Here is a 52,004-nt window from a genome sequence, read left to right as displayed (position 1 = left end):
TTTATTATCTTATCACTTTTCAGCGTTTCGTGTCAACAACTTTTTTAAAAAGTTTTTTGTGACCGTTTCGCTTTCGTTAGCGACAAGGAATATCTTACCATCAGGCTTAGCTCTTCGTCAATAACTTTTTTTGAAAAGTTTTTTGTGAGCTCGTTTTGTTGTTGCTTGCCTGACTGGCGGATATTTAATTTATCATTATCCCCCATATTATGCAAGGGTTTTTGAAGTTTTTTTTAGAATTTCTTAGATTTATATCTTCTTACCTCTTCTTTTGTCGCCATACGTTGATACAACTCTTCAATAATCTTCCTCTTTTCCTCAATACTCTTTCCTATACCCCTTCTGCTTTTGCTTGCTCCTCTTTCTTCCTTATCCGATGTAATTCTTCTTTTAACAAATCTCTTAACTCCATTTCTTCTATATCAGTAATTAATAAACCAATCATCTGGCGCCTCCTTTTTAGTTATATCTTGTCCGCTTTCTCATATAGATAACCTAAGGAATGCTTTGTACAAGGAGGGGTTGTTAATGGCTCAGTTTTACGTCGTTAATCGTCGGGGAGGGAAAAAGTATTTATTTATCGCAATGGTAGCGTTTTGTACCGCTTGTATTCTTCTAATGGATCGACCGTTCTTAGCCGTATTCTCAGGTCAAGATGGTTCAGTTGCATTCTCTAGTGCTGACATTGAGGATGAGAAAACGAGTTTGACGTTTAATGTAAGTTGGGGGGAAGCAAATGTTGAGCCGATCTTAGATATACTTGAAGATAAAAATGTAGATGCTACGTTCTTCGTGTCTGGTGTCTGGTCGGAACGTCATTTAGAAACACTTCAGCGAATGATTGATGACGGACATGAAGTTGGAAACTACGGCTACCGCTTCAAACCTTACCCTGACCAAGAGATTGAAGAGATGCGCAGAGATATGTTGCAAGGACACGAAAGCATAAAAGATGCGATTGGCGAAGCACCTGTGTTCTTCCGACCACCTGCAGGTATTTTTAATCAAGATGTTCTCGATGCAGCTGAAAACCTCGGTTACTCTGTCATTCACTGGGCAACTGACGGGAAAGACTGGCAAAATCCTGGCGTCGATGAAATCTTAGCAAACATCCAAGATGAACTCTCGCCCGGTGACGTCATTATGCTTGATGCATCTGACTCAGCGAAACAAACCGTAGAAGCCTTGCCACTCATTATTGAAGAATTGCAAGATGCAAACTACGAGTTCGTTTCACTTGAAATGTTAATTAGCGGGGCAGAGGCTAGTTACGAAGAAATGTAATTTGTAAGCAATAGAGCAGTTCGCATAAGAACTGCTCTTAAAATTGTTGAAAAGGGGTGCTGCGATCGGTCTTATACGAATGTTGCTCGGTGATTGACTGAATAATTTCCAAGTTTCGAGTAACCGATAGCGCTAAATTCGTTGCACTCGTGCCATGCGAATGCTCTAAGTTCGTCAACATGTATAGGTTCGAGTTAACATCTCGCTCTGATTTAAAAACTAAACGATAATCTCTCGTTACTTTATGCAACCCTTCCGCTTCATAGACAAGCTCATCACTCATGCTTTCAAGGAACGTTGGGATATTTGGTTTGTAGCCTGTCGCAAAAACTACAGCCTTTGCATGCACATTCCATTCTTCCTCGGTTTGTCCATGTTTACAATACAAGTTGTAGCCACCTTCGTCCTCTTTTGCTTCTACAATTTCAGTAGAGGACTGAATGGTAACTGGAATATCATTGATTGATGTTCGATGGTATAGTAGCTCATAAATATTGTGCAACGTTTTCCCTTCTACACCATTCCGTAAATTACTTAATGACTCTAGTGTCTTTTGTCGTTGCTCAAATGGTAACTGATGAAAATAATCAACATAGTCTGGTGTGAATTGCTCTTGACCGAGCTTACTTTCTTCTAATTGAAAGAATCCTGGAGAACGTGTATACCAGCTTAACTCGTAGTTGTATTCTTTTTGTGATTCGAGTAAGTCATAAAAAACTTCTGCCGCACTTTGCCCCGAACCTACTACAACAATCGAATCATTCTCTTTAACACGATCTGCATGAAACGTGTATAAACTTGAATGAATCAATGATTGATCTTTATTATCTTCAATACCAGGAGGTAACAGCGGCTCACTGCCTGTCCCGACTATAACGTGTTTACTTGTGACGTAATTTACCGAACCTGTATCCACCGTAACGATTCCACACGTGAAATAATCTTCGTGAGGAATGACCTCAATAACCCTTTTGTTAAAATGTAAATTTCCCAATTGATCTACTACCCAACGACAATACGCTTCGTACTCTTTACGAGGAATGTTCCACTCTTTAAAAAAATAAAATGGAAACATGCGATTTGTTTCATGAACATAATTCAAAAATGTATACACGCTCTTCGGATTTGCCAAAGTAATAAGATCGGCAAGAAAAGAAATTTGTAAGTCCGTTCGATCGATCAACATTCCTGGATGCCATCTAAATTCCGGACTCTCATCAAAAAAAGCGACGTTTAAATCGGTCCCTTCTTCGCATATTGCCGCTAAACTTAGGTTGAACGGTCCAATACCCACACCTAAAACATCATAGTCGATTGTTTTCATTTCAATAACTCCCCTTTTAACGTTCCCTTATCCATACCCGTTTCCCTTAAAAATACGCATAAAAAAACACGAGCGTCTGCTCGTGTCGTACTTATTTCTTTGAACGTTGAATACGGTGTAGCGCAATTAATTGATACGTATTAGCAAATAACAATGGCGCAAGATAAATCCAAAGCCATTCGCTATCGTTGACTTGTTGAACCGTTAACGCAGGTACCCACTCAATTGTCGTAATGACAAACATAAAGAACGTTGCTGGAATAAATGCTGTATAATTCGTTTCTTTCATCTTCCAATAGGCAATCAGTAACGCGTATATAAGCAACAATGTCGGCGTTAATAAATAGGCAGTCCAAGGTTCACCATCTGCATAAGCAATATAACGCAAATAGACAAGATCAAAAAATACAAATGCAATTAAAAGAACTTGAACCAAATTCCAAAGCTTTGCGGTTTTAAATAGCGATAACGCAAAGCGATGCAAGATTAAGTAAGCAAAGTAACCCATTTGTGCAACAATGCTAATGGCAGCTCCAATTCCAAGCATCCATATCGTTCCCCAGAAGAAATTCCAGAACCCTTCACCCTGGAAAGCATCCCATCTTAAAGGTATACCGACAATGGCACCGCCAACTGCACCGACTATCATTGTCGTGAAGAATAAAAACACAACTTTTCTAGTATTCACACGATCATCCCTTAGTACAGATTCACACCCTTTTAATTCTAACAAGCCCATTGACAAAAAGCCAGTTCACCTTAAAAGCGTTGCATATTTTGTCACCATTTGCACAAATTAAGCGAAAAGCGAAAGGGGGATCTGTTGTTGCAGAAGCACTTATCTATACTCATTGTATTTACGATGACACTTCTTCTCACAGGATGTGCAGCTTATCAAGGCGAAGCACAAGCTGATTATGATGAAACGAAACGAATGGTCGCTGATGTCATTAAAACCGAAGAAGGAAAACAAGCATTGCGAGAGGTTCTTACAGAAGAAGAATTCCAAACGTCACTCGTCATGGAACAGTCGTTCGTCCAAGATACGATCACGATACCTTGACATCTGAAGAAGGAAAAGCCTTTTGGGGGCAACTCATTGATGATCCTAAGTTTGGCGTTAAAGTGGCCGACAGCATGCAAACGAAAAATGAGGAAGTGTTAAAACGCCTCATGAAAGATCCTGATTACCAAACGATGATGATGGAAGTCATGCACGACCCAGAAATGGAACAAGCAACGCTTGAACTCATGAAAAGCAAAGAATTTCGAGAACAAATCATGACCGTTATTGAAGAATCCATGCAAAACCCTCGCTTCCAAGCTTCTTTACAAAAAATCGCAAGTGAAAGTGAAAGCGGAGGTAACTCTGATTCAGAAGAAGGCAACAATCGTGAGTCAAGCTCAGAAGATGAAAATTCTAATGAAAGTGAAGAAGAGTAAAGCCCTTAGACTTTACTCTTCTTTGTTTATTGAGATTCCTTCTTATCAATTACTCGACGAGCAATCTCTCCATATATTTCTCCAATTGGGTGATCTGCCGCATAAACTGATGGTGCAAAATCATTCTCGTCAATATCTGGTTGACCGAGTGGCACTTGTCCAATAACGTTTGTCTTTAATTCTTCAGCTAGACGTTCACCACCGCCTTGACCAAATACATATTCTTTCTCTCCTGTAGCTTGGCTCTGGAAATAAGCCATGTTCTCTACAACGCCGAGAATTCGATGGTTACTCTTAATCGCCATTGCGCCAGCACGTGCAGCTACAAAAGCAGCTGTTGCATGTGGTGTCGTTACGATAATTTCATCTGATTCAGGAAGCATCGTGTGAACATCCAAGGCAACGTCACCTGTTCCTGGTGGCAAGTCTAGAATTAAATAATCTAAGTCTCCCCACGTAACTTCTTTAAAGAAGTTCGTAAGCATCTTTCCAAGCATCGGCCCTCTCCAAATAACAGGAGCATTATCCTCTACAAAGAAGCCCATTGAAATTACTTTTACGCCGTAGCGCTCAACAGGATGGATTTTGTCACCTTCAACGGTAGGACGATGTTCAATCCCCATCATATCCGGAACACTGAAACCATAAATATCTGCGTCAACGATTCCGACTTTTTTACCTTCTCGCGCAAGCGATACAGCAAGGTTAACGGATACTGTTGATTTACCAACGCCACCTTTTCCACTTGCAACGGCAATAAATTTAACTTTGTTATCCGGATCTAGAAGACCGGCACTTTTTGCTTCTTGTTCTGGGTCACGATGTTGTTCAATCTCTTCATCAGTCAATTGCTCAAAACGTAAGCCAACACTGTCCGCTCCTAGTTTCTTAACAATGGCAACGATGTCTTGCTGGATCTTCATCTGACCGCCTGTACCTGTTTGGGCTAAGGCAATTTTCAAACTTACGTTCTCGCCCTTAATCTTTACTTCTCGTATTCCGCCCGTTTCGAGAATACTTTTATTCAAATCCGGATCTTGGATTGGTTTAAGTACTTCAATAATTTCCTTTTCGTTTAACAACCCTGACACCTTCCCTTCAAGTGTATACCGACACTATTGTATCATACCTGAAAGGTTGGTTTTAGTTTCCTGCCTCATTCTCTTCTGCTAATTCTGGAACTTTATACCGTAGCATTCCTTGATAAATACTCGCCGCTACTTTGTCCTGATATTCTTCAGTGCCAAGATCAGCCGCTTCTTGGATATTCGATAAAAAACCTACTTCAACAAGAACTCCTGGAATTTCAGCACGGTCCACTAGAAATATATTATGAATCGGCAAAGCGGAACGATTCGTATTCTCTAATTGCCGAACCATTTCACCTTGAACACTTTCTGCCATAAGCTTACTTTCTTCAAACGTACGGTTATAGAATGTTTGTGCTCCTCGCCATTTTGAAGATGGCGTTGCATTTAGATGGAGTGAGACGTAGTAATCCGCATTCGACGAATTTATAATTTCTAATCGACTTTTCAAATCTTCAGTTTTTCGATTTGAAAAACCCCTCGTACTTTCATTGGCAAGATCAGAGTCATCTTCTCTCGTCATATACACGAGCGCCCCAGAAGCTTGTAAGTAATCCCTTAATTTCAAAGAAATATCGAGTGCTACATCTTTTTCTAACGTACCGCTCTTTGCCACTGAACCCCCATCAACACCACCGTGACCTGCGTCTAAGATAATGACATTTCCACTTAAAGGCATTTCAAGCGTTGATGTATCTTCGTTAGAAAAAGGGCATACATACTGTAAGCCATCACACCTGCAAAAAGTATGACTAACATCCAAGCGAACTTCATTCGTTTTTTCATGTCCAAACATCCTTTACGAAGGGATAGTTCAATGTATGCAAAAGGAGACAGGCATATGCCTATCCCCTAAGCCTTAACTCTCCCCCGCTGAAGACCTGTTTGAAAGCCTAGATTCCACCAATACGAAACGTAAAGCGAAGCGCCTTCGAGTACCTTTCTAGAATCGACGGAATCATCTTGAATCCAGTCAGAGATAAACAAGTTTAGCTCTGTAATTCTTGACTCTAGATGATTAGGGTCTGCTTGTTTTTTCTTTGTTTTTGCCTCACTGATTCCAGCTTTTGCAGCATATAAAAATGTTTCAATCGCTACATCCATACACACTTCTTCTAAAAAGGATTGGCGAAAACGGAACTTCTCGTTAATCGGGACGAGAAACTGTTCCGAAGCACGGACGAGATCGTCCATGCTAAGTGTATGAAGCAACGATTTCTCGATCTCCCATTCCCTAGCTCGTTTTTCTTTTTGAAACGATACAACAGCTCCCATCTGCTCCCCCTCACTAATTAGTATGAGAAGATCGCTTTAATTCATAACTGGGAATGCCATTAGGAAATGTTTCACGGGAAACATTTGAGCGGTATAATCCATTCTTTACACCATCGTAATATCATACCGAAACAATATAAATGAGACGGCAAAGCCGTAAATAACAACCATACATGTTCCAACAATCATCGCGATCATGAACTGAGCACCCCTCTTTTTTAAAAAAAACTATTTCACTAAACAAAGACACTAAAAATTAGTGGGACGGCTAGGCTCACTTTACTAAACGCAGTAATGGTTCCATTCGTTGTTGCTCCCGAGCCGCGGAATATGTCGCAAAAGGGCAGCCGATGTCGAGCACACGTGTCACGACATTGCTCAATGTATAGTTTGTCGGGTCTAAATCCTCGGTTAGTTCATGCCAATACAACGGAGTAGAAATCGTTCCTTCTATTTGTAACCTTGGGCTGTACGGAGCTATAAGCGTTTTATCTTTCCCATGCTGCACATAGTCAACGTACAGTCGCTCGTTCCGATTCTTTTTCAATCGCTCCGTCGTATAGTTGTCTGGATAAGCCTCAACCATTATGTTTGCAATCCCTTCGGTAATCAGTGCCGTCTCTTCATACGTTACACTTCCTTCTTTGATTGGAATGAATACTTGCAAGCCTTTATTTCCAGATGTTTTCACAAAAGAGATTAAGTCAAGATCATCTAAAATTCGCTTTAGAAGTTGAGCAGCATGAATCGCTAAATAAAAATGGTTTCGATCCGGTGGGTCTAAGTCAAAGACGATCTCATTGGGCCGTTCGCAACAGACCCGCTGGAACGGAACGTGATACTCAATTGAACCATGATTGGCTAGCCAAAGAAGACCTTCTAGCCGGTTACAAACAATTTCACTAGCCTCAGTCGTTTCTAATAAATCAAGCGGAGCATAATCCGGCATTTGCTTTTGGAAAAACGTTTCCTTTGTGACCCCGTCAGGCGCTCGAATAATCGTCAATGCTTTGTCTTTAAGAAATGGCAACATGTACGGAGCAATGTGACGCATATAAATTAACAAATCTTTTTTCGTAAGGCGAGGCCAAAGTTCCTTTTGCAAATTCTTGATAGGAACGCTCCCAGGAAACTGCGCCAAATCAAGTTCTACTTGTGAAACTGTACAGTCTTTTACTTGAATGCTCGGATCGATTTGCTCAAATTCCGGCTCACGCATCTCACCAGATTCCACACCTAGCGTGCGAATCTTCCCGACTACTGCAGGTGGTAAATGATATTCCCCGTTTTGCTCTTCACCTTTTTGTTGAAAAAGTTCGTGGAGCATTGCAGATGACTCTTTCGATAAACCGTGCTTACATTTGCCTATCGTAATTAATGAAGAACGTTGGTCCTCATAAGCCTGCACTGTAAAGTAACCATTGCTCGGATTATACTGTGTTATTATCCCTTGAATGACACGCCAGTTTTTTATCTTTAACCAATAGTAATGTCGCTTTCCTTTTTGATAAACGCTCGTTTTCTTCTTCGCTACAATTCCTTCGCATTGATAATCAAATACACACTTTTCTATGACAGGAAGTTCCGTAAATGTATCGACAACACGAAACCGATCGTCATTAGGAAGGCGATTTGTAATTGTACTAAGCTGTTCCTTACGCTTTTCAAGTGGGAGATCACGTATCTTTACGCCAGCATACCGAATTAGATCAAACGCCATCAAAGTCGCAGGTCTTAGTTTCGCCTTTTCTTGAATCCGTTCAGTGCTCTTCATCCGTCCACGTACTTGAATGAGGCTAAAGTTTGCTTGATAACGATGATTTAACACGACTAGTTCCCCGTCAATTTCTACAGGTAAGTAGTCTTTCACATGTTGACCATTCGACTTGCACCACTCCACCACTTCCGGAAACCGCTCGTTCAAATCGTGATTGTTTTTACTAAGCAGTGTAACCGTCTCTTGTGTCCAAATCAGACGGCATCGAAATCCGTCGTACTTGATTTCATACAACCATTCATCTCCCGTTGGAACTGTTTCACTTATAATGGGTTTCATGACATCCATCATCGTTCACCACCTTTTGAGTAGGTTGTGTTAATTCCTGCAAATTACTATTCCACTCGTATAAAAAATCTTCCCAAATCCAAACTACTTCTTATAAGGAGCGATGCATCATGCACACGATGTGGAAAGGCACAATTAGCTTTGGACTCGTTAACATCCCTGTAAAAATGCATGCAGCAACTGACAACAAAGATATTCAACTACGTCAGCTACACAAAAAATGCAAGACCCCGATTAAATATAAGAAAGTCTGTCCCAACTGCGAAGAAGAAGTTTCAAATGATGACATCGTAAAAGCCTATGAGTATTCAAAAAACAAATACGTGATTCTCGATGACGAAGAACTTGAGAAATTAAAGAACGATCAAGAAGACAAAGCCGTTGAGATTATTGACTTCGTACAACTAGATGATATCGATCCCATCTACTTTAGTAAAAGCTACTACTTATCCCCTAATGAAGGAGGATCAAAAGCTTATGCGTTACTAAGAGAGGCGCTTAAAGACACTCAAAAAATCGGCATCGCCAAAATGATGATCCGATCAAAAGAGCAACTTGCTGTAATTCGCGTTTATCAAGGCGCTCTCGTTGTCGAAACCATTCACTTCCCTGATGAGGTGCGGTCTACAAAAGACGTCCCTAACATTCCCGAACAAAACGAAGAGATCGGAAAGAAAGAACTCGATACAGCCAAATTACTCATTGAACAACTCACCACAGAGTTTGAACCAGAAAAGTATCAAGACGATTACAGAATCAAATTAGAAGCACTAATTGCAGAAAAGCTTTCCGCTGAAGAAGTAACTGTATCACAAGAAACAAAATCAACACCTGATAACGTCACCGATATTATGGAAGCACTAGAGAAGTCCATTAACCGAGCAAAGAAGAATCAACCGAAACCAAGAACAAAGAAAAAAGCCGCTGCCAAAAAGCCCGCGACTACAAAGACATCAACAGCGAAGAAAAAAGCAACGTCTTAAAGTTGAATACAAAAAAACAGCCAGTAAGGGAAAACCCTTTCTGGCTGTTTCGAATCGATTGCTTAACGCTTCGGTAACTGCGGGTTCGCATATAATCAGGCTTCACAAACGCTTTTGTATATTACTTGATTATTACGGCTAGTTATCCACAGGTTTTTAAACAACCTCACCAACAAATATAAGTATTCAATTACGTTAACTTTAATATCACAAATCATCTTAATGTTAATCAATTATACCACTTAAGAGTGTGAAATAGAAATAAATACGTAATTATTCACTTTCACCACTGTATTTCACGATCACTAAAGAACCAAATTAGCGTTACTTATATTAATGAAGGAACACGATATGCTGTTGGGAAAATCACAGATGTAAATAATGCCGATAAACAAATTACCATTAAGCATAAAGATGATTTTTGGGTAGTGGAGATATACATTATTTGAAGTTCGAAATCATAAGTAATATTAATAAAATATAAAAAAGTTATTTTCCCAAATTTTGATATCAGATTTTGAATGACTAAGCCTTAAGGTATAGGGGAATTAAGGATTGAATGTTCTGAAAAGTATATTCTAACATGAGCTAATTAACCCCAAAAGCGAGTATTTTCCTGTTTTTTTATTTGACATCAGTATATAGGAGAGTTATTATGAATACAATAAATCAAAGGGCCGTCTTCGGCTAGGGAAAACCTTTATTATAGTTAAACTATAATGGAGGTTTTTTTCTTTTCCCTCATCAAGTACAATAGTACTAAAAGGAAATGAGGGGGATTTTTGGTAGTTTTAGATAAACCTTTTATTAACTTGGATAAACAATTAGAAAAATTGGAAAGTCGCGGGCTTATAATACCAGATCGTAATTTCGCGAAGAAGCAACTACTTAAAACTACTTATTATGATTTGATAAATGGCTATAAAGATATGTTCCTTATTCAAGGTGACGACGAAGATGATAAATACATTGAAGGAACTACATTTGAACAAATTTATGAGTTATTTCATGTTGATAGAGAATTAAGAAACTGCACTTTGCATCTTTTATTAGATATTGAAACAAGGTTCTATTCTAGTCTTTCGTATTCTATAGCTGAAATTTATGGGGAACAAGAAAGTTGTTACCTGAACAAGGACAACTTTAAAATGGGTCAAATTCAACGTCATAACAATAGGTACGAAAGAGACAACCTCTTCTCTAAAATAGATAAGAAAACCAAAAAACCAAAAGTACAACCTTTAATATATTACAAAAAAAAGTATGGAAATATTCCTCCTTGGATTTTAGTTAAAGATTTAACTTTCGGGGAGTTAGTAATGTTGTATAAACTGTCAAAGAGCAATGTAAAAACAAATACAATCCGCCATATCATGAACGAAGATGATATTAATGACGAAACCAAAGAATTTTTTCTGGCGAGTATGAAATTATTTAATCAATACAGAAACTGGGCTGCTCATGGGGGAAGAATATACAATTATAGTCCTAGAGTTTCACTACCTTATAACTCTCAGCACTTTGAAGTGCTCAATATTAATCGAGCAAAGTATAATCAAGGACAAGGTCAAAGTGACTTTTCAGCACTTGTAATCGGAGCGCTGTTTTTCTTGTCTGATCCAAGGGATTTATTTGAATTTATAATTAAGATAAATAACAAGTTAAATGATTACCAACAAAAGCAGCCAATACAACATGAAAAAATATTAAAAGAACTAAGATTACCAAGCAATTTTTATCAGGCGATTATGGGTAAGTTTGGATTATAGTAAGTTTAGGAACCAATTTTAGTAAACTTCAACAGGGTATGCATATATCTCTAACAAACGGGGATTTTATAAATGTCCGATCCAATTCCCGCGTATATGCATACATTGACACGTCGCTTTTATGGGGCGTGTCCTCTTTATGTATAATTCATCAAAAACTTGTACATAATTGTAGTACAGCAGCCCTTTGTTTTGTTCTCGCATCAACCTTGACACGTCCCATTGTGGGGCGTGCTTTTTTGTATATTTTATAAGTTATTCCGCATACTACAAAATGTCTCTCCCGAGATACCTAGGTTATGATATTCAGTTGACACGCCTTGACTCCTTGGCGTGTTTCCTTTATTTAAACAAATAAAGCCTCGGACCCCCTGATCCGAGACTTCTTATGTAAGAACCACTAACCAACCAATAGTCCCCCTTCAAAATTACTGTTATCCTTTCTGTATGTCAATAAACTTTCAACTAATTGATATATTCTGATGTAATTCGGGCATCTTATAACTATGGTTAGTCCACGAACCTATATCAATTCTGCGGGCATGTTCTTTTTGAGCGTGCATTAAAATTGATGTATAGTTGCCGTTACTTTTGCGCATTATATAAATGCCTCTCTCTTAGCAGTCTTACGTTATGATAATCTGGTTGTACACGTCTCAATTAAATGAGGCGTGTTTTTTTATGTAACAATGTATATAATTCCAATAATGGGATAAGTTATTACTGTCCACTCCTAATCAAACGTAAATGCATACATCATCCTAGACGCGCCCCTCTATGGGGCGTGCTTTTTGTTTAATTATCACTCTAGCATTTGAGTTAATGCTTGTTTAGTTTTAGTTTTAAATATTCCAAACACGGGAAGCAATACTCTAATACATTCATAATTTTTAGAGGGGGTCACTATGAGCAGGCAGGGAGTTAGAAACTTTATAGTATTCACTGTTGCGGGTGCTTTATTAATGACCATTTTTCAAATCATTTTCCGACTTACACAAAATGCACCAATATCTATAGAATCAATTTTTCCTTATACTTTAATTGGATTAATTCTAGGGTTAATACTTGCTGGATTACGATTTCTTATAAAGGGTGATGTGTGGGAAAAAACTTAAACCCAAGATTATGTATAAAACTGGTTTAATTTAACATAATATTTAATACCTGAAACGGGTATACGAGTTCTTCTCTCATTGAGCGCATTCACCCCGAGTGCGCTTTTTTGCATAAAAAAACCCCGCACGGTTAAGTAACGGGGCAATCGCTCGACCAGTGCGAGCAAATGATGGACTTTAATTATAGCACTTTAGTCTTGTTTAATCATTACTATATAGCTAGAAACTTTTACCTTTTAGTTAAAAGTAAGACGTCTCATCATACCGTGACCAAGAGCATTTAATCCTCGCAAGAAGTTAGGCTCTGTGATTTGATGCGCTGAACGTTCTCGATCTGCACCGCGTACGCTTGCTCTCCAATCAGAAGCGATAGAGAATTCAATCGCAGTATCGTGATTTGCTGAATCACTATAGAATGAGTAGATATGGTTTGTCCACCAGTCTGTAAATGGTTGGTTCCCTTGAACATCGCCTGTGTTCATGTTAGCAAGGAAACCACCTTTGTCCACTGGACGGCCAACACTTGATGCCATATGAGTAGGGTAGTCTGTGGTGTTCTGACGAATAGACATATTAGGATTCAAATTATCTGGAATAACTGTGACCATTTCTCCGCGAAGGTTATACAAATGGCGGTTACCAATGACGATGTAGCCATCTTGCAGATCTTTAGCACCTTGTTGGAAAATGGAGTCAACTTCTTCGTGGAATTGTCGATTGTGAACTGTACCGAATGCCATCATCCCTAAGTGCATTGTCGACCAAGATGTGTAACCTGCAATAAGGTATGGGCGTCTTCCTCCAGTTGTCATGGTCTTTCCAGTATAGCTACCTTGGCTAATATCGTAAACTAGAGCATTGACGATGTATTGACCAATGTTTCGCATACGTACATATGAAGCTCCTCCTGGACCTGTATATGAGTAAGGATCTCCGTTGTTATTCATGTAGGAGTCCATTGCCATTGCATAACCATACCAAGTAGTAGCATTAAAACCTGCGTAACTATGAGGGATTCCTCCTGCAAGGGTATCTACCTTATATTCAGCCATCATATTCTCGAATGAACGTCGGTTAGGCGACAGTCCAGAATCATCTAATAAAGAACGACCTGTTTCTGTATGATACGCTCCAAACCATTCAAACGTTTGTTCATACAAAATATCTGTACGGGTATTGTGCATACCAGCCATTAAATTGTATCCATGACCTTTAATAATTGCACACATTGCAGCCACTGCTCCAACTGCAGCAGTTGAGATATCTTGTTCTGGAAACCTCCCTCGAATAAAGTATTCTCTATAAAGCCCACCACTTTGTTGATCACTATTAGTGTTGGTCTCCAAATAGATTGCATTAATTCCTCGTCTAAGCACTGCTCGAACTCGACTAGCTAGCGCAGTATCACCGTGATTAGTTCGTGCCTCAAATTCAAGTCTTGATAAAAAGATCATCATTTGAGCCATTCTGTAATAACCGCCGTGCATGTAAATAGATCGCATCTCTCCATTAGAACGACGATACTGCTTAACTCCTTCATCAATCGCTGAACCCATATGATCAAAATCAACAAAATACTGCTGGAATACTCGTTTACTTACATCATAAGCGTTAGTCATTTAATCACCTCTAGTTAGAATTAGAAACTGAGTTGAATCCAAATACTCTATGACAGGCTTTTTGCATCTGCTTGTACACCTGTCACAGTCGTTCCTTAGTTAGCGAAATCGTCTGTGGGCCCTACAAACGAGCAACTGAATGGAACGTATGTTCTTATTTTAACAAAAGAAAAAAACCTACATTAAAAATAACGTAGGTCTATTTATTCATAATTTTGATTGTAGCTTTTGTTCTGGTGACTTATCTATCACATTTACTTACCATCTTCCATGCGTTTAATTACTGTAGCTTGTTGCGCTCGTGTGATCGGGTGGTTCGGATTCTTGCCGTTAAATACCTTCCGCTTAGTTAGATCATTCCAAGCCTCTTTGTGTGTTTCTGGCACGGTTTGTGACGGCTGAGCGAGTACTCCTTTTGCTAATACGCCCATTGCATCACTTGCGGTCAGCTCATCATTCTTGTAAGCTTCTTGCTCATTCTTATTGCCGTGTCGATTAAGGATTTCCTCAAATCGTTCTTTACCTGATGCCCACTGAAAATCTCCTGCTTTCACATAGATCACCTCTTCTTTTTGTGGTTCGTGTACAACTGACTTCACTTCTTCTACCTGACCAATCAAGCGCTTAAATCTCGTCCACGGGAAGTTACGTCCCGGACAGCTCGTGCTACCAACATCGCTGTGACGGTATACGTCATTCGCTGTTAAACCATGTTGGTTCATGAGCTTACGGACTTCTTGTACAAAGCGCAAAAATAGTTCTTCATCGATGTGTTCGACGTCATAGTTCCCTTCGACACAAACTCCAAGCGAATCACTGTTTTCATTAGCAGCATGAGCGCCTACATTAAGTCCTCTAAGCTCGTAATATTGGTGATTCTTTTGTAGATAATAATTGTATCCAGCGCCTGACCATCCTTGGTTGCGATGTTGGTTATGGATCTGCAGATAAGAGTATCTTACAGCTGCGGGGTGGTGGATAATGATACGTCTTACCTTATTGATTCGCGTCAAACTACCCCAACTTAAATGTGGCTTGATCAAAGTTACTCCTCCTTATCAGGTGTCACATGCTTTGCAATCTCAAATAAACCGACTGCTGCTAGTCCACTAATGCCGCCTGCCCATAAACGTTCCACCACTTCTAAATCTGTAAACGGAAAAGCAGCCACTCCAAGTAAAAGTCCTATGATCAAAGCTACCAACGGAACTAGACGTTTACTAATTTTTGACTGCTTGACACCTTGTACTACTCCTGCTGTGACAGGGGCTATCAACGTTGCTAATGTTAAAATATCAACCATTTCAATTCCTCCTTAGAAGCATATGCTTCATTTCTGATACATCCTTTTGGACGTCATTAATGGCTTTCAAACCTTCCGCTTGCTTATCAATAACCTCGATATAACGCTTTTCGCTTCATCGTTCCTTGCCTGTAAACGCTTCTCTCTCTCATCGTTTTTACGCATAATCCACCAAACACCAATCCATAGGATGGCTAAAAGTAAAATAAAAAGGACACCGAAAATCCCGATGTCCGATTCAATTCCATATGCGATGACGTCTTCCCACATCACTTGCCCCCTTTTGCTCATAAAAAATACGCCTACACGGCGTTCTTACGTAGCTCTCTCTTTACCAATCGAATAAAATCAGGCATGTCATTGCCAAACGTTACAGATAGCGAGCGACTTTTATCACGCTCGATCACCTCCTCGACATCCTCGATCCTAGCATCAAGGTTACTCCCCATTTACGATTTTGTACTGTTACAATGTCGCCTAGATTCCAGTCTCTCTCATACTGAAACGGGGACTCGGTCAAGATTTGGCAAGTAAATGACTGCTTTCGTGCCTTTTCTGTTAAACGTTCTTCTCCACGTTGGTAAAGCTGTTCTTCAATCTCTTCAACGGGACGCGGGACCATTTCACCCGTTTCTTCGTCTTCAACTTCCTCTTCAACGTCCCGTGCGTCTACAAACTCCTCTACTCGATCCAACCCGTCACCATCACCAACAACGACAATACGACGCTCAGCACCCTCGCCCTGTCCAGCTACATAGCAAACGGTCGCATAATCAAGGATGGAGTCTAAAAACTCTTGCTCGCCTACTGAATCAAATTCAGGTGAAAAGATGACAGGAGGATTTTCCGTCTGCCCTGCTGTAAGGTCCCGACCTTCATAGACCTCCATTACCCACTTACGTTGATCATAGTCGAGGTGACAGAGCCAACCTAGACCAGATAGCGTGGACATGCGCTCTAATTCCTCGTCTAACTTTTTATAAGAGGCTTGCCATTGGACACGTCTACCACGGCCTTGATCGTTAGCAACTACAACCTGCTCTTTCTGACGACTACCTTTATGCCTCTCGTGCTCATCTGGGGCGGTGAGGTTATTACGGATGTAGTGTTTCATGACTGTTTCTGCGTTTGCTGTAATCCGGTCGTAATCAACGCCATTAGGAGCGAGCGTTAACACATCCTTTACCACACCTTCTAGTGTCGTGCCTTTAATCTCCCACAACTCACTCGATGCACCGCTAGCATCCAGTTTGGGATTGCGTTGTAAGATGCGTCCTGCTCGTCTCGTGTCGTTTCCCACCATGATTAAGTTGTTCGTTTGGAAATTGCTTACATCCACATTGTTTTGATTTACTGTTAGTACAAAGTCTCCTACCGTAGACCAGCGACGTTTAAAGATCACAGAGTCGTACAAATCAAATTCATCAAGCAACTCAATATCAGGTGTAAAAACTCGGATTGAGTACATGAGCAATAACTCCTTTTTTGCATAAAAAATACGCTTTACTCAGCGTTACGTTCTGTAGAGGCAATCGTCTCAAATTGCTCTTGAGTTAATATTCCTTTCTTTACAGCTTTTTGTAAATCGTCTGTGGTGCAATGCTCTTCCCCTCTTAGCCACTGCCTCAAAAATAAATTAAAGTATGCGTTCATAACTACCTCCTCAACACTAAATCGAATATAATGTCGTCTTGATCATCTTGTGAACTTTGCAACCTTTCATTCATTAATCTCAACTCTCGATTTTCCTTTACTAACTCTTGCGCAATGGTGCTTGCCTCGAAGAACTATAACCATCAATAGCTAAATAACTTTTCCCTTTATTATTTCGTCTAATAGTACGCACTACTATCCTATTTGCAATTTCATCCCCTGGTTTGAATCCATGTTCATTATACTCATCTACCACTAACAAAAACCCTTCAGGTACAAGAATAGGTTTAATTTCATGTATACTGAAAACAATATCTTCTTCGTTAATCAATAAATACATTAAAACACCTCAAATTTTAAATATATTCAAAGTAGACTCGTTGAAACCATGACCAAACGTTTTGAGCGTTATTTGTGTAGTAGTTTCCAGTATGTTGATGTCTAAAAAGAATAAAGTACGAACCTCTTGCTTCCTGAACATCTAAAGTTAATGTAAAATCCCCACCAGATCCACTACCTCTCATCGTATAATAAGGTATATTTTGGTATGTTGCTCTATTCCTCATTGTATCTATGCCAATTATAGGTCTACCCATAGTTCCGTTGTTAGAGCCTCCATTATTCACTCTTCCATGCACTACAATTCTCTTAATATTATCTAAGTTCACTCTTGAAGTAGTAGCAGCTTGAACATAGTGTCCTTCGTTAACTCCCCATTGACCTCCCCAATGCCAACCAACATAATAATAACCTCCAGCGCTAGCATTCGACCTAAATTCAGTTGCAATTTGTGACATATTTGAATGGTTAGAATTTCCACCTCGTGATACTGAACCAGTAGCTTTCCAAGCAGCATCATTATCAGACTCTAATCCTATAAAACGATCATTTAATACTTCTTCATTAATAAGGTACTCAGCAGTATCACTACTAGCTCCACTAAAACTATTTAAAGCTATATTACTCTCATGATATTGATTCATGGTATTAAAAACATTTATACTTGCGCCCGTTAGCCCCAAAGCTAATCTAGCTTTTTGCCGTTCATCACCATTTTTCAAAATATTAGACAATGCGATATTAGGATTGGATGGTATATAATTTTGAACTAAATTCTTACGAAGATAGGAATTAAGCATTGAATGCTCACGTATTGCATAAGAAGTTGACTCAGAAGTAATTATTTTAATTATTAATGAATCCTCTTCCAAAATGTGTATATTATAATCATCAAGTACTTTAATAATCTCATTTGGAGTCATACTTTCTGGACTAAAGAATAACTTTAACACTCTTTGCTCATCACTAGCTTGTAAAGATGTAAGCAACAATGCGCGGTTGCCAGAAGTGAAAGCGACAAATAGTTCATCTTCGCGCCTTTCAAATAATTTAGGGACGAGTTCATTTTTCCAAGTCACTTTAAAACCTCCTAACTGTTTGACGTTCCTGTAATGTAACCGTTGGAATTTCTATTAACGTATTCTCTTGATGTTAATACTAAATGCTCCCCTGTTGGATCATAAGCATTTCTATCAATATAAGAAATATTGTTATTGTCACTCCGGTTATAGACCTCCTCGTAAATCCTCTTATCGCCAACATAATTTTCGATACGAATGATGTAATTTTCACCATTTCTAATAAATTCTTCTCTTCTCGGCTCTTGCATAATTCTTTTGTTTATAAGATAGCTAAATGGCAAAGCATGTCCACATACTTCGTAATTGTTTTTCTCATACGTAATGTCTTTTTGTTCAATTATATTAACGCCAGCACTCACATAAATTTGTGCAATACTAATTTCATATATTGCTTCTGATCGCATTAAATCAGGGGGCGAGGGTACAGAAGAAGCGTTACCGCGTTTAATATATATATCCATCCCATTAATTTGATCCATTCTGATGATTACGCGATCTATTCTATCAAAGGACTCATTAGAATCTGCAACTGTCTTGTTCGTTGGTTCCTCTAATCGACCGTAGCGCCCTTCAATAAAACAAACGCCCGTATCAATATGAACGACCATTGATAAAGGGTTGTTTTGTGTAATTTGAAACTCCAACCCTTCGCCAGGCATCACACCGTCACCAGCGAGATACTGAAACACTTGTCCCCAATCCCTAGCCGTGTACTCTCTACCGTCATCATAAAAACGACTGTCTAACTGCGTCATACTTCACCCCTTAGATTCCGACATATTGTTTTCTGTATTTCAAAAGTACTCTTGCGTTCTCATGTCCTTCATCTGCTTCATAAGAGACGACATTTCGTCCCGGCACTAAATTCCAAAACACTGACCTCAAATCAATGTATCCCATAGCGTTCTGACCATTTATACGAACATACTTGTTTGTGGTTGAAGTAGAGATTTCAAGTACATCACCCTCGTTCAATTGTTGGTTAATACGAACAAACTGCCCCGTGGTTTTATTGATAACCATTGGGTTAATTGAAGGACCATTAAACTGGATTATGACTGGCGTGGCAACATCACCGTCATTGCGGATAATCGCATCATCCCCCGTCTTGCAAAAGAAAAAGAACTTCATTGGAAAGGATAATCCGCCAACATAGGCAGCCATTTCCTCTGTGAATTCCCTTGTGCTTAGCCAATATGGATTAGGGGCTAAAAGTTCAATTGAGCTATTTTGTTTTACAAATCCTTCTGATCCACCTTTGCTGAATCTCGGCGCACCGTCAGCCAGACAAAAGATTGTGTAGTCTTCTCCGCTTTCAGTAACCACTCTAAGCCTTCCCATTCCAGCTTTTGGATTAAATACTCTAGCATACTGCCTGCGTTTCTCATCCAACTTTCGAGTATCCCCGAAATTAGAAGTGTTAATAACAATTGAACGAGGGTCCATATACGTATCTAAATACGTTGAGCCGTCTTGGAACGGCGCTGCCTGCATCTGTGTCTCTACATCACTACCACCTAACCCCTGTATATCCCTTATTCGATGCTCAGCACGAGAATTACGGGCAAACACAATGCTCTGTCCCCGTGCATTTGTATATGTTACACGCATTATGTCAGCCCTCCTAAATCCTCTGCGAGTCGTTTGTTAGCTTTGCGTTGATCACGGCGTTCGTCTGATGGGTTAGCTGTGCGGGTAAACGTCTGGTCGATCTGTTGGTGGATAATGGTTTGAGGTGATTTACCGCCATTGCTATCACCAGAATTACGTCTGTTAGCCGATACCTCTGCACTCATTGCGTTATTAACCATCCTAGATGTTCCTAGCGCCACTTCTGGTGTGACGGGTTTAATCATGCCTGTTGATAGGTCATCAAGCGCTCGATAAACCATATCAGCGTTTTTCTCGATCCCTACTGCGATACCAGCCGGAATCCAACGACCTACATCGTCCCTCATCACATGAGATGGAGAGTTGATTTTAAGAGCGCTCTGCATGGTTCTCCGTACTTCATTTGCAATGCTTCTAGCCGTTTGCATCACCCGTGATCGACCAGCTTCAAGACCTCTCTGCAAGCCAGACATTGCGTCATTTCCGATCTGTTGGAAATCGCTAGGTAAGCTATTAAAAGCACTTACCATATCCCGTGATAAGGAATTGAGAACGGATAAGACTGAGCTGGAACCCGACTCTACTCGATTAACCATGTTACTCATGGCTTGCTGGGTATTTGCTGTCAACAAGTTAAACGCTCTCTCAGGCTCAGCAGGCAATGTTCGAGCAAACGTAGTCATCGTGGTAAGCATGAGTCGTGTACCATTTTGCATCAACTGGTTATTGCGAGCCATATTGACCTGAGTAATCTGCGTCAGACGCTGTAATGATTGCTCGTACGGCGGTAAAATGCTCGTCGATAATGTTGTGATCGTAGCGACCATGACCGTTGATCCGTTTTGCATCTGGTTAACCATGCTGGTCATATGCTGTTGCGTAACGACTGGCAATCGACTTAACGTCTGCTCTACTTGATTAACGGCCGTGTTATTGGTCTGTACAATCTGATTAAAACTACGGTTTGTGTCTGCAATCACTCGGTTAAACATCTGATTGACGGCATTTGTGACATTATTAGAGCCGTTTGTAATCCCCTGAGTTAATCCGTCTGTGATGCCTGTCCCGATGTCTCTAAACACTCTTGATGGACTGTTGATGCCTAACTTGTTCTTAGCTGCGGCGATCGTAGCCTCTGATTGACCCTCGGTAGCTCTCTCAACATCTTTTGTACCAGATTCAATACCTTGTGCCATTCCTGCAGGAACCATAAGACCAATCTCATCAAAACCCGCACTAGCAATTTGATTCCTCATCGAAATAGCACTGTCATCAACCATACTAGCTGCCATTCTAACAGCTTCTTCATTACCCTCTCCCATTGCTAATGCATAGGCGTCGGTAGCAGTTTTTGCACCATCACCGTAAATGTTAGCTAACTCACTGAGCTTCCCGTCTTGATCATTATTTGAGGAGTCTAAATTTGAAACCAAAACCGATAGCTCGGCGGCTTGGTCTGGACCTAATTGTTCAATCCAACTCATAAAGCCAGTGTGCTGTTCTTTAGCAGCCCACTCCATCAACCTTGCTTGATTCTCTCCCACTCAGCTACAGCAGTCTGGTTGTGTTGCATTGTTTCAATCATGCTTTCCATCGTGTGTTCAGTTTCGAGGTCGATCTTCTGAAAAGCATCTGTTGCAACGTCTTTTAATTTTTCGTATTGATCAGACATTGCATCGACCGCTTCTTTAAGCGCACCTTCAAGATCGTCATAAGAATTTATTTGTCTGAGATTTCCTTCTTCAATTGCTGTAGCAGCATTTTCAGAAGCAGTGGCAATTTGTTCCTCGGTAACCTTGTATTGCTCGCCTAGTTCAGCTTGGGTTTCCTTGAGCGCATTTTCTGTCTCATTCAATTCTTCCGATCTTTCCTTCGATTCACTTCTAGTAAGATTACCGCTTTCTTCAATTTCTTTCCTTTGCTCAATAACTTTAGCTAATTCCTCTTCAACTTCGGCCTGTTGTTGAGTGATTTCTGTAAGACGAGATAACGCTTCTTGTGCAACATCTTGTTCACGCATGAGATCAATACGATGTTTCAATTCTTCTGACGACATGTTTAATGCTTCTGCTTCCTGATCATAAGCTAAATTCAGACCATCTATTGATCCGTTAAGCTGTTCAATATATTGGGATAGCATCTGTTTTTCTGCAGCAGATTTGTTTTCTTTGTTAGTTAAGTCTTCAATCTTATCCGCTAGGTTTTGATTTTCTTCAGCTGCTCCTCTAATTTCCGTCTGGTTTTGTCTATAAGTCTCAGAAGATGAATTTACTGATTCATTGAGCGCTTCTGTACTTTCGGCAAGTTGTTCGTTCCCTTCTGCCAACCTTTCCGATTCCTCACTAGCACTAGTAAGCCAAGAAATTAAACCTATGATTCCACCAACTAACAAACCGATTGCCGCAGTAATCCATCCAATTGGTCCTAACAAGAATCTCCAGCTACCGCTAAAGCATTCGCTGCACCTGTGGCGGCAATTTTAGCTGCTGTTAGCAAAGATATGCTACCTGTAAAAACTGCCATCACCGTAGAAGCTGTTGCTAATATTGCATTTTTAGCAGCTTGTGCAGCTATATATGCGTATATCAATGCTGTGCTTTGTGCCTCAGCTAAACTCCTTTTTCTAATTGCGATAGTAAACAAATCTACAATTAGTGCCCCGGTCTGCATTATAGTGTTAGATTTTTGTATTGCAGCTGCCATTGTAGATATTGTTGCATGTAAAGCAAATGCGGCTGCCATACCTATTAATGCTGGCGTTAAGGCGCTCACAACAGGGATTGCAGCTTGAACTACTGTAGCAAAAGCTACAAAGAAAGGAGTAGTAGCTTGAATGATACTTTGTATGGCTGAGAATGACGTATCAATTCCAGCTTTCATACTATCTATATTCTCTGCAATCGTTTGGCCTGTAATTTCTCGCGACAACTCATTAAATGAATCAATAATATTTGCCAAGTTTCTCGATGCTGCAGTACTAAGGTTAGTTAGTGATGTAGCAATCCCTAAACTATTTTGCCTTGCAAGGTCTGCCATGACTCCTGTACCAGTACCAACTTCTATTAATCGATTGTTAAATTCAGTTAAAGGTATGGTCCCATCTTGAAGGGCAGTATACAAGTTATCTTTTGCGCTAGCTCCTGCAAAACCAAAGCTTTCAGCGATTTTAACCAACCCAACATCCATTGTTTCTGATAACGTTCTCCATGTTGTTAAATCAAGGGTTCCTGTTTGTAATACTTTAAGATATTGTTCTATACCTCTTTGAGCCGCGCCCGCACTAGTTGCTGATCCTAGTAATGCGTTGTTAAGTGCAAGAGCTGTATCAGTTGCTTTGTCCATATCGCCAAATGAAGTGTACATCCTCTGTGCAGTACTAGCTATTTCATCTAACTTTGTGGGCAGCCCATCGATACCATCTGCTAAACGAGTCATAGCTCGTTCAGATTCATCTGCCGATACTCCTAATGCTTGTAATACTTTAGGAAAAGAATCTAGAGTATCAAAACGGGCTATCGCATCATCAAGAGACTTATTTAACTCCCTGATTGCTACAGTTGCAATAGCAACAAGACCGATGGATTCGGCTAGCTGACGCACTGAGATTGATGCTTTCTGAGCAGTCTGATCGGCGTCGTCCATCTCTTTTGACATACCGCCGACTTCTTTGCTTGCATCGGAACTACTTTTTCCAGTGCCGTCAATTGACTCTTGTGCGTTTTTCATTCCGCCCGCTGTGTTCTCTCCGCTTTTTCCCAAACCTTCCATCGATTCGCTAGTCTCTTTCACGGTTTGCGAAGCTTGCGAGCTACTTTCACTTACACTTTCAACAGCCTCTTTTGCTCCGTTCAATCCCTCAGTTGAATTAGTGCCGCTCTCACCTAAACCCTCCACAGCTTCGCTTGCTCCGTTTACTGTAGACGTCGCCTGCACACTGCTATCCGAGACACTTTCAATCGCACCTTCTGCACTTTGTAACCCGGTTCCGGCATTGCTTCCGCTGTCCCCTAGTCCGTCAATAGCATCACCAGCACCCTGTACAGTTGACGTTGCTTCTGTGCTACTATCGGAAACGCTATCGATTGCACTTTCAGTGCCTTGTAGTCCGTTACTAGCATTACTGCCACTTTCACCTAAGCCATCGATTGCGTCGCCTGCACCTGAGACGGCAGACGTTGCCTGAGAACTACTGTCTGTAACTCCATCAATTGCCCCGTCTACGCTTTGCAATCCATTACTTGCATTGGTGCTACTGTCGCTCAATCCGTCAATGGAGTCTGATGCACCTTTAACCGATGATGCCGCCTGACTGCTACTGTCAGAGACTCCGTCAATCGATCCTCCTGTACCATCGAGATTTGAACTGGCATGAGTGCCCGAATCCCCTAAACCATCTAAAGCATCTGACGCACCCTTCACGGTCGAAGACGCTTGGCTTGAACTATCTGATACACCATCGACTGCACCGCTAACACTATCTATACCTTGGCTTGCGTCACTACCGCTATCACCAAGACCGTCAATTGCGCTAGCTGCACCATCTACGCTGTTTGATGCTTGGCTACTGCTATCAGACACGCCATCAACAGCACTTGATGCACTATCCAATCCGTTGCTTGCTCCTGCTCCACTATCTCCTAGCCCATCGATGGCATCTGCCGCACCCTTTGCACTGGAGGAGCTTGCGTACTGCTGTCTGATACACCATCAATGGCGCCCTCAGTACTACTTAGCCCGTCACTGGCATTTGATCCACTATCACCCAAACCATCGATTGCATCGCTAGCTCCCTTAACCGTCGAAGAGGCCTGTGAACTGCTATCACTGATCCCATCTATTGCACCCTCAGCGCCATTCAGTCCGCTACTAGCGCTTTCGCCACTCCAGCCTAGATCGTCGATGGAATCACTTGCACCTTTGACACTTGATCCTGCTTTGCTACTACTATCAGCGAGGTTATTCAAAACATCCTCAGCAGATTTAATCCCCTGACCTGACTTCACGCCTGACTCCTGTAAGTTATCCAGTTGTTTAGCTGCGACGTCGACTTCTTTTCCATCAACGGAAATTTTGATAGTAATGCTTCCATCTGTTGCCATCTAATCCACCTCCTCACTCACAGTGCCTTTTAACGCATACGCCTTTTGCAATTTACGCATTTCCTCTTTGTACTTACCTGAGTCACCTTTAGATGGCTTCCATGCCCGTATCTGCACAATGCGTTGCATGATGGTATTGGACGGCAACCCGTTAAGCAACGCCTTAAATTCGAGCCAATGCATACGCCCCTGACGCTCGTACAGATTGATGTTGTAAGCCTGCAAAAAAGACGCAAAGAGATACTCTGCGTCCTGCTCTACACTGATATACTGTTGCCTGTCTTCGTCATCTTCCTCAGGGCTTGGCATTGGGTTACCTTCACGGTCATAAATGATGGGTTTCTCGTCTGCTATGGCAATGTATTCTTTGTAAACGTGATTCCACAGCTCTGTTTTATCTCCAAATGCTTGCGGCAACTCTTGATCATCGAACAAATAACCTAACGCTACATCTACCTTTTCATAATCCCTTAAAGACGTGTCTTCAAGCACATCAAAAACGTCTAAGACATTATCAAAAGCTAGGTCGATCTGATACTCGGTTTCGTTAAATAAAAAAGAGGTGATCAATGGGTCATTTAACCGCATCTAATCACCTATTTCTTTTTAGCTTTTTTATTTAGGTATTCTTTTTTCTTCGCTTCAACCTTCTCGGCTCTAACAGTTTCTTGTGATTCGATTCGTTCCGCAATTGCTACTCCAACGGCTTCAAGCGAATCTTCTAACGCCATCATGTCAGGATACTTTTTGTAAATCTCTTTAAAATGCCCGTCACCAAAAATAATATCGTATTGTGCTGCGATAAACTCTTTATTAACGTCTAACGCTTGATCGACTGCCTCTTCATCGACCGTTTCGAGGTCATCCGGGAAATGAATATGCTTTGCTTTTTCTTGCGCTTCTTTTAATTTATCCTGTGCAATTTCCTTGACGTTCAGAAACCGACGTAGATTCTCCAGTGAGCTATCGAACCATAATTCAATCTCGCCGATTTTCACTGGAAAACCCGTTCGTTTAACCTCGATTTCAATGCCTGTCATGCTTACCACTCCTTATATAAAAGGGGCATTGCGCCCCTTTACTCAACTTCGATATTTGCCCCGCTTGTCATTGGGTTGACGGAAACAACCTCGGGGCTTACTGCTCCCCCGATCCACCGCCGTTGCTACCATCAAGCTTTGTAACCTCAGGGAGTTGATCATACGTGATGGTACAGCCAAATGCCTCGTACGCACTCGCTTCACCTGATCCTGCGACAATGGCCGAAACTGTTGCTCTACCGAGATACTGCTCTTTGCCATCTGCACGTGTAACTCGATGCCATAACTTACGTCCTTGACCGAGCTTAAAGCGCTTTTGAGCAATTAGCTCTTGGGCTTCGTCTTCTGGATCATATGTCCCTTCCACTGAATAACCTAGCGCTACAGAGATAACATCCGTTTCCGGCGTTCCATCCCCATCATAGTAGGCCTGATCCTCAGTTTCTTCGTTGCTGTCATCAGAAATGTCAGAGATCCATCTAGATAATTCCAACCATTCTGATGTCTCCGGCTCTGCACCTGGTACATATTCTTGCACTTCATGCTTACGCAATGCGTTTTTCAATCTACCATTCTTTACACTCTCCTTGTTATAAGTGGTTACTTTCGCTTGCACATTCAATAAAAAAACAAACCATCCTTGATCATCCGCTTGGTTGATAAATGGTTTGTTCGTCATTACTAGCTCGTCAAAATCAAAGCTACCGTCTGAACTTTCGATGTGACTCACTTGTTCTAGTGCGTTCTGTACAATCCATAAAGTGCTATGGATAAGGCCCGGAACCTTAGATTTCATGGCAAACTCATAATTCAGTTGCTGGTCTTTTGTCCCGTCAAAGTACTCAGTTACGACACTCGACCCCGGAATCGGATAAACAACAAATGATTCGCTCTCTTTGAGGTAACCTGGCTCACAACGAACAGGTAGGTTGGGGATGCTGTTAACCTGATCGACTAAGCGCTCTAATAAATCCACTTACCATCCTGCCCCCTTCTGGAATGCGTTCACCCAATCCTTGATAAAGATTCGTTTGGCTTTAATATCCCAACGAGGACCCGTACCCGGAGTGGTGTAGTTATACATTGGCTCGTAAAATTTACGCCTGGCGTATGGGGTGTGCCAACTTACTGATTTGCCGTCAATGCCAAGTGAGCCAGTATTACGTAAGATACTTTGATCCATCGGCACAAATTGGTTCATATCTGCTAACGCCTGATTGCTCATCGCATATTGCCCTTGCTGTACGTTTTGTTGGCTCAACTTCTTCTTAGGACCATCCAATTTAATATCAACACTAACCATTTAGATCACTTCCAATTCGTAGGAATACAGCACCTTGTCGTAAGCCTCATAAATGGGAATGACTTTTGTGATTGTGTAGTTTATACCATCGAATCGAATAATGGATTGAGTCTTAAATTGTGGCAAAGGTGATGTGATTCCTTCGTAACAAAAAACGATACCATTATAGAGCAATTGCTTCCCGCTTGAGTTAGATGAATATTCAGCCCCTCGATCAATGCGAGCACTCTTTACAATGACTGGTTCCTCATATTCCGCCCCATTCCAACCATCACGAATAAACTTGTGATACTCAAATTGGTCAATACAAAAGTCAGCAGGCGGCTTAGGCATCACCATACACTCACCGCCGCATTGAGTAATCCTGTACCTTCAAGGTAGATATAAACATCTTCTGCTATTAGAGACTTTGTTTCATTTTCTCCGGAAGAATTATAACGACTAGCGTTAGATACACTCGTACGACCAGCGCTAAACTGTTGTGGGGCGTTGTTAATCTCCTCATAGGTTGACGATCCTAACACATGAAAATACTCAATCTGACTAGCCAATCCCGCCTTAAACTTATTTACGCGCCAGCTATTATCGGCTTTGATGTCAACATGATCATAAAAGTGACTCGTGACGTTATCTAAGATTGCAGACGCTTTAGGCAACAGTGATTTAAACTCATCCTCGCCAATATCCTTACTTGTAAGTTCTTCGAACTCCTCATACGTCAAATATGGCATTCTTAATCACCTTCTTCGCCGGGTTCCTCAGGCTCTTCTTGTGGATCGGTAAGCGTTAAGGTATGCGTGTCTGTATGGGAACCATCTTCTGTAGTGACAGTAGTTGTATATTCACCAGCAGGCGTATCCGCTGTCCATGACACACGGCCTCCACCACTTACTGACAAACCCTCTGCATCTGGACTAACTGAATACGTCACAGCTTTGTTTGTTGCGTCGGATGGGTTAACCGTAGCGCTAACTTGTCTACTGCCCTCTTCGCCTGTCTCAGCGCTTGATGAACGTGGGGTTAGGCTAACACCCTCAACCTCAATTGGAAGCGTGGTAAAAGCAGGTATGTCCACTGGCTCGGACTCCTTGTCGCCTTCTATTCTCACAACCTTGTATTCTCCACTTTCAATATTCGTGTTTGGATCAACACCTGTGATTTCAAGAGGCTTCCTCCTCTGTTACCACGGTATCGCCTTGATAGATTCTAAACGGCATCCAACCCCTCCTTTAATTAAGTTAAATTGATGACTGCCCCGTCAGTCCTAGGCGTGACATTCTCAATACCGGGGTTTGTTACTCCCCCGTTTCACCGTCCTCGTCACCATCATTCCCGCCATCTTCACCCTCAGGTACAATGCGAACAATCTTCGACTCATCAACGAGAGCAACGGAATAATGTTGATCTGCGTTAAATTTCGTCAACTTATGGTCCATATCTCGACCTGTTTCAGCAAGTAATCCACGCTTTGTATAGGTACGTAAAGCCCCTGATTTCACCGCAAAACCTTTGCCGTCTTCGATCTTCATAGACCGCACAATCTCCCAACCTAGTAACTCACCAAACGCACCTGTCATTAGGATGCGATCACCTAGCTCAGATGCACGAGTCCAATCAAGTGCTGCTTCTTTTCGTAGTTTGGCAGCGTCCTTATAAGACAAGAATAAAACGCCTCTTGTGTCCACATCCTCAAAGTTATCAGGAGCGTCTACGAAGGCGTTTTCTAATGTATCGATAAGGTCTAAGTCAACGGCATGAGATACCGACAACGTTGCTGTCAAAGCTGTTTCGACAATATCATTATCAATCTTTGAAGCAATCGCCATACGAATTTGACGTTGCGCCTCTCCTACCGGATCACCATAACCGGATAGCACCGACTCATCCGTCAGCTTAACCCCTTGGCCTGCTTTTTTGATCGTGTACTGTTCAGTGTCAGTTTCGAGTTTTTCATAATTAATCGCTTCACCCTCTGCCACCACTTCTGCATCCCCAATGTATTTGTATTTAGGAACTGTAATTGTCGATCCCGGCTGTCCTTCAAGTGTGTTGTCTACTGGTGCGATTGCGCTAAACTTAATCGCTTTTGGCAACTGCGCCGAGATCATAGCTGCCATGACCTCAGGGTCAATCAAATTCTGTAGTCTTGTTAAATCTGCCATGTTCATCATCCTTTATTAATTTTTAGTAAGTGCTTCGAATTGAGCAGGGTTATTAGCTTTTAAGTCTGCTAGCTCTTGATAAGTCATTTTGTCTAAACTCTTCGTCTGATCCGTTCCGCCGTTTGGATTACCTGGAGTAACAATTTTAGGCGCGGGTTTTCCAGTGTCTTCTTGCTCGAATAAATACGACTCACTCTCTTTTAATGATTTGACTTGATCGTCAAGTCCTTTCAAAGTGTCGCCATCGAGTTTAATTGTGTCCATATCCAGTAACGCTTTTAACGCCTTGCTATTCTTGACCTTTGCGCTATTAAGCGCATTTTCTAGCTTGTGATCAAAAGCCTGTTGATTAAGCTGAGTCTCGTACTCGGTCTTCGTGGCTTCATTTTGCTTTTTCAACTGATCGATTTGAGTTGTTAGCTCCTCGTTACCCTTAGCCTTTTCACCAAGCTCCTTTAGTTGATTGTCACGTTCTTTGATTTGACCTTTGTAATCGTTAATCTGTGTTTCAAGCGATTCAACACTCTCAGCTTTATCTTTGTACTCGTTCAACGACTTCCCGTGCTCGCCCATCACCTTGTCAATTTGCTCATCCGTTAACCCTAATTCTTTCAAAAACTCACGCTTCATATATTAATCACTCCTTGGTTACGATTTTTTACGTAGTTACGTCTACGACCAGCCTTGTTCTTTAACGCCTGCAAGTGCTAAAAAGGCGCATAAAAATAGCACATAGCTTAATAAGCTAAGTGCTTTGCTAGTCTTTCTTATACTCGTTTAGTAACGTCTCTAACGGCGTATATACTCTTTCCCTTCGATAGTTTCGTCTCAAGTATTCTCCATTCGTCTCTAAATGATCTCGCATTGCCTTCTGGCGTTTACGTATCATTTGACGCCAGTGATTCGCACTACTATTTCCTAGTTCCTCAGCTACCATGAGATTCTTTTTATATTTTACGATTTCACGCTCAATACGTCGCTGCTTGTCTCTTGCCTTAGCCAATCGTTCGTTTAGTTCGTCGTTATCAAAGCTTGGTTGATTATTTGTATTCACCCCAGGTATAAACGGTATGTGATTATGACGGCAATTCACACCTCTGTGACCTCCCGCACTACCGTAGCTTGCGCCCCAATAGATATCGTAAATTGATCGATATTCACTATCAGAAGGCAACTGCTCAGGAAACCTTAAATCCACTACATTCCCTTGTATGGTTGAACATGCATCTCTTGCACCCGCGTGACTAGTAACCACCACAGTGTGTACACCATATTCACTCATACGTTCTTTCCTTACCTTGTCATAACTATTAGCAAGCGTTGAACGTAAAACCGTACGAGTGTAGCCCTCTAGACTCCACCTATGGCCACCTCGGTCAACCATACCTGAACCAATACCCTTCAGTGCTAGCTCAATTATGGCTTTCTCTAAAGAATCTTCGAATGAATACAATCCTGTACTTAACAAGGCTACGGTTCGATTGAGGACTCCTTGATAAGAACGTTGAGCCTGGCTTAATCCGTGATATGTTGTTATTAATGTTTGATTAACGAGGTTATCAATTTCACTCCAAGATTGTTCATAGTACCCCCTCATCACATCATCTAAGTGTGTAGGCATTGCTCTTGTAGCGTAAGGCATTGCCTTGTCTATATCATCCACCATTCGTTTGCCCGCTTCTTCAAACATGTTCCGTATCTCTGACTCTGCGACCCCAGTTACTTGTTGGAGTTGTTTTGTCACCTCATTATTAAAAAGGTGTAACTCCTGTAATTTTTGTGCTTGCCACTGAGTAATGTCATTCGATCCGTTATTTAACCGTTTAGCAATTATTCGAATGATTTCACCCTCAAGGCTGTTATAAAGCTCGGACATATTACTTGCCCATAAATCAAGTTGGTGGGGCGTTATCATTCTTCATCACCGAACATATGCTTTGCCGCTCTATCTGATATGTGAACCGGATCAACCTCTAATTGCTCGTTTCGAATCTCTTCTAGCCACTGTTCAGCCGTCTCTTTTGGTAAATCAAATACTCGTTGAATGACCTCTACGGTGGGAATAAAGCCAAATGTCTTAGCTTGACCGTAAAACCTAAGAAGCTGTGTTTTGTCTTGGAATATTCCATCATCAAAATCAACTCCAATGTGTTCAAAGGTTGGTATTTCGCCAGTAAATAATTCCGATGCTTTAGCCAATTCCAACGTGGATACAATCAATCCTTTGATAAACTTCTCAACCTCATTGACGTGATTATTCCTCGTACGGTACGTCAGGCTATTTTCGCTCACGATTTCAGTAGCTGTTTTGACTGAGTTTCCATCAAACGAAAATGTGCCTACAGATAGTTGCAGTTGCATCTCTAATGTCTTGAGCGATTGATTAATAGCGCTAGTGTACTGTTCCGTTCGAATGTCATTTGTTACGTCCTTAATCATTTCTTCATCATTTGACGCTCGCAAACTCTTAAAAACGTTTGTATCTGGGTCAAATATCGGCTTAGGTGGAATCCCATCCTCTGTAGGCATCGTACTAAGCATAAAATCACTCACAAACACCGTTCTTTGCCCCATTCTTACTTCCCAGTTGAATTGATCCCACGTATCATTGATCTGCTTAAGTGTCGGCTTACAGTTGTCAGTTATACCTAACCCTAGTGGACTGTGAGGGTTGATGTTGTTAAAACCAGCAGGCTTCAAATAGTTGAAGTTAGGACGACTAAATTCATGCAAATACGTTTCTTCTTGTAAATCCTCATACAAATCAGTTAATGGTACTCGCTTCCCTATCCTGCCTTTGTCCTCAGAGACATACAGCTCATTCGTGATCACATATGTTTGTTGCTCCCACTCATGAAATTCTAGTAGCGTGTAAAACATTTCTTTGCCGTCCACGATCTGCATTGTCGTAAACTTCATGACTCCCTCGCTGATACCGCCACTATTTGACCTCAGAGGGTAAAAAGCATTTGATAGCGCCCAAGAGAACTCAATCTCACTTGTATCGCCATTGATATAAGGCCGAACAGTAAGACCGCCAGTAGCAAACATCGGATCTAAATAGCGCATGAGATTTTTCTTAAAATCGTTATGCTCGAACACATGTTGAATAAAATCATTGGCTGATTTGTATGTGTTTCGTCCTGCATCGTCAGCATCGTCCGACACAACGACCTCACATTGCTCATTAAACACGAGTCCAGATAGTAACTCTGAGGTGAGCTTTGTCATGTTAAGAGTCATGTAGTCCCTTTTCAAAAGATCTCCGTTAGAATTCACATACTCTACCTTCGGATAATTGCCTTTGTACTCTCGAAAGTTACGCTCAATCCGCTCTAACTCAGCAGGATCTATGTTTATCTTAGGATGATCGTTAATCGTCTGTAGCGTCTGTCCTGTCACTGCATAACCTCCTCTCTTAAACCAACTTTTGATACGCTCGATGATTTGCAAACTGTCACCTCCTATGTCTTTAATCGCAAGTCTCTGGCATTGGAAACACAAAAGTATTGAAAATCATCGCATGTATGGTCATCCTCTTTAACCACTTCCGGATTTTCCTTATCTTGCGTCCCGTCTTTTTTCAATTTCCACATATATTTTTTATGCTCTTCAATAAACACATCGTTGCTGTCACAATACTGCAATCCTGTTGGATACGGGTTTTTGAGATAATAAACGACCTTGCGCTAACAGGTCGTGTACATAATCCACCATATCTACTTTTTTTAGCTTATTTACAGGTATCCAATGTTGCCCGAAGTCTTTGAGGTACTGATTTCTGAGTGCTGCTTCTGCGCTATCAATGGTTCGCTTTTGAATCCTTGCGCCTTTATATGGTGTTAGTGCAGACATCTTCTTGATAAACGTATTGATGTCCTTAGACAACTCGCTCGGTGCTTTTTTATTTACTCGTCCTGCTGGGCTGTAGTAATAACCGTTAAGCCGAATTACTTTGCCTTTTGCAGTGAGTCCATAACAACCGCATGAAGTGGCTGAAACGCTATGTCCAGTGTCCATTGAGTAATAGAGGGATATAACTCTGTCATCATCTGGCAATTGGTCTAGTGGCTTAAACAGGCTCATATTGTAAACGTTAGTTCCAAGACCAACTGGCTCACCTAGATACAAATATCGGTAATAATCAAAGTCATTTCGCTTAATACGGTCAATGTCCTGTAACATCTGCTCAGTCACAAACCCTAGCTCATCGTCTTTGTAACTCGAATCATGTACTAACCAACCATCCTCGCCAACTAATTTATCCGACCACTCGTTGATCCAACTGTACGGGTTACGAGGTGGGTTATAGGACCAGAAGAATCTCACGGTATCCGCCAACGGATGCTTTTGCCGCATGAACGTTGTATTCGTCTGATCAAACTCCTCAGCGCTGTTGAACTCCGCTGCTTCCTCATACCAAACGGCTACAATGTTGCCAATGTCGTTTGATTTAAGCTTTTGAAAATCATCTTGGCCATAGAAATAGATTGTCGATCCAGTAGGCTTGTGCATGAGCTTAAACGGTGCTACTGTCGATTGAAATTCTCCTTGAAGATCGAACTTTTCAAGCGCCCATTGCATTTTTAGGTATACGGAATCCCTAATCGTACTTGCTACCTTTCGGATGACAACAAGATTTGCCTTTTCACCTTTTGACAGATACTGCAACATTAAATAAACAAGTAGCATGGCAATAACAGACGACTTAAACGAGTTACGACCACCGCGCAATACATTGTATGAGGTTTTTGTGGTCCATACTGGCTTAAAGTGTGGGTTAACTTCCTGCTGTATATCAATTGTAGGCTTAGTCATCATTACCCCACCTGTCTACAATGTGGATCGTTGGAGGATCGCTAGTGTTGCCCTCGTTTTCTAACTTGCTCGTTTCTGCTTTGGTCTTAGCAATCACCGATTTCATCTTCTCTGCTTCCAGCAACCTATGATCATCCTCATGAGCCATCTCACCAAATTGCTTTAACATGCTTCTTAGCTCACCCATTGCTCGACTTTGAGAATTTAAAAAGCTCGCCTGTTTATCCCAAGCGAACTGTATCTCATATTCGATTTTGTCACCAAAATTTGTTGATTCCTCTTTTTTTAACTCTTTAGTGACGTCTTCTTTTCCTTCAACAAACATGATTTGCTGTGCTCTCATTATTGATGCAAACTGTAATTTAATGTTCGCCCAAATAATATCGACTGGCTGTATGTCATCTATGCTATCGAATATTTCTAGTGTTTCCTCAGGTAGATATTTAGCAAACAATCCATGCGTGCGAGCATTACCATTTCTAGCAGGCGCTCCGTAACCCATTGCATTCTTGTTACCTTGTTGCGCCCCTCTCTTTTTTGTGTGCACACCTTTTGTTGAGGGTGCACCCTTTTCCCGAGTCCAGCCGTGGCGCTTCTTCCAGCTCTTAACAGTGTTGAGGGAGACGCCGTGTTTGTCAGCAATGTCTTTATATTTCATACCTTGCACATAGTCTTTTTCTGCCTGTTCGTGTTTGTCCAGCATCTACATAATCACCCACCCCCGACGAATTCGTTTGTTTTGTGGCATTAAAAAAGCACCCGAGTGGGTGCTAGTGTTCATACTTTATGTTTAGTTATGTCGCCCGGCAAAATGCCCACAACGTGATCCGCGTACAGTGTTAAATAGTTAATGTTGTCAACATTGCCGTTGTAATAGATAGATACATCACTTAGATAAATTGCAGTATCTACAGGTTCTTCGTTCTCGCCCAATCGCATTTCATAAAATGTTTCTACATAAGACGGTAATGCATAGTTTTCCTTTTTATAATCTAAAATTTCATCTCCTTCATCATCTTTTATTGTTCCTATGATTTCGTATTTCATTATTTTCCCAACAACATGCCCTATGTTTGTAATAAACGTCAGGTATCCCTTTTCTTCTTGATTGCCATTAACCTCAGCAATTAGTCTTGCGGCAACGCTATGAGCTTTTATATTTTTAACTTTGTGGCTCATTTGAAACCTCCTAATAATTTAATTTTTCTACAGTGAAATGAGTAAGACCCTCCGGCATGATCGTGTTCAAAGTTCCGTCATTCCCTTTGACTACAAAAATAGCAGAATTAGAGGTTCTAAAATTTCTCATAACGTGAAGTCTTGCTTCTTCTTCGTTTTTTTCTTCGACGGTCACAGAAGTCAATGTCTGATTAACATTCATAAATTTGATTAAATAATTCCCCATAAGATCCCCCTATACTTTGGTCTATCTACAAGTTTCGGCAAAAGTATATAATCCTGCTATAATATACCTATTATTTATAAAGGAGTTTTACATATGAGTATTGTTAAATCTATCTTGATTTCACTTTTTACGCTTTTAGTTTTTATTTTGGCGTTCAATCTACTTAACCCATTATTAGGCAACTTGCTTAGTTAAAAAGCCACAACGACCAACCTCGTCATGGCTTAATTAAGAATGGCTCTCATATATAGGTGGCGGGCGTACGACAAAATAAGTATTATTAACTTCTATAGACTTGTTTATAATTCCTTCCATGATAATAAAATAATCTCAGGACTTGCATGTTGACGAATATTCACGCATACAATATACTGATCTTAAGTGATCAGGCCCATGTTCCGTACGCGGACTGGGCTATTTTTATTGGGGGTAATTTTTTGAAACCTTTCAAGACGCCGAGACAGCAACTCGTTATACTTAGAGATCGTGGTTTAGAAATTAACAACGGCTCTAAAGCAATGAGAGCTCTAGAAAGAGAAACATATTATGGTCTCATTAACGGGTATAAAGGGCTGTTCTTAAAAAGAATTAACGGAAAATTAAAAGATCCAGAGGAGTACATAACCGGAACTCAATTTGAAGAAATATATAACCTCTATTCTTTTGACAGAGAACTAAGACATTTGTTTATAGAGTACATACTCCTGTTCGAAAGTAATATTAAATCAAAAATATCCTATCGCTTCACGGAGCAATATAAGGAACCACATGCGTACTTAGTGATGAAGAATTATAGTAGTGACCCTAAGCTTTTAAAAGATGTTCTAGGAACAATCGCTACGATTTCAAATACAATCTCTTCACGTAGTAAACAGGGTGGAAGAAGTCCAATAAAACATTATTTGGATAAGCACAAAAGCGTACCTTTATGGGTATTAATCCATTATATGACACTAGGAAATGTCAACTTTTTTTTATAAATGCTTAGTACCTTCACTAAAAAACAAAATTGCTACCGACATCGCTGTAGATTATAAAAGGGAATACGATGAGAATCACAAAATTCCTTCGGAAACTGTTGAAGGTCTTTTCAAAATCATTAATATCTTTAGGAATGTTTGCGCACACGAAGAAAGAATGTACAATCAAGTGGTTCAAAAAACCCCTAAAAACAAAATTGTAACCATGATAATAAATGTACCTAATTCACAGTTAGAAAGTGGTCGGGTGTTTACTCTACTTTGCTATTTAAAACTTGTTCTTACAAAAAAACAACATAAGGATTTGGTTCGGAAGTTATCAATTTTATTCGCAAAATATCAAAGAGACAAATTTTTTACTGTACCATTTGAAGATATACAAAGAGAAATGGGATTCCCTGTAGATTGGAAAAAATATTTTTAAAAGTGCTGAATGTAGCACTTTTTTATTTTTGTGAGCTATCCCGCATAAGAGAATAGGCTCGTAGCAATTTGGTTTTCGACTTTAGCGCTAGCTCGATCTAAATGTTTTTGCACCGTACTTTTTCCAACACCCAAATATTGTGCCGCCTGATCCAACGAGAGCAACTCTGCCTTGACCATTACATAAACCTCACGCTCTCTAGCCGTAAGCATAGATAAAGCGTCATCAATACGAAAATGGTCAGCCTGGCTAATTTGTTTGTCCTCTGACATGTTATGCCGTAATCGCTCTAATGCGCTAGGCTCCATGTAAATTGTGCGTTGGTGTACGGATCGTCGCTCAATGTCTCGCTTTGCACCTGGTCGCTACTCGTCTCCATCCATTCAATCGCATACTCCAAGTCACGGATCATCCCGCCAATGATCTCATGTTCGTTTTTCTCCGCCTTTAGCTGCGTCCACTCTGCTTCCGTCTCCATAGGTTTACGTTGCAATGCCTCCCGATACTTGACCAACTCTTTACGCTTTTGCTTGTACTCGATCAATAAGTCCAACATCGAACCCGCCCCTTTGCTCTTATTTGCTACGTAATGCGCCGCCTTTGCCTCTTACAAACGTTTGCTTATTTTGCCCCATCAGATACTTCAGCGTTTCTTCTGACAGGTTTTCCTTTTGTTTTATTGACTTCAGTTTCACCTGTACTTTCTTCATGTTTACCTCCTTAAATACAAAAAGAGGACGCCAAGGGTTACGGATAAACCGCAAACCTTAACGTCCTCCAGTGGGCTGGTAGAACTATGCTAAATTCATTATTAATGTGAGTATTGCAATAAGAACTCCGATTGACTGTAGAATTATTTTTAGATTAGTTTCACTGTCCTTGTTAGTAATTATCGTAAAAAATGTTGTTAATATCGACCTGATGAACACTCCTATTGGAAAGATAAGAATAATATAAATTATAAAAATAACCCATTGAGGTATTAAAAACTCCGATCCACTTAAAAAAATAAAAAAGTAACAAAAATAATAAAAGTGGATAAAAACCACATCCTAAATCACTCAACGTATTTTTATCTAGGTTCTCTATTTTGTTTAATATTCTTGTTATTTCAACAGAAAAACCGATCAAAGCAATTATCATTCCTATAACGCCTACTACCTGATAAGTTAATCCGTCTAAATTATAAATTAAAGCAGACACTATTAAAAATGCAATTATTAACCCAAAACCATCTAGATTACTTTTAAAATCTTTGTCCAAGCTTATAATTTAGCCTCCTCAATCAAGCTTTACTCATTATTAATCATCAAAGTTATGAAAAATCCTATGTGAATTAAAGTAATCTTTGCTTTTTTCATTAAAATGTTCAACTTTATTACCTATTAGTTCTTTAATTGTTAATTTCATTGGAGGTGTAATGTCTTTTGTAGATTTGTTATTCTCAATAATCAATCCTTCCTTCACCCCAATAAGCCCTCTTTCAAATAGTTCGTCACAACCAAATTTACACACAGGGATTATTATATTATTAATATCGAGTTTTTCCATCTTATTACATTCAGACCTTTTCTTGACATGAGCAGCAACTAGAAATCCTACCAAATATTCTTTGTTACATAAAGCACAGTTTTCTGAAGTCTTCCCTCCCAAAAGATATTCCCTAAGAGTTGGTTGCTCAGCTCTTTGCTTAACAATTACATCTTTCTCTAGTTCTTCTAACTCATCCAATTTCTTAATTGTTTGTTCAAAACTTTTGATGGGTATTACTTGTTTACTTGATTTGTAATCAATAAACTCTATAACCCGATTACTTTTCACCTTATCTAAAACCATTATGCCTTGTATTGTATTATTTTTTTTATAACCAATTACTATATTAAGATCTTCAACTTCTATATTTACATTTTTAACATCATCAATTAGATATATATATTCCCAAACTTTACCTGCCTTATCAGTACCCCATAATGCCTCAGCTAATTCTTTATTATGAAAAGTCATCGACACATGTCCCACTGAAAATATCTTGCCTTTAGAACTAAAAAGAACTAGATCACCTGCGTTAATTTTCTTCCATTTTTTCTCATTAACTTTATCTTCTCCGGGACTCACACCCCAAATCGGAACTTTACTTTCTTTATATCTATTTTTTATCGCTTGAAGCAAGTCATCATCTTTAACGTTAGTTTTAATAAAATCTAATGTATCAGCAGTGTTTATTGTTCTTTCATAATTACTTGTTGCATCTCTATTACCAGCAGGCTGTAAAATTACGTTCATAATGCACCCCTTTAAAATCTACTCCCTCATCAAACCGCACCCGCTTTACCTTCCCCATATGCGTAACAACCTTTGTCTCGCCATGCTCTGGTAACTCAGTCAGACGTGCTCGACCATCTGACACAACCACCACAAACGGCTTACTGTGGTTCTTTGTATCTATGTTAATACTACCAGTTTCGACATTTACTTCCAAGTTTTTCATGCGCATTTCTAGCACCCCTTTTTCAATAATAAAGACACCACTGCCCCTATATGGACCGTGATGCCTGCGGTTCTTCCGTAAGGCTAGTTATTCAATTACTATCTCTCTCCGCCGTGTTATCTCCGTAATCTCCACAATGTCTGTGTATTCCTCGTACCGTAACTTCTGATAAAACTCTACCTCAACGTCTCTAACGTCCGTTGCTTCTGTCACTATGTTTAGCTTTCTAAACCTTCGATCTTTGCCCGCCCAGACAACTACCCAAAATTGGTATACGGAATTTAAAGCCACCAACTCCATTTAACCCCACTTTCATAGGTATATTTGACTGGGTATATTCTTATATAATGTCTTGTTTCCTTGTTACAAATCTATTAAGACTTAAATCTCGCTCTGCCCGTTGATTCTCACTCGCTCTTGCCGATTAACATCAAACACTGCTCCGTCTCTCCAAATAACCTCGTCTACTCCGTGTGGCTTAGGTGTCACCGTTGTCATCACGCCACCTTTTATAATCAACACCGCATCTTTGCTCAAATCAATCTCCGCCGTTTTACTCAATGCGACCCCTCCCGTGTATGTGGTATACTCTCAGTGGGTACAGACTCCGCAAGGGGTCTTTTTTTTATCTTTTTTCCAGTAACTCAAACACTCGTTGATTAACCTTGTCCTGCTCAATCTCCTCACGGATCACCTTACGCTGCCACTTGATCTGCTCACTCTTCGTCATTGTTTTCATTCCGATTCCTCCAATGGTTTCAATTTACAAGCACAAACCTCGCAAATTCTTATGGAATATGGAGTCTCACCTTTATTTGCAGATCCATATAAATATCTATATTTGTCACCTTTATTGATCTCCTCCATGCAATCATCGCAATGATAATATTTACGGGCTGTGCGCTCTTCGTCTCTAATAATCACTGCACGATCTCCTTAACTCGAACCTCAGCTCTAGGCTCATCGCTGTACCACTTACGTACCGTCAAATCGACAACTTGCTTGTCATCCTGCCAAATGATGCCTGACAGCCCGTCCTTGATGCCCTTGACGTAATTGTCCACGTCAGGCTTGGTAATCGGTCTGAGCTTGCCTTCAATTGCAAGTGCACGCTTGTATTTTGCTAGGCTTTTTGGAATCTGCCTGTATATATCAACCACTAACTCTAGCTGTCCGTCTAACAACTTATCTGTCTGTGTTGAGATGCTGCCAACTTGACGTATTGCTTATAATCTCGCTTTTTAGAGGATCGTACATCCTTACATTGCTCTATGATCCCGCCCTGCTCTCGGTCTGCCTTGTGCCACTGGTTCGCCGTAGATGGTGAAGGAGATCTCTTGCACTGGTTTAGAATCCAACTGGTCGAACAAAGTCATGCAATCCCTCCCCTGTCTCGTGTATCCACTCAACATCACCTACAAAACGCTCATTAAGTGGATTTGGATACGCATTGTAATAAACCACCGTCTTAATTTCTGCAGCTATGATGAGCTTGCGACACTGCCAGCATGGCTCATGTGATACAAATAGCGTCGCCCCTCTTGCCTTGCTACCTGCCTTGATGATTGCCGATGCCTCCGCATGTACGGTGTTGATGCAATGACCGTCTACGTGGCAGTCGGTGTTGTTGCACTCATTTATTGGATTATTCTTCCCTGTGCTTAATATTCGGTTATCTTTAATTAGTGCTGCTGTAACTTCTAGTTTCTTGCAACGTTCCAACTTCTTTTCTCCTCTCAATCTCCTCGCCCACTGCTTCCACAATCGCCTTTTGTGTCTCAATATAGTGTACGTCTGGCTGATCCGTAATCATGTGGGATCCAATGCGGTTTTGAGCGTCTTGCGCTAACAAAAACAAATGTGACTCTGATAATTGGTGTAAACGTGATACGATGTAGCTACTCACTTTTAATCACCTCGTTCTTACGATAAGAAAAGAACAGCTCTTCAACAGGCTGATCATAATAGTCAGCGATTAGCACCATTCGATCAGGTGATGGCAAGCGTTTCCCGTGTTCATAACTCGCAAGCGTGTTTTCATGTATGCCTATCATCATTGCAGCACTTTCCAAAGTACGATTGTCGATGTCTCGTAGCTCAATCAGTCGTTCGCCAACTCGCTTACGATCGATCACACCGCCCGCCTCCCGTTTACGTGACGTTGAAATTTAGCTTTCAGAGTTTGGTAGTTTTGGATGCGCTCTTTCTCACGTTGCTCTTGCACCTCTCGGGGACAGGCAATGCATCCGTCTGCTCGCACCCCGTAGCTTAATTGCGTGTATACGATTCCTGAGCCGTTACATACGTTGCACATTTAATCACCCATCCTATGATTGAGTTTCATTCGGTCACCCTTAATCACAACCGTGTAATCCTTCGACATTTCATAGAGTCTTGAAGCCAACGCCTCGTCAACATCAAACAATCCGTCTACATCCCATTCGGATGAAACAAGCACGGGTTTGTGGTTGAGGTAGCGATAATTCACAACGGCCTGCATCTGTTCAATCTGCCATTCCGTAGCTCTCGGGACCTTTATTCGCTCGCCGTTATGCCATTTGCTTACTGGCTTGAACAGATCGTCGATAAACAGCACATCCACGGTCTGCATTCGATTAATTTTTGCTTCGAGCTTTTCAAAGTCATCACGCAAGTTATTGAATCCCTCAACAAAGGGGAAGTAATGCACTTGAGCATAGCGTTGGCGCTCTTTGTCGTACTCTTTAGGATCTGGAATCTTGGTACGCATAAGGTAGTTGGCAACGGCTGTAAGCAGATGCGTTTTCCCTGCTCCTGAGCTTCCAAGAAGCTGAATGCTATTGCAACGTTCTTTGTAAATGTCTTTGAAATCCTTAAAGTAAGTCACCGCGCATTCGTATGCATGTTGTACGATCTCTGGCTTGTCCTCCGTTTGAAACGTTTTAAAGTCTGCCTTGCGAAAGGAGTCAGTAATTTCACTGGTTCGAATATTGTTCGCTAAGGCTCGTTGTTCTCGACACGGACATTTAACATAAACCTCAATGCCGTTGCGATCCTCTAACCATCCGAGCTTGTCCTGACATTCATTGCATTTAGGCTCTCTTTCTATTAATCCATCCTGTTTGTCCGCCAATGACGGATTCTTTTGAACCTCGTTTGCTTTCGCTTTGATTTGCTCGATGACTGCTGCTATACCTCCACTTGGCTTCACCTCTTTTGCCTGACTCTTCGCAAGGGATTCTTCATGTCTGCTCTCGATATATTTCATGCAGTATTTAAAGCTCTTGATAGCACCGTTAGGATCACGCTCCCGATATTCTTCAAAACATTGGTCAAGCCATTTGATTGTTTGCGGTAACGGTATACCACGGGCGACAACCTGGGCGATGGCATCGTAATCAGTAATGCTCGGGTAAATCTCTTTGCCTTCCTGTGCGGTTCTTAAATCTGCATATCGTTCAGCTATTTTATCCACGTCATGATTTGAATTTGTTTCGTGCGTATTAGTAACAACAACAGAATCATTCTTACTACATTCTTTAACATTCTTATTATTGTTCCGTTCCTGTTCCGTCACTGTTCCATCACTGTTCCGTAGCTGTTCCATTTCGTGTTTCTTGTAGTTCTCCAACCCTTGATACTTCTCGTAATTGATCACTGTAAAGAGTGTTCCATTTTCGAGTGTTTTCATGATTATTTTCTCTTCATTTTCAAGTGATTTAAGCTTCCTCTGAATCGTTGTTAAAGGGTACTGTTTTATTGCATTTCCTTTGCCTTCTCGATAAGTTAAGTCTTCTCTCAACTTCCGTAATGAACGAAGGTATTGACCCCTTTTGAGGTGCACCCCAGCATGAGTAACCCCATCCTGAGAGAAAACTGCATTACCGATGATGAAAAAGAAGATGCGAAATTTCACTGGATCTTCCCAAATTGGGTTTTCGAAAATGTCTCTACTCATCTGGAATGCCCCGCGCAAGTGCTTCACCTTCCCCTGCTGGTGTTCTTTTTCTGGTTGATGTTCTTAGTTATTTAACTTTTCTTCCTACAAATCGCGTTCATCTTTTCGATCCTGATAAACTCAAACTCTGGATACTGGCTCTTAATGTAGCCACGAGCGAATGTCGAGAAAGTCTTCCTTTTGTTCGAGCTATGCTCAGCGATCTCTAAATACTCGTAAGGGATCGGAACCCAGTACTCGTTAACCATGAATCAAGTCACCAACTTCAATGGTCCCGTTGATCATTTTTGTTTGCCTGCAATACTCACATTTACCGCACTGTTTCGGTTCCTCGTTTTCTTGTTTAACTGAGATCAAACGATCCATGTGATGTTCGATGTACTCCATTTCGAAATCGAAACGAGAGCGTTCAAAGTGAATGACTGCCTTATTGACTGGATTTTCTTTTGTTACCGCTACAACATAAGGGTCGTAAAACTCCCCGGTATTCTCAGCGATTACTCGTCGATACAAAGCCATCTGAAGGACGTAATCCCAAGCCTCGATAAAAGATACCCAACCCTCGTATTTCGTTGACCAGTACCGTTTATAGAGGTCCTGTGTGGTCTTCAAATCTGTGAATGTTCTTCGTTGATGGTTGATTGAATCGACTTTGATTTTCCAAGGTGCGCCGAATAACTCAGCTGTATAGATAACTTCCTTTTCACCGTCCATAGCGTGCATGCAGAAAGAATCGTTCTTCACTGCATCGATCATGCGGTCGGCGATCTCAAAGTCTGAGTATTTACCGCCTCGTTTCTTATGAATCATGTCGCTGTATTGCTCTTCGACTTCAGCAAACGCTTCGTCACTCTCAAACGCTGCGTGTGTATACGATCCAACCACCAATGGCGTGGAGATTGGGGAGACATGCTCCCCTTTAATCTCTGCCATTGTGCGAGCCTCGCAATCCATAAAGGACTTAAACTGCGAAACTGAAAAATATTGCTTGTTAGATCATTTGAATGGTAATTCGTCCTCAGTGAATTCGACTGCGGTGAGGTCATCGTCATTTGTGTTCACCGCCTTTTCATTCTTCTTGCTACTGGATTTTGGTTTATCATCTTTCTTTGCAGCTTCTGCTTCTTCGAATCCTTTCGTCAGGTCCGTTTTCGGCTGCTCTTTTTCTGTTTGAGTCTCTTTGGAAAACCAGTCCTCAGGCTTACTCATGCCATCTTTCAGTGAGTTAAAGATTTGGATGAGGTCCATAAGGTCGTATTCCGTGAATGCATCAGCGTTGTAGCCAATCCGTGCCTCGATCATGTCCTGTGTGACTCTGTGATTGTCTTTAAATGCTTTTAGTGCTGCGTTAATACGCTCTTTTAACGGTTTGTCACCTTGCCCTGTCATCGTTAACTTACATTGCTCTACCGCTTTATCTACGATGTCACCTGGTATAACCCCTAAGACACATGCTCGTACTCGACGAGCGCCGTTGTTGGCTACTAACTCGTAGATGTCTCTAGGATCTTCGAGCTTCTTCAACTTCCCTTTCGCCTTCATAGAATGCTTAACCGTGAACACTTTTTCCTGCCGTACATTCGTTTCAAGGTCCCATGCATATGCCATCGCCACGGACTCACCTTCACGCTGTTCAAGTTCTTTAATGCCGTATGCTAGGTTTCCCCAGTTTTGAGCGAGTACCTCAGCCATTCGGATCGATGGACCTTCGACTTTCGTGCCACCTCTTGGGTAGCTATAGACGGCTACTCTCGCCAACGACTCACGCTTACAGTTATCAAGAATCCGTTGTTCAGACTGAAAGATATTCCGAGGAAACTGCTTCGCCATGAAGATTTGTCCTTTAACTTCTTCCATTTCACGGGACGAGGACGCTTGTGCTAGTGCCCCACCCTGCATCGGTTGTTGCATCGAATGAGGTGCTTGATCGTAGCTTTGTGTTAATCCATTCATGCCGTCACCGCCTCTTTGATAAGTCGTTGGTGTTTTTCAGCATCCATTATTCCGAACATGTAATAGCTGCCGAGGTTTACAAACACTTCGTGTGGATACTCGTCACATTCTCGATTTTTCACTTTGAATTCTGGGTACAGCTTCATTAAATCTTCTGCATGCATCTGCACTCTCAATTTATTAGTAAATAGATCTTCGCTTACCCAGAGGACTCCGAATTCACTAGCTTCTTTTTGTGCCTCTGCGATTAACTCGATGACTTGTCCTATTCGTTGTTGTTTTGACAATGTAATGCCCTCCTAAATGTGATTTGTTTGTTGAGGGTCTGAGTGATATAATTGCTGTACGATAATTATTATCAGACCCCCGAGTCGTTTTGAGTGCCAGCTCAAACGGCTCTTTCTTGTTCTTGTTCGTGTATCCTCAATAACTCTTCTCGATCCATTCCTAACCTTGCACCGACTTGCTTCATTCCTTCTTTTCTTCCTAATACATTTAAGTGATTTACAACATAGAAATGTAAGTCTCGTTTCTTAATCATCTTCGTACCTCCGCGTTATCTCTGATGTAATTTGTAAGGCATGTTGAGTCATCGTGTAACAGCACATCGTCAAACTCTAGGTGATCCTCTCCGTCGTATACGCTGTGTTCGCAACCGCTACAATTGCCAATTTCCATTGGTTCAACTGGATCTAAATATTTGTGAGGTAGCACCATTCCGTTTTCTATCATGTTCTCCCTCCTAAAATGTGATGTGAGCGACCATTAACGCCGCGATGATTCCTGATGTAAATAGACCGATGAGGATGCGCTCTTGTGCTTTCTCGCTCATATTGCGACTCCCACGTACTCTTCTAACTTCTTAGGCGATATGTGATACGTCCACTGATCGCTCATTTGTACGGCGGTTCCAATTGGTAACAATCCTCTTTGTAATCCGATGCGTACGTACTGTTCAGATGTTCCTAAAATCTTCGCTGTATCTGCTACGCTAACTCTTTGCTTTGTCATCGTTCTCCCTCCTACATAAACATTGATATAAATCCGATTGTTCCAGATATTCCTTCTAGCACTTGCTGAATAATTGGCATTGATTCAGCGCCCATTAGATAGATAACTAATAACTCTTGGCAATCCGTTTTTGTTGCCCATTCGCGGACGACGTTTACGTTTGGGACCATACGGTTTGTTTCGATTCTCGATATAATGGCTTGTTCCATATGCATGGCCGACCCCATCTTCTCTTGCGACCATCCCATTTTTACGCGACAGGCTCGCAATATCGCTCCTAATTCCACATCTAATCACCTCCTTACGTTGATATGACCAATTGTCATGGACGCTATTAAATAGGTAGCGATATGATAAATGTATAGAAACGCTGATGATTTAAAGTGTTTCTATAACCCGCCCTTTGACAATTGAATTGTGCTAGGCTACTCGTTTAGGAATCCAATTGTTAATGTAGTTCGTTGCCGCCTCTAAGTCCTTGCGTTTTACGTCTTTGTAGCTCGCCACTGCAAAGCGATCCTTAATCTCTCGGTATGCCTGCCGAAATAACTTAGATGCTTCTTGTTTGTCTTCCGTGAAGTGGTACACTCTCTTTGCTACTGCCTTTTGCAACGATCTTTGCTCGCCGTAATCTAAAGTGATCTGCTCATCTACTTTGGATTCGAGTGCAATAAGTTTCTTCTCTGTTTTATCTTGTCTTTCGCTCGTCGCAATCGTTAACTTCATTGATTCGATGAGCGATTGCTTTTCATCCAATACTTGGACGTTGTTTCGGATTTTCTCTTTCATAGAGTGAAATTCTTTAATGTAGCTTTCTTTAAATCTCATCGCATCCGATCCTGTGTAGCCCATTACCAAAAACGTAAACCCTTGTTCGCTAATGATGTACTTTGGATACTCTCGTTGCTGTTCATTGATGTAAGTTGACTCGGCGAAATTGCCGACCCGAAATTCTTCACTACATTCAAGCTCTCGTATATCTCTCATCACTCTTGCGTGTTCCTTATCGAAGCTTCTAGCGATCGTTAAACTGTCCGTTACTACCTGATTGTCTTTGACGAATACAATTGACATTTCATTTCCTCCTTGTAGGGATTTGTCCCTATCTGTCGAATAGGACAGTAAGGGGGTGAACACATTGAGAATTAATCCAGAATGCGTTCGTGATATTATTTTGACAATTGAAGAAGTTACTGATTTTAATACCGACTTTCAATACCCAAATGATAATTATGAAAGGTTAAATTCGTATTCAAAAAATGAGATGTTAACTCATTTAGAACGTTGTAAAGATAATCAATTATTCATTGGGTACTTTTTTTATATGAATCAGTCAGTTAGCATTGAAGACCTTTCTCCAAAAGGTCATTCATTCGCTGATGCGATACGCTCTGATACAACATGGAACAAAGTAAAGGAAAAGCTTAAAAGCACAGCAGGATTAGCAATCCCCGCTCTTGTTTCATTAGCAATTGATTACTCACAATCAAAATATTAATTTTTAGATTCCTCTCGAATGTCGGTTCGAGGGGAAATCACTAATATTCAGAGTCATTCATTCTTTTTAAATCACTTAACTTCTTAATCCTAGTGATTCAGATAAGTCCCTAGTGATTAGCGAAGGCATATACTCAATCAATAAAACAGGTTTTTCAGATGCCATAAGCTTCAAATCAACAGATACAATACCTTTACCAAACAAAATGTCATTGAGTTTAATTTTTCCTTTTGCACATATCTCCTGACCGTTCATGTCTATCAAGATGTGTTTAAGGTAATGAGAACTTACACGCTGTTTTAATACCATCCGATCACTCCTATGCTGTGGTTTTTTGACTCGTTTTGAGTCTGTTTTCTTCAAAAAAAAATGCTCATATCGAACCCTAATTCATCTGCTAATCGTTTGGCAGTTCTGCCTCCGGGATCCCTAGTGCCTACCTCAATACTTGATAGGTGGCTCCTAGAAATAAGCACTTTATCTGCTAGTTCTTGTTGTGAGTACCCTGCTTCATCTCTTAAATCCGCAAGCCATTTTCTCATCTTCCGACCCTCCTAATGACTCGTATCGCGTCTGGCTTATTTTCATTATAAGACTCATTTTGAGTCACGTCAACACATTTGTGATTCTTTTTGAGTCATTTATTTATGACTCTTATTGAGTCATGTATAATACTGGTATATTAAACTAAGGAGTATGCCTATGCTTTCCGATAAATTATCGGTGCTTCGCACTAAACATAAGCTAAGTCAAACTGAACTCGCTAAAAGACTAGGTATAGCTAGAACTACTCTATCTGGTTATGAGAGTGGCAATAGAGATCCTGATTACGAGACTTTGAAAAAAATCGCTGATTACTTTGAGGTGTCCACTGATTACTTACTAGATCACGAAATAGATAAAAAGGATGATCTAGAATTCTATAAAAGCAAAATTGCTACAGAGTTTCCTTATATAGACTTAATGTTTAAAGACCTTGAAAGTTTTTCAGCAGAGGATATGAAAGAAGTATACGAGTACATCAAGTTCAAGAAGAGTCAAAAAGATATTTAACGAAAGGCGGACGAGAGATGAAGCAAAATACATGTCCGATTTGCCACGATAAACTTAGCCTTTTCAAAACTGTAAAAATTAAAGACGGCACCAAAATATGCGAGGTACACTATGAAGAAGCAGGTATAGATCTATCAGAAAGAATTGATCGCATTAAAAATAAAAACCACTTCTCTGTGGATGAGTTGCAAGATAGAATTTCAAAGAATTCAACAACTGAACTACTTACTGATTCAGATTTAAATTTAATTACATCAAACAAACAGAAGATATGCCCTATCTGTGATCAGAAGCTAACACTTTTAAAACAAACTCTTAAAGGCGGAGTCAAAGTTTGTGAGAAACATTTTGGAGAAGCTGGGATTGACATGAATGAAATATTATCTAGGGTAGGGAATGAATTTACTTTAGAAGAGATTAGACTACGAATTAATACGGTCAACAAAGTAAGTAAAGAACTTGAAGACGAAAGAGAAGTATTCAGAATAGACAAGAACATAGGTATATTTGTCGCTTTCGATGAGACTCAAAAAAAATGGGCTACACTTTCAAATGGGCAATTAGATAGAATATACGACTATGAAGACATCGTTAATTTCGAGTTATTAGAAGATGGTAATTCAGTAGCTAGTGGTGGTTTAGGAAGGGCTTTAGTTGGCGGAGCACTTTTCGGAGGAACTGGTGCTATTGTCGGTGGTATCACAGGAAAGAAAACGACTAAAGCGATTTGTAGCACTCTAAAGATAAAAGTAACTATGAACAATATGAGTGAACCAGTTATTTATATAAATTTTATCGAAACTAAAACTAAGAAAGACAGTTCTTCTTATAAAATATTATTTGATTCAGCTCAGGAATGCCTTTCAATACTCCAATTAATTTGCGAAAAAGCAGATAAAAAAACTCTCGACAAACAACCTGTAACTCCTGCTGAAGAAATCACGAAATATAAGACACTCCTAGATGAAGGTGCGATAACTGAAGAAGAATTTAGCCAACTGAAGAAAAAATTATTAGGGATTTAAACGGTGTACATTGATTACACCTTTTCTTTCACCACAAAACCAAACATACGTTCTCATTAGGGGTTGATCATTATCTATACGCACTTGGAAGATTACATCTTTGAGCTACTACACAGTATTGGAATAACTCAAGCTGATCAACTGGATATGAACCACATTGCTAAGCTACTCGGGGTGAAAATCAGCTATAAACGAAAATTTTATAGTATCGGCAATGAAATCATACTATCTAACGGTGACGTACGTGATGAGTGGTTCTCGTTTGCACATGAACTAAAACATGTACTGATTGATAAAGGCAACCAATTAATTATGCCCAAGTCCTTTCGAGAGTTCCAGGAATGGAAAGCTGATCTCTTCGCCTATCATTTTTGTGTACCTACTTTTATGCTAGATGACTTACCTCAATTAAATACGAATGACATTACACGACTATTTAATGTTACACACGATGTGGCTACACGCCGCTTAGAGATGTATGAAAGCAAACTATATACTCGTTCATTGATGCCTGTCTAATTAAAAAACATTAGATGTAAGTAGATGGTAACTCAATATGAAGCAAATGCGGTGTAAAAAGTACAGCAACATAAAGAAAGGTAGTGTTGACCTATCAAAAACCCAAACGGCTTCGGATCAGTATTCAAACTATCTGGAAAAAGACGTAAACCGTTTGCTGTTCGTGTCACCGCTGGATGGTCTGATAATGGCAAACAACTTTACGAGTACCTGGGGTATTATAAATCGAGACAAGATGCCATGATCGCCCTTGCGGACTACAATAACAATCCCTATGATCTATCTGGAGGCAAGCTGACTTTTGCAGATGTCTATGAACGGCTAGAAAAAGAAAAGTTCCCTAAGATCTCTAAATCCAATCAACACGGGTACAATGCTGCGTTTAAGAAAGCTGAATCGCTACATCACATTAAATTCAACGATCTCAGAAAAGCTCATTTACAAGCTGTCATTGATAACTGCGACAAGTCATACGGTACAAAGAAAAAAATAAAAGTGTTGTTCAATCAAATGTACAAGCACGCCATGCAGAATGATCTTACAACGAAAGATTACTCACGCTATATCGAAATGCCTGCTAACGATTCTGGTAGCTACAGAGAGCCGTTTACTCTCGATGAGATACAACTTCTCTGGGATAACTTAGATCAATTAGAATACGCCGATACAGCACTCATCATGATCTATACAGGGTTACGGCCCGGTGAACTCGTTGAGATTAAGAATGAGAATATCAATTTAGAGGAACGTTATCTACGAGGTGGTCTGAAAACCGCTGCAGGAAGAAATCGAGTCGTACCGATCCATAAGAAAATTCATCCGCTAATTGAAAAGCGCATGAATGATGAGTCAGAATTTCTAGTGGCTAGTATCACAAATAACAAAATGAGTTATTACACTTATTATCATGAAAAATGGAAAAAGATGATGGACCAATTAAACTTAACCCATCGTCCACATGATTGCAGACATACCTTCGCCACGTTGATGGATAACGCCGATGCAAACAAATTGGCAATAAAACGGATTATGGGTCACTCAGCTAAGGATATAACCGATCAGGTGTACACACACAAAGACATTAACCAGTTATTAAAGGCAATTGACCTACTGGATGTATAGATTGGAGGTATTTTCGATGGGGCAAATTAAAGACTTAACAGGTAAAAGATTTGGTAAGTTAATTGTTTTAAGAATTACAGATAAAAGGATGGGTCGAAGCGTTTGCTGGGAATGCCGATGCGATTGCGGAAACATCATTGTGACAGGAAGTCATCTATTAAAAAGTGGAAATACTAAAAGTTGTGGTCATCATAATAATGGAAAGAATAACGGA

The 52,004-nt window shown here is 40.6% G+C and carries 69 protein-coding genes and 1 pseudogene (1 of these 70 running past the window's edge); 13 read left to right on the top strand and 57 right to left on the bottom strand.

The features are described 5' to 3' along the window. Positions 1 to 528 precede the first annotated feature (528 nt). Positions 529 to 1,284, top strand: a complete 756-nt coding sequence (locus tag JCM19038_RS16350) for a polysaccharide deacetylase family protein (RefSeq protein ID WP_042420085.1) — start codon at positions 529 to 531, stop codon at positions 1,282 to 1,284. 37 nt (positions 1,285 to 1,321) lie between these two features. Here JCM19038_RS16350 and JCM19038_RS16345 read toward each other — a convergent pair whose 3' ends face one another. Then, positions 1,322 to 2,608 carry a lysine N(6)-hydroxylase/L-ornithine N(5)-oxygenase family protein gene (locus JCM19038_RS16345; RefSeq protein WP_042420082.1) on the bottom strand — a complete coding sequence of 429 codons (1,287 nt, stop codon included), beginning with the start codon at positions 2,606 to 2,608 and terminating at the stop codon, positions 1,322 to 1,324. Between the two features lie 91 nt (positions 2,609 to 2,699). Continuing rightward, positions 2,700 to 3,296 carry a KinB-signaling pathway activation protein gene (locus JCM19038_RS16340; RefSeq protein WP_042420130.1) on the bottom strand — a complete coding sequence of 199 codons (597 nt, stop codon included), beginning with the start codon at positions 3,294 to 3,296 and terminating at the stop codon, positions 2,700 to 2,702. Positions 3,297 to 3,434: 138 nt separating this feature from the next. Between JCM19038_RS16340 and JCM19038_RS21215 the strand changes: the two genes are divergently transcribed. Together JCM19038_RS21215 and gerD are read left to right on the top strand one after the other, a co-directional pair. Next, the gene (locus JCM19038_RS21215) at positions 3,435 to 3,671 is read left to right on the top strand and encodes a hypothetical protein (RefSeq protein ID WP_052361836.1); all 237 of its coding nucleotides are present in this window, start codon (positions 3,435 to 3,437) and stop codon (positions 3,669 to 3,671) included. After that, on the top strand, positions 3,668 to 4,051 hold the full coding sequence (gene gerD / locus JCM19038_RS16335; protein ID WP_052361834.1) for a spore germination lipoprotein GerD: 384 nt from the start codon (positions 3,668 to 3,670) through the stop codon (positions 4,049 to 4,051). Before JCM19038_RS21215 ends, gerD begins: the two co-directional genes overlap by 4 nt. A gap of 26 nt (positions 4,052 to 4,077) precedes the next feature. Here gerD and JCM19038_RS16330 read toward each other — a convergent pair whose 3' ends face one another. From JCM19038_RS16330 to ligD, 4 genes are all read right to left on the bottom strand, one after another. Then, a complete protein-coding gene (locus tag JCM19038_RS16330; protein ID WP_042420081.1) occupies positions 4,078 to 5,133 on the bottom strand; it encodes an Mrp/NBP35 family ATP-binding protein in 1,056 nt (351 codons plus the stop codon). A 61-nt stretch (positions 5,134 to 5,194) separates the two neighbouring features. Then, a complete protein-coding gene (cwlD, locus tag JCM19038_RS16325) occupies positions 5,195 to 5,902 on the bottom strand; it encodes an N-acetylmuramoyl-L-alanine amidase CwlD (protein ID WP_042420127.1) in 708 nt (235 codons plus the stop codon). 89 nt (positions 5,903 to 5,991) lie between these two features. Then, complete coding sequence (locus JCM19038_RS16320) at positions 5,992 to 6,414, bottom strand: DUF2521 family protein (protein WP_042420070.1); 423 nt, start codon at positions 6,412 to 6,414, stop codon at positions 5,992 to 5,994. Between the two features lie 274 nt (positions 6,415 to 6,688). Continuing rightward, positions 6,689 to 8,482 carry a DNA ligase D gene (gene ligD / locus JCM19038_RS16315; protein WP_307190052.1) on the bottom strand — a complete coding sequence of 598 codons (1,794 nt, stop codon included), beginning with the start codon at positions 8,480 to 8,482 and terminating at the stop codon, positions 6,689 to 6,691. Positions 8,483 to 8,589: 107 nt separating this feature from the next. Between ligD and JCM19038_RS16310 the strand changes: the two genes are divergently transcribed. After that, positions 8,590 to 9,462 carry a Ku protein gene (locus JCM19038_RS16310; RefSeq protein WP_042420067.1) on the top strand — a complete coding sequence of 291 codons (873 nt, stop codon included), beginning with the start codon at positions 8,590 to 8,592 and terminating at the stop codon, positions 9,460 to 9,462. A gap of 782 nt (positions 9,463 to 10,244) precedes the next feature. Continuing rightward, positions 10,245 to 11,231 carry an Abi family protein gene (locus JCM19038_RS16305; RefSeq protein WP_042420065.1) on the top strand — a complete coding sequence of 329 codons (987 nt, stop codon included), beginning with the start codon at positions 10,245 to 10,247 and terminating at the stop codon, positions 11,229 to 11,231. A gap of 1,351 nt (positions 11,232 to 12,582) precedes the next feature. On the opposite strand, the gene JCM19038_RS16295 is transcribed toward JCM19038_RS16305, so the two are convergent. The 30 genes from JCM19038_RS16295 to JCM19038_RS16155 all read right to left on the bottom strand — a co-directional run bounded on the left by JCM19038_RS16295 (position 12,583) and on the right by JCM19038_RS16155 (position 35,780). Further along, the gene (locus JCM19038_RS16295) at positions 12,583 to 13,965 is read right to left on the bottom strand and encodes a hypothetical protein (protein ID WP_042420059.1); all 1,383 of its coding nucleotides are present in this window, start codon (positions 13,963 to 13,965) and stop codon (positions 12,583 to 12,585) included. Positions 13,966 to 14,219: 254 nt separating this feature from the next. Then, complete coding sequence (locus JCM19038_RS21210) at positions 14,220 to 15,008, bottom strand: peptidoglycan recognition family protein (protein ID WP_052361830.1); 789 nt, start codon at positions 15,006 to 15,008, stop codon at positions 14,220 to 14,222. Positions 15,009 to 15,010: 2 nt separating this feature from the next. Further along, a complete protein-coding gene (locus JCM19038_RS16285) occupies positions 15,011 to 15,268 on the bottom strand; it encodes a holin (RefSeq protein ID WP_042420056.1) in 258 nt (85 codons plus the stop codon). A gap of 66 nt (positions 15,269 to 15,334) precedes the next feature. Further along, positions 15,335 to 15,538, bottom strand: coding sequence for a hypothetical protein (locus JCM19038_RS16280; RefSeq protein ID WP_042420052.1), 204 nt, complete (start codon positions 15,536 to 15,538; stop codon positions 15,335 to 15,337). Positions 15,539 to 15,671: 133 nt separating this feature from the next. Continuing rightward, positions 15,672 to 16,736 carry a siphovirus ReqiPepy6 Gp37-like family protein gene (locus tag JCM19038_RS16275; RefSeq protein ID WP_052361828.1) on the bottom strand — a complete coding sequence of 355 codons (1,065 nt, stop codon included), beginning with the start codon at positions 16,734 to 16,736 and terminating at the stop codon, positions 15,672 to 15,674. A 35-nt stretch (positions 16,737 to 16,771) separates the two neighbouring features. Further along, a complete protein-coding gene (locus tag JCM19038_RS22435) occupies positions 16,772 to 16,921 on the bottom strand; it encodes an XkdX family protein (protein ID WP_152549484.1) in 150 nt (49 codons plus the stop codon). 100 nt (positions 16,922 to 17,021) lie between these two features. Next, entirely contained in the window at positions 17,022 to 17,261 is a 240-nt protein-coding gene (locus JCM19038_RS16270) for a hypothetical protein (RefSeq protein WP_042420050.1), read from the bottom strand. 16 nt (positions 17,262 to 17,277) lie between these two features. Further along, the gene (locus JCM19038_RS16265) at positions 17,278 to 18,339 is read right to left on the bottom strand and encodes a hypothetical protein (RefSeq protein ID WP_042420048.1); all 1,062 of its coding nucleotides are present in this window, start codon (positions 18,337 to 18,339) and stop codon (positions 17,278 to 17,280) included. A gap of 11 nt (positions 18,340 to 18,350) precedes the next feature. Further along, a complete protein-coding gene (locus JCM19038_RS21205) occupies positions 18,351 to 19,097 on the bottom strand; it encodes a hypothetical protein (RefSeq protein ID WP_052361826.1) in 747 nt (248 codons plus the stop codon). 10 nt (positions 19,098 to 19,107) lie between these two features. Further along, a complete protein-coding gene (locus JCM19038_RS16255) occupies positions 19,108 to 19,953 on the bottom strand; it encodes a phage tail family protein (protein ID WP_052361824.1) in 846 nt (281 codons plus the stop codon). After that, on the bottom strand, positions 19,953 to 21,497 hold the full coding sequence (locus tag JCM19038_RS16250; protein WP_152549483.1) for a hypothetical protein: 1,545 nt from the start codon (positions 21,495 to 21,497) through the stop codon (positions 19,953 to 19,955). Before JCM19038_RS16250 ends, JCM19038_RS16255 begins: the two co-directional genes overlap by 1 nt. Further along, on the bottom strand, positions 21,473 to 22,384 hold the full coding sequence (locus tag JCM19038_RS16245; protein WP_042420042.1) for a hypothetical protein: 912 nt from the start codon (positions 22,382 to 22,384) through the stop codon (positions 21,473 to 21,475). The genes JCM19038_RS16250 and JCM19038_RS16245 overlap by 25 nt, the downstream gene beginning before the upstream one ends. Beyond that, positions 22,378 to 24,561 carry a tape measure protein gene (locus JCM19038_RS16240; RefSeq protein ID WP_042420040.1) on the bottom strand — a complete coding sequence of 728 codons (2,184 nt, stop codon included), beginning with the start codon at positions 24,559 to 24,561 and terminating at the stop codon, positions 22,378 to 22,380. The genes JCM19038_RS16245 and JCM19038_RS16240 overlap by 7 nt, the downstream gene beginning before the upstream one ends. Positions 24,562 to 24,590: 29 nt before the next feature. Further along, positions 24,591 to 24,956: a hypothetical protein gene (locus JCM19038_RS16235; protein ID WP_152549482.1), complete on the bottom strand. Its 366-nt coding sequence runs from the start codon at positions 24,954 to 24,956 to the stop codon at positions 24,591 to 24,593. A 96-nt stretch (positions 24,957 to 25,052) separates the two neighbouring features. After that, positions 25,053 to 25,640 carry a bacteriophage Gp15 family protein gene (locus JCM19038_RS16230; RefSeq protein ID WP_042420036.1) on the bottom strand — a complete coding sequence of 196 codons (588 nt, stop codon included), beginning with the start codon at positions 25,638 to 25,640 and terminating at the stop codon, positions 25,053 to 25,055. 8 nt (positions 25,641 to 25,648) lie between these two features. Then, complete coding sequence (locus tag JCM19038_RS16225) at positions 25,649 to 26,092, bottom strand: hypothetical protein (protein ID WP_042420034.1); 444 nt, start codon at positions 26,090 to 26,092, stop codon at positions 25,649 to 25,651. Between the two features lie 97 nt (positions 26,093 to 26,189). After that, complete coding sequence (locus JCM19038_RS23920) at positions 26,190 to 27,068, bottom strand: phage tail tube protein (protein ID WP_238554469.1); 879 nt, start codon at positions 27,066 to 27,068, stop codon at positions 26,190 to 26,192. Next, complete coding sequence (locus JCM19038_RS16210) at positions 27,069 to 27,395, bottom strand: minor capsid protein (RefSeq protein WP_042420032.1); 327 nt, start codon at positions 27,393 to 27,395, stop codon at positions 27,069 to 27,071. Then, on the bottom strand, positions 27,396 to 27,734 hold the full coding sequence (locus tag JCM19038_RS16205; RefSeq protein ID WP_042420029.1) for a putative minor capsid protein: 339 nt from the start codon (positions 27,732 to 27,734) through the stop codon (positions 27,396 to 27,398). After that, complete coding sequence (locus JCM19038_RS16200) at positions 27,728 to 28,126, bottom strand: hypothetical protein (protein WP_042420026.1); 399 nt, start codon at positions 28,124 to 28,126, stop codon at positions 27,728 to 27,730. The genes JCM19038_RS16205 and JCM19038_RS16200 overlap by 7 nt, the downstream gene beginning before the upstream one ends. A 2-nt stretch (positions 28,127 to 28,128) precedes the next feature. Continuing rightward, on the bottom strand, positions 28,129 to 28,470 hold the full coding sequence (locus JCM19038_RS22015) for a putative Ig domain-containing protein (protein WP_202963061.1): 342 nt from the start codon (positions 28,468 to 28,470) through the stop codon (positions 28,129 to 28,131). Between the two features lie 220 nt (positions 28,471 to 28,690). Then, on the bottom strand, positions 28,691 to 29,557 hold the full coding sequence (locus JCM19038_RS16190) for a N4-gp56 family major capsid protein (RefSeq protein ID WP_042420023.1): 867 nt from the start codon (positions 29,555 to 29,557) through the stop codon (positions 28,691 to 28,693). A 15-nt stretch (positions 29,558 to 29,572) separates the two neighbouring features. Continuing rightward, positions 29,573 to 30,187: a phage scaffolding protein gene (locus JCM19038_RS16185; protein WP_042420020.1), complete on the bottom strand. Its 615-nt coding sequence runs from the start codon at positions 30,185 to 30,187 to the stop codon at positions 29,573 to 29,575. Positions 30,188 to 30,314: 127 nt separating this feature from the next. After that, a complete protein-coding gene (locus JCM19038_RS16180; RefSeq protein WP_042420017.1) occupies positions 30,315 to 31,472 on the bottom strand; it encodes a phage minor capsid protein in 1,158 nt (385 codons plus the stop codon). After that, the gene (locus JCM19038_RS16175; RefSeq protein WP_052361838.1) at positions 31,469 to 32,959 is read right to left on the bottom strand and encodes a phage portal protein; all 1,491 of its coding nucleotides are present in this window, start codon (positions 32,957 to 32,959) and stop codon (positions 31,469 to 31,471) included. The genes JCM19038_RS16180 and JCM19038_RS16175 overlap by 4 nt, the downstream gene beginning before the upstream one ends. A gap of 62 nt (positions 32,960 to 33,021) precedes the next feature. Then, the gene (locus tag JCM19038_RS24600) at positions 33,022 to 33,153 is read right to left on the bottom strand and encodes a hypothetical protein (protein WP_255343393.1); all 132 of its coding nucleotides are present in this window, start codon (positions 33,151 to 33,153) and stop codon (positions 33,022 to 33,024) included. Between the two features lie 37 nt (positions 33,154 to 33,190). Next, a complete protein-coding gene (locus JCM19038_RS16170) occupies positions 33,191 to 34,375 on the bottom strand; it encodes a PBSX family phage terminase large subunit (RefSeq protein ID WP_238554467.1) in 1,185 nt (394 codons plus the stop codon). Continuing rightward, on the bottom strand, positions 34,368 to 35,078 hold the full coding sequence (terS, locus tag JCM19038_RS16165; RefSeq protein ID WP_042420012.1) for a phage terminase small subunit: 711 nt from the start codon (positions 35,076 to 35,078) through the stop codon (positions 34,368 to 34,370). The genes JCM19038_RS16170 and terS overlap by 8 nt, the downstream gene beginning before the upstream one ends. Positions 35,079 to 35,152: 74 nt before the next feature. Beyond that, entirely contained in the window at positions 35,153 to 35,554 is a 402-nt protein-coding gene (locus JCM19038_RS16160) for a hypothetical protein (protein ID WP_042420010.1), read from the bottom strand. 10 nt (positions 35,555 to 35,564) lie between these two features. Continuing rightward, positions 35,565 to 35,780 (bottom strand): hypothetical protein, encoded by a 216-nt coding sequence (locus JCM19038_RS16155; RefSeq protein WP_042420008.1) that lies wholly within the window; start codon positions 35,778 to 35,780, stop codon positions 35,565 to 35,567. A 437-nt stretch (positions 35,781 to 36,217) separates the two neighbouring features. Between JCM19038_RS16155 and JCM19038_RS24595 the strand changes: the two genes are divergently transcribed. After that, positions 36,218 to 36,760: an Abi family protein gene (locus JCM19038_RS24595; RefSeq protein WP_202963060.1), complete on the top strand. Its 543-nt coding sequence runs from the start codon at positions 36,218 to 36,220 to the stop codon at positions 36,758 to 36,760. Further along, the gene (locus JCM19038_RS24590; protein ID WP_052361820.1) at positions 36,741 to 37,184 is read left to right on the top strand and encodes an Abi family protein; all 444 of its coding nucleotides are present in this window, start codon (positions 36,741 to 36,743) and stop codon (positions 37,182 to 37,184) included. Before JCM19038_RS24595 ends, JCM19038_RS24590 begins: the two co-directional genes overlap by 20 nt. A 35-nt stretch (positions 37,185 to 37,219) precedes the next feature. Here JCM19038_RS24590 and JCM19038_RS21190 read toward each other — a convergent pair whose 3' ends face one another. From JCM19038_RS21190 to JCM19038_RS16060, 19 genes and pseudogenes are all read right to left on the bottom strand, one after another. Further along, positions 37,220 to 37,492 (bottom strand): sigma factor-like helix-turn-helix DNA-binding protein, encoded by a 273-nt coding sequence (locus JCM19038_RS21190; RefSeq protein WP_081831862.1) that lies wholly within the window; start codon positions 37,490 to 37,492, stop codon positions 37,220 to 37,222. Beyond that, positions 37,474 to 37,740: a hypothetical protein gene (locus tag JCM19038_RS21185; RefSeq protein ID WP_052361817.1), complete on the bottom strand. Its 267-nt coding sequence runs from the start codon at positions 37,738 to 37,740 to the stop codon at positions 37,474 to 37,476. The genes JCM19038_RS21190 and JCM19038_RS21185 overlap by 19 nt, the downstream gene beginning before the upstream one ends. Before the next feature lie 19 nt (positions 37,741 to 37,759). Further along, positions 37,760 to 37,894, bottom strand: coding sequence for a hypothetical protein (locus tag JCM19038_RS24585; RefSeq protein ID WP_255343392.1), 135 nt, complete (start codon positions 37,892 to 37,894; stop codon positions 37,760 to 37,762). A 172-nt stretch (positions 37,895 to 38,066) separates the two neighbouring features. Further along, on the bottom strand, positions 38,067 to 38,447 hold the full coding sequence (locus JCM19038_RS16140; RefSeq protein ID WP_042420005.1) for a hypothetical protein: 381 nt from the start codon (positions 38,445 to 38,447) through the stop codon (positions 38,067 to 38,069). A gap of 39 nt (positions 38,448 to 38,486) precedes the next feature. Then, a complete protein-coding gene (locus JCM19038_RS16135; RefSeq protein WP_052361816.1) occupies positions 38,487 to 39,467 on the bottom strand; it encodes a hypothetical protein in 981 nt (326 codons plus the stop codon). Then, complete coding sequence (locus tag JCM19038_RS16130) at positions 39,439 to 39,678, bottom strand: XtrA/YqaO family protein (RefSeq protein WP_042420002.1); 240 nt, start codon at positions 39,676 to 39,678, stop codon at positions 39,439 to 39,441. Before JCM19038_RS16130 ends, JCM19038_RS16135 begins: the two co-directional genes overlap by 29 nt. A 375-nt stretch (positions 39,679 to 40,053) precedes the next feature. Continuing rightward, positions 40,054 to 40,233, bottom strand: a complete 180-nt coding sequence (locus JCM19038_RS16120; protein ID WP_042419995.1) for a hypothetical protein — start codon at positions 40,231 to 40,233, stop codon at positions 40,054 to 40,056. Positions 40,234 to 40,592: 359 nt separating this feature from the next. Further along, positions 40,593 to 41,048, bottom strand: a pseudogene (locus tag JCM19038_RS25595) (RusA family crossover junction endodeoxyribonuclease). Next, positions 41,020 to 41,394: a deaminase gene (locus JCM19038_RS16105; RefSeq protein ID WP_052361815.1), complete on the bottom strand. Its 375-nt coding sequence runs from the start codon at positions 41,392 to 41,394 to the stop codon at positions 41,020 to 41,022. Before JCM19038_RS16105 ends, JCM19038_RS25595 begins: the two are co-directional and overlap by 29 nt. Continuing rightward, positions 41,351 to 41,578, bottom strand: coding sequence for a hypothetical protein (locus JCM19038_RS22980; protein WP_052361814.1), 228 nt, complete (start codon positions 41,576 to 41,578; stop codon positions 41,351 to 41,353). The genes JCM19038_RS16105 and JCM19038_RS22980 overlap by 44 nt, the downstream gene beginning before the upstream one ends. After that, positions 41,571 to 41,807 (bottom strand): helix-turn-helix transcriptional regulator, encoded by a 237-nt coding sequence (locus JCM19038_RS16100; RefSeq protein WP_042419985.1) that lies wholly within the window; start codon positions 41,805 to 41,807, stop codon positions 41,571 to 41,573. Before JCM19038_RS16100 ends, JCM19038_RS22980 begins: the two co-directional genes overlap by 8 nt. A 179-nt stretch (positions 41,808 to 41,986) precedes the next feature. Continuing rightward, entirely contained in the window at positions 41,987 to 42,832 is an 846-nt protein-coding gene (locus JCM19038_RS25590) for a DnaA ATPase domain-containing protein (protein ID WP_373903225.1), read from the bottom strand. 1,017 nt (positions 42,833 to 43,849) lie between these two features. Then, positions 43,850 to 44,542 (bottom strand): PD-(D/E)XK nuclease-like domain-containing protein, encoded by a 693-nt coding sequence (locus tag JCM19038_RS22430; protein ID WP_042419982.1) that lies wholly within the window; start codon positions 44,540 to 44,542, stop codon positions 43,850 to 43,852. A 63-nt stretch (positions 44,543 to 44,605) separates the two neighbouring features. Next, a complete protein-coding gene (locus JCM19038_RS22425) occupies positions 44,606 to 45,562 on the bottom strand; it encodes a hypothetical protein (protein WP_042419980.1) in 957 nt (318 codons plus the stop codon). Further along, on the bottom strand, positions 45,559 to 45,849 hold the full coding sequence (locus JCM19038_RS16080; protein WP_042419977.1) for a hypothetical protein: 291 nt from the start codon (positions 45,847 to 45,849) through the stop codon (positions 45,559 to 45,561). The genes JCM19038_RS22425 and JCM19038_RS16080 overlap by 4 nt, the downstream gene beginning before the upstream one ends. Positions 45,850 to 45,950: 101 nt before the next feature. Then, positions 45,951 to 46,103 (bottom strand): hypothetical protein, encoded by a 153-nt coding sequence (locus JCM19038_RS22975; RefSeq protein ID WP_193745158.1) that lies wholly within the window; start codon positions 46,101 to 46,103, stop codon positions 45,951 to 45,953. A gap of 287 nt (positions 46,104 to 46,390) precedes the next feature. Next, complete coding sequence (locus tag JCM19038_RS16070) at positions 46,391 to 46,573, bottom strand: hypothetical protein (protein WP_042419969.1); 183 nt, start codon at positions 46,571 to 46,573, stop codon at positions 46,391 to 46,393. Positions 46,574 to 46,584: 11 nt separating this feature from the next. Then, complete coding sequence (locus JCM19038_RS16065) at positions 46,585 to 46,860, bottom strand: helix-turn-helix domain-containing protein (RefSeq protein WP_052361808.1); 276 nt, start codon at positions 46,858 to 46,860, stop codon at positions 46,585 to 46,587. A gap of 133 nt (positions 46,861 to 46,993) precedes the next feature. Next, a complete protein-coding gene (locus JCM19038_RS16060; RefSeq protein ID WP_042419966.1) occupies positions 46,994 to 47,647 on the bottom strand; it encodes a Rha family transcriptional regulator in 654 nt (217 codons plus the stop codon). A gap of 64 nt (positions 47,648 to 47,711) precedes the next feature. Between JCM19038_RS16060 and JCM19038_RS16055 the strand changes: the two genes are divergently transcribed. Further along, positions 47,712 to 48,071: a DUF2513 domain-containing protein gene (locus JCM19038_RS16055; protein ID WP_042419963.1), complete on the top strand. Its 360-nt coding sequence runs from the start codon at positions 47,712 to 47,714 to the stop codon at positions 48,069 to 48,071. Positions 48,072 to 48,146: 75 nt separating this feature from the next. Here the strand turns inward: JCM19038_RS16055 and JCM19038_RS16050 are convergent, their stop codons facing one another. Together JCM19038_RS16050 and JCM19038_RS16045 are read right to left on the bottom strand one after the other, a co-directional pair. Beyond that, positions 48,147 to 48,380 (bottom strand): hypothetical protein, encoded by a 234-nt coding sequence (locus JCM19038_RS16050; protein ID WP_042419960.1) that lies wholly within the window; start codon positions 48,378 to 48,380, stop codon positions 48,147 to 48,149. A gap of 50 nt (positions 48,381 to 48,430) precedes the next feature. Then, positions 48,431 to 48,613, bottom strand: coding sequence for a helix-turn-helix transcriptional regulator (locus JCM19038_RS16045; protein WP_042419958.1), 183 nt, complete (start codon positions 48,611 to 48,613; stop codon positions 48,431 to 48,433). A 160-nt stretch (positions 48,614 to 48,773) separates the two neighbouring features. Between JCM19038_RS16045 and JCM19038_RS16040 the strand changes: the two genes are divergently transcribed. From JCM19038_RS16040 to JCM19038_RS16020, 5 genes are all read left to right on the top strand, one after another. Then, positions 48,774 to 49,124: a helix-turn-helix domain-containing protein gene (locus tag JCM19038_RS16040; RefSeq protein WP_042419956.1), complete on the top strand. Its 351-nt coding sequence runs from the start codon at positions 48,774 to 48,776 to the stop codon at positions 49,122 to 49,124. Between the two features lie 17 nt (positions 49,125 to 49,141). Beyond that, complete coding sequence (locus JCM19038_RS23905; protein ID WP_052361806.1) at positions 49,142 to 50,149, top strand: SHOCT domain-containing protein; 1,008 nt, start codon at positions 49,142 to 49,144, stop codon at positions 50,147 to 50,149. Between the two features lie 63 nt (positions 50,150 to 50,212). Beyond that, the gene (locus JCM19038_RS16030) at positions 50,213 to 50,668 is read left to right on the top strand and encodes an ImmA/IrrE family metallo-endopeptidase (protein ID WP_152549481.1); all 456 of its coding nucleotides are present in this window, start codon (positions 50,213 to 50,215) and stop codon (positions 50,666 to 50,668) included. A gap of 240 nt (positions 50,669 to 50,908) precedes the next feature. Then, complete coding sequence (locus tag JCM19038_RS16025; protein ID WP_238554464.1) at positions 50,909 to 51,790, top strand: site-specific integrase; 882 nt, start codon at positions 50,909 to 50,911, stop codon at positions 51,788 to 51,790. 16 nt (positions 51,791 to 51,806) lie between these two features. After that, on the top strand, positions 51,807 to 52,004 hold the 5' portion of the coding sequence (locus tag JCM19038_RS16020; RefSeq protein WP_042419950.1) for a hypothetical protein. The gene runs 429 nt beyond the window's last position; only the first 198 of its 627 coding nucleotides appear in the window; its start codon is at positions 51,807 to 51,809; the stop codon falls past the right edge of the window.

The sequence above is a fragment of the Geomicrobium sp. JCM 19038 genome (assembly GCF_000698125.1).
Lineage (GTDB): Bacteria > Bacillota > Bacilli > Bacillales > Marinococcaceae > Geomicrobium_A.
This window is presented reverse-complemented; position numbering and strand designations above follow the sequence as displayed.

What these genes read in the sequence shown, in the direction of transcription:
- JCM19038_RS16350 (WP_042420085.1), top strand. Translation starts at nt 529, where the DNA reads ATGGCTCAGTTTTACGTCGTTAATCGTCGGGGAGGGAAAAAGTATTTA.
- JCM19038_RS16345 (WP_042420082.1), bottom strand. Translation starts at nt 2,608, where the DNA reads ATGAAAACAATCGACTATGATGTTTTAGGTGTGGGTATTGGACCGTTC.
- JCM19038_RS16320 (WP_042420070.1), bottom strand. Translation starts at nt 6,414, where the DNA reads ATGGGAGCTGTTGTATCGTTTCAAAAAGAAAAACGAGCTAGGGAATGG.
- ligD (WP_307190052.1), bottom strand. Translation starts at nt 8,482, where the DNA reads ATGATGGATGTCATGAAACCCATTATAAGTGAAACAGTTCCAACGGGA.
- JCM19038_RS16310 (WP_042420067.1), top strand. Translation starts at nt 8,590, where the DNA reads ATGCACACGATGTGGAAAGGCACAATTAGCTTTGGACTCGTTAACATC.
- JCM19038_RS16295 (WP_042420059.1), bottom strand. Translation starts at nt 13,965, where the DNA reads ATGACTAACGCTTATGATGTAAGTAAACGAGTATTCCAGCAGTATTTT.
- JCM19038_RS16285 (WP_042420056.1), bottom strand. Translation starts at nt 15,268, where the DNA reads ATGGTTGATATTTTAACATTAGCAACGTTGATAGCCCCTGTCACAGCA.
- JCM19038_RS16280 (WP_042420052.1), bottom strand. Translation starts at nt 15,538, where the DNA reads ATGTGGGAAGACGTCATCGCATATGGAATTGAATCGGACATCGGGATT.
- JCM19038_RS16275 (WP_052361828.1), bottom strand. Translation starts at nt 16,736, where the DNA reads ATGTACTCAATCCGAGTTTTTACACCTGATATTGAGTTGCTTGATGAA.
- JCM19038_RS22435 (WP_152549484.1), bottom strand. Translation starts at nt 16,921, where the DNA reads ATGAACGCATACTTTAATTTATTTTTGAGGCAGTGGCTAAGAGGGGAA.
- JCM19038_RS16270 (WP_042420050.1), bottom strand. Translation starts at nt 17,261, where the DNA reads ATGTATTTATTGATTAACGAAGAAGATATTGTTTTCAGTATACATGAA.
- JCM19038_RS21205 (WP_052361826.1), bottom strand. Translation starts at nt 19,097, where the DNA reads ATGACGCAGTTAGACAGTCGTTTTTATGATGACGGTAGAGAGTACACG.
- JCM19038_RS16255 (WP_052361824.1), bottom strand. Translation starts at nt 19,953, where the DNA reads ATGCGTGTAACATATACAAATGCACGGGGACAGAGCATTGTGTTTGCC.
- JCM19038_RS16230 (WP_042420036.1), bottom strand. Translation starts at nt 25,640, where the DNA reads ATGCGGTTAAATGACCCATTGATCACCTCTTTTTTATTTAACGAAACC.
- JCM19038_RS16225 (WP_042420034.1), bottom strand. Translation starts at nt 26,092, where the DNA reads ATGACAGGCATTGAAATCGAGGTTAAACGAACGGGTTTTCCAGTGAAA.
- JCM19038_RS16210 (WP_042420032.1), bottom strand. Translation starts at nt 27,395, where the DNA reads ATGGTTAGTGTTGATATTAAATTGGATGGTCCTAAGAAGAAGTTGAGC.
- JCM19038_RS16205 (WP_042420029.1), bottom strand. Translation starts at nt 27,734, where the DNA reads ATGGTGATGCCTAAGCCGCCTGCTGACTTTTGTATTGACCAATTTGAG.
- JCM19038_RS16200 (WP_042420026.1), bottom strand. Translation starts at nt 28,126, where the DNA reads ATGCCATATTTGACGTATGAGGAGTTCGAAGAACTTACAAGTAAGGAT.
- JCM19038_RS16190 (WP_042420023.1), bottom strand. Translation starts at nt 29,557, where the DNA reads ATGGCAGATTTAACAAGACTACAGAATTTGATTGACCCTGAGGTCATG.
- JCM19038_RS16185 (WP_042420020.1), bottom strand. Translation starts at nt 30,187, where the DNA reads ATGAAGCGTGAGTTTTTGAAAGAATTAGGGTTAACGGATGAGCAAATT.
- JCM19038_RS16180 (WP_042420017.1), bottom strand. Translation starts at nt 31,472, where the DNA reads ATGATAACGCCCCACCAACTTGATTTATGGGCAAGTAATATGTCCGAG.
- JCM19038_RS24600 (WP_255343393.1), bottom strand. Translation starts at nt 33,153, where the DNA reads ATGTGGAAATTGAAAAAAGACGGGACGCAAGATAAGGAAAATCCGGAA.
- JCM19038_RS16170 (WP_238554467.1), bottom strand. Translation starts at nt 34,375, where the DNA reads ATGACTAAGCCTACAATTGATATACAGCAGGAAGTTAACCCACACTTT.
- terS (WP_042420012.1), bottom strand. Translation starts at nt 35,078, where the DNA reads ATGCTGGACAAACACGAACAGGCAGAAAAAGACTATGTGCAAGGTATG.
- JCM19038_RS16160 (WP_042420010.1), bottom strand. Translation starts at nt 35,554, where the DNA reads ATGAGCCACAAAGTTAAAAATATAAAAGCTCATAGCGTTGCCGCAAGA.
- JCM19038_RS16155 (WP_042420008.1), bottom strand. Translation starts at nt 35,780, where the DNA reads ATGGGGAATTATTTAATCAAATTTATGAATGTTAATCAGACATTGACT.
- JCM19038_RS24590 (WP_052361820.1), top strand. Translation starts at nt 36,741, where the DNA reads ATGTCAACTTTTTTTTATAAATGCTTAGTACCTTCACTAAAAAACAAA.
- JCM19038_RS21190 (WP_081831862.1), bottom strand. Translation starts at nt 37,492, where the DNA reads ATGGAGCCTAGCGCATTAGAGCGATTACGGCATAACATGTCAGAGGAC.
- JCM19038_RS21185 (WP_052361817.1), bottom strand. Translation starts at nt 37,740, where the DNA reads ATGTTGGACTTATTGATCGAGTACAAGCAAAAGCGTAAAGAGTTGGTC.
- JCM19038_RS24585 (WP_255343392.1), bottom strand. Translation starts at nt 37,894, where the DNA reads ATGAAGAAAGTACAGGTGAAACTGAAGTCAATAAAACAAAAGGAAAAC.
- JCM19038_RS16135 (WP_052361816.1), bottom strand. Translation starts at nt 39,467, where the DNA reads ATGAACGTAATTTTACAGCCTGCTGGTAATAGAGATGCAACAAGTAAT.
- JCM19038_RS16130 (WP_042420002.1), bottom strand. Translation starts at nt 39,678, where the DNA reads ATGCGCATGAAAAACTTGGAAGTAAATGTCGAAACTGGTAGTATTAAC.
- JCM19038_RS22430 (WP_042419982.1), bottom strand. Translation starts at nt 44,542, where the DNA reads ATGGCAGAGATTAAAGGGGAGCATGTCTCCCCAATCTCCACGCCATTG.
- JCM19038_RS22425 (WP_042419980.1), bottom strand. Translation starts at nt 45,562, where the DNA reads ATGAATGGATTAACACAAAGCTACGATCAAGCACCTCATTCGATGCAA.
- JCM19038_RS22975 (WP_193745158.1), bottom strand. Translation starts at nt 46,103, where the DNA reads ATGATTAAGAAACGAGACTTACATTTCTATGTTGTAAATCACTTAAAT.
- JCM19038_RS16070 (WP_042419969.1), bottom strand. Translation starts at nt 46,573, where the DNA reads ATGACAAAGCAAAGAGTTAGCGTAGCAGATACAGCGAAGATTTTAGGA.
- JCM19038_RS16060 (WP_042419966.1), bottom strand. Translation starts at nt 47,647, where the DNA reads ATGTCAATTGTATTCGTCAAAGACAATCAGGTAGTAACGGACAGTTTA.
- JCM19038_RS16050 (WP_042419960.1), bottom strand. Translation starts at nt 48,380, where the DNA reads ATGGTATTAAAACAGCGTGTAAGTTCTCATTACCTTAAACACATCTTG.
- JCM19038_RS16045 (WP_042419958.1), bottom strand. Translation starts at nt 48,613, where the DNA reads ATGAGAAAATGGCTTGCGGATTTAAGAGATGAAGCAGGGTACTCACAA.
- JCM19038_RS16040 (WP_042419956.1), top strand. Translation starts at nt 48,774, where the DNA reads ATGCTTTCCGATAAATTATCGGTGCTTCGCACTAAACATAAGCTAAGT.
- JCM19038_RS23905 (WP_052361806.1), top strand. Translation starts at nt 49,142, where the DNA reads ATGAAGCAAAATACATGTCCGATTTGCCACGATAAACTTAGCCTTTTC.
- JCM19038_RS16025 (WP_238554464.1), top strand. Translation starts at nt 50,909, where the DNA reads ATGATCGCCCTTGCGGACTACAATAACAATCCCTATGATCTATCTGGA.